This window comes from Pannonibacter carbonis (genome assembly GCF_003012935.1).
GTDB lineage: Bacteria > Pseudomonadota > Alphaproteobacteria > Rhizobiales > Stappiaceae > Pannonibacter > Pannonibacter carbonis.
This window is the reverse complement of record NZ_PUDR01000006.1, coordinates 1-56,607: the sequence shown is the minus strand read 5'-3', so window position 1 is coordinate 56,607 and position 56,607 is coordinate 1. Positions and strand designations below refer to the sequence as shown.

General features: G+C 63.6%; 50 protein-coding genes (1 of these 50 only partly in view). 34 read left to right on the top strand and 16 right to left on the bottom strand.

All coding sequences use genetic code 11. The annotated features are described in order from the left end of the window. Positions 1-1,586: the 5' portion of a DNA topoisomerase IV subunit B gene (parE, locus tag C8348_RS10030; protein ID WP_106753195.1), read on the bottom strand. It extends 520 nt beyond the left edge of the window; 1,586 of the gene's 2,106 nt are visible here — the first part of the coding sequence; the start codon lies at positions 1,584-1,586; its stop codon lies beyond the left edge, outside the window. 873 nt (positions 1,587-2,459) lie between these two features. Here parE and C8348_RS10025 point away from each other — a divergent pair. Continuing rightward, positions 2,460-3,296, top strand: coding sequence for a tetratricopeptide repeat protein (locus C8348_RS10025; RefSeq protein ID WP_106753357.1), 837 nt, complete (start codon positions 2,460-2,462; stop codon positions 3,294-3,296). 55 nt (positions 3,297-3,351) lie between these two features. On the opposite strand, the gene C8348_RS10020 is transcribed toward C8348_RS10025, so the two are convergent. The 3 genes from C8348_RS10020 to erpA form a co-directional block, all read right to left on the bottom strand. Next, positions 3,352-3,777 carry a hypothetical protein gene (locus tag C8348_RS10020; protein WP_106753194.1) on the bottom strand — a complete coding sequence of 142 codons (426 nt, stop codon included), beginning with the start codon at positions 3,775-3,777 and terminating at the stop codon, positions 3,352-3,354. A gap of 129 nt (positions 3,778-3,906) precedes the next feature. Continuing rightward, on the bottom strand, positions 3,907-4,689 hold the full coding sequence (gene xth, locus C8348_RS10015) for an exodeoxyribonuclease III (protein ID WP_106753193.1): 783 nt from the start codon (positions 4,687-4,689) through the stop codon (positions 3,907-3,909). Positions 4,690-4,741: 52 nt separating this feature from the next. Beyond that, on the bottom strand, positions 4,742-5,098 hold the full coding sequence (gene erpA / locus C8348_RS10010; protein WP_106753356.1) for an iron-sulfur cluster insertion protein ErpA: 357 nt from the start codon (positions 5,096-5,098) through the stop codon (positions 4,742-4,744). A gap of 214 nt (positions 5,099-5,312) precedes the next feature. Between erpA and C8348_RS10005 the strand changes: the two genes are divergently transcribed. The 3 genes from C8348_RS10005 to C8348_RS09995 all read left to right on the top strand — a co-directional run bounded on the left by C8348_RS10005 (position 5,313) and on the right by C8348_RS09995 (position 10,915). Then, positions 5,313-6,533 (top strand): deoxyguanosinetriphosphate triphosphohydrolase, encoded by a 1,221-nt coding sequence (locus tag C8348_RS10005; protein WP_106753192.1) that lies wholly within the window; start codon positions 5,313-5,315, stop codon positions 6,531-6,533. A 68-nt stretch (positions 6,534-6,601) separates the two neighbouring features. Then, positions 6,602-8,368, top strand: a complete 1,767-nt coding sequence (gene argS, locus C8348_RS10000) for an arginine--tRNA ligase (RefSeq protein ID WP_106753191.1) — start codon at positions 6,602-6,604, stop codon at positions 8,366-8,368. 69 nt (positions 8,369-8,437) lie between these two features. Continuing rightward, a complete protein-coding gene (locus C8348_RS09995; RefSeq protein WP_106753190.1) occupies positions 8,438-10,915 on the top strand; it encodes an SPOR domain-containing protein in 2,478 nt (825 codons plus the stop codon). 69 nt (positions 10,916-10,984) lie between these two features. Here C8348_RS09995 and C8348_RS09990 read toward each other — a convergent pair whose 3' ends face one another. Continuing rightward, entirely contained in the window at positions 10,985-11,995 is a 1,011-nt protein-coding gene (locus tag C8348_RS09990) for an alpha/beta hydrolase (protein WP_106753189.1), read from the bottom strand. 126 nt (positions 11,996-12,121) lie between these two features. Here C8348_RS09990 and nagZ point away from each other — a divergent pair, with 126 nt between their 5' ends. From nagZ to C8348_RS09935, 11 genes are all read left to right on the top strand, one after another. Continuing rightward, a complete protein-coding gene (gene nagZ, locus C8348_RS09985; RefSeq protein ID WP_106753188.1) occupies positions 12,122-13,147 on the top strand; it encodes a beta-N-acetylhexosaminidase in 1,026 nt (341 codons plus the stop codon). A 2-nt stretch (positions 13,148-13,149) separates the two neighbouring features. Further along, on the top strand, positions 13,150-13,953 hold the full coding sequence (locus C8348_RS09980; RefSeq protein ID WP_106753187.1) for a segregation and condensation protein A: 804 nt from the start codon (positions 13,150-13,152) through the stop codon (positions 13,951-13,953). Next, complete coding sequence (gene scpB / locus C8348_RS09975; RefSeq protein ID WP_106753186.1) at positions 13,943-14,611, top strand: SMC-Scp complex subunit ScpB; 669 nt, start codon at positions 13,943-13,945, stop codon at positions 14,609-14,611. The genes C8348_RS09980 and scpB overlap by 11 nt, the downstream gene beginning before the upstream one ends. Beyond that, positions 14,608-15,756: an ABC transporter ATP-binding protein gene (locus C8348_RS09970; protein WP_106753185.1), complete on the top strand. Its 1,149-nt coding sequence runs from the start codon at positions 14,608-14,610 to the stop codon at positions 15,754-15,756. Before scpB ends, C8348_RS09970 begins: the two co-directional genes overlap by 4 nt. Before the next feature lie 101 nt (positions 15,757-15,857). Further along, positions 15,858-16,106 carry a twin-arginine translocase TatA/TatE family subunit gene (locus C8348_RS09965; protein ID WP_106753184.1) on the top strand — a complete coding sequence of 83 codons (249 nt, stop codon included), beginning with the start codon at positions 15,858-15,860 and terminating at the stop codon, positions 16,104-16,106. 40 nt (positions 16,107-16,146) lie between these two features. Next, positions 16,147-16,641, top strand: a complete 495-nt coding sequence (gene tatB, locus C8348_RS09960; RefSeq protein WP_106753183.1) for a Sec-independent protein translocase protein TatB — start codon at positions 16,147-16,149, stop codon at positions 16,639-16,641. Next, positions 16,638-17,423, top strand: coding sequence for a twin-arginine translocase subunit TatC (gene tatC, locus C8348_RS09955; protein WP_106753182.1), 786 nt, complete (start codon positions 16,638-16,640; stop codon positions 17,421-17,423). Before tatB ends, tatC begins: the two co-directional genes overlap by 4 nt. Before the next feature lie 72 nt (positions 17,424-17,495). Further along, positions 17,496-18,776, top strand: coding sequence for a serine--tRNA ligase (gene serS / locus C8348_RS09950; RefSeq protein ID WP_106753181.1), 1,281 nt, complete (start codon positions 17,496-17,498; stop codon positions 18,774-18,776). 1 nt (position 18,777) lies between these two features. Continuing rightward, a complete protein-coding gene (surE, locus tag C8348_RS09945) occupies positions 18,778-19,536 on the top strand; it encodes a 5'/3'-nucleotidase SurE (RefSeq protein WP_106753180.1) in 759 nt (252 codons plus the stop codon). Between the two features lie 47 nt (positions 19,537-19,583). Next, complete coding sequence (locus tag C8348_RS09940; protein WP_106753179.1) at positions 19,584-20,264, top strand: protein-L-isoaspartate(D-aspartate) O-methyltransferase; 681 nt, start codon at positions 19,584-19,586, stop codon at positions 20,262-20,264. A 109-nt stretch (positions 20,265-20,373) separates the two neighbouring features. Further along, on the top strand, positions 20,374-21,774 hold the full coding sequence (locus tag C8348_RS09935) for a M23 family metallopeptidase (protein WP_106753178.1): 1,401 nt from the start codon (positions 20,374-20,376) through the stop codon (positions 21,772-21,774). Between the two features lie 59 nt (positions 21,775-21,833). On the opposite strand, the gene C8348_RS09930 is transcribed toward C8348_RS09935, so the two are convergent. After that, positions 21,834-22,727 carry an ATP-binding protein gene (locus tag C8348_RS09930; protein WP_106753177.1) on the bottom strand — a complete coding sequence of 298 codons (894 nt, stop codon included), beginning with the start codon at positions 22,725-22,727 and terminating at the stop codon, positions 21,834-21,836. A 234-nt stretch (positions 22,728-22,961) separates the two neighbouring features. On the opposite strand from C8348_RS09930, the gene yajC reads away from it, so the two are divergent. The 5 genes from yajC (at position 22,962) to C8348_RS09910 (ending at position 27,227) form a co-directional block, all read left to right on the top strand. Then, positions 22,962-23,294 carry a preprotein translocase subunit YajC gene (gene yajC / locus C8348_RS09925; RefSeq protein ID WP_106753355.1) on the top strand — a complete coding sequence of 111 codons (333 nt, stop codon included), beginning with the start codon at positions 22,962-22,964 and terminating at the stop codon, positions 23,292-23,294. A 102-nt stretch (positions 23,295-23,396) separates the two neighbouring features. After that, positions 23,397-25,007: a protein translocase subunit SecD gene (gene secD, locus C8348_RS22385; protein WP_198646997.1), complete on the top strand. Its 1,611-nt coding sequence runs from the start codon at positions 23,397-23,399 to the stop codon at positions 25,005-25,007. Between the two features lie 18 nt (positions 25,008-25,025). Then, entirely contained in the window at positions 25,026-25,973 is a 948-nt protein-coding gene (gene secF / locus C8348_RS22380) for a protein translocase subunit SecF (RefSeq protein WP_198646996.1), read from the top strand. Between the two features lie 26 nt (positions 25,974-25,999). Continuing rightward, positions 26,000-26,377 carry an Mth938-like domain-containing protein gene (locus C8348_RS09915; protein ID WP_106753176.1) on the top strand — a complete coding sequence of 126 codons (378 nt, stop codon included), beginning with the start codon at positions 26,000-26,002 and terminating at the stop codon, positions 26,375-26,377. 4 nt (positions 26,378-26,381) lie between these two features. Continuing rightward, positions 26,382-27,227: a phytoene/squalene synthase family protein gene (locus C8348_RS09910; protein ID WP_106753175.1), complete on the top strand. Its 846-nt coding sequence runs from the start codon at positions 26,382-26,384 to the stop codon at positions 27,225-27,227. Positions 27,228-27,248: 21 nt separating this feature from the next. Here C8348_RS09910 and trmFO read toward each other — a convergent pair whose 3' ends face one another. Continuing rightward, on the bottom strand, positions 27,249-28,655 hold the full coding sequence (trmFO, locus tag C8348_RS09905; RefSeq protein ID WP_106753354.1) for a methylenetetrahydrofolate--tRNA-(uracil(54)-C(5))-methyltransferase (FADH(2)-oxidizing) TrmFO: 1,407 nt from the start codon (positions 28,653-28,655) through the stop codon (positions 27,249-27,251). A gap of 178 nt (positions 28,656-28,833) precedes the next feature. Here trmFO and C8348_RS09900 point away from each other — a divergent pair, with 178 nt between their 5' ends. After that, positions 28,834-29,502 (top strand): hypothetical protein, encoded by a 669-nt coding sequence (locus tag C8348_RS09900; protein WP_208983692.1) that lies wholly within the window; start codon positions 28,834-28,836, stop codon positions 29,500-29,502. A gap of 373 nt (positions 29,503-29,875) precedes the next feature. Here the strand turns inward: C8348_RS09900 and C8348_RS09895 are convergent, their stop codons facing one another. The 3 genes from C8348_RS09895 to uvrA form a co-directional block, all read right to left on the bottom strand. Further along, positions 29,876-30,025: a DUF1127 domain-containing protein gene (locus tag C8348_RS09895; RefSeq protein ID WP_106753353.1), complete on the bottom strand. Its 150-nt coding sequence runs from the start codon at positions 30,023-30,025 to the stop codon at positions 29,876-29,878. A gap of 451 nt (positions 30,026-30,476) precedes the next feature. After that, positions 30,477-30,626, bottom strand: a complete 150-nt coding sequence (locus C8348_RS09890; protein ID WP_106753173.1) for a DUF1127 domain-containing protein — start codon at positions 30,624-30,626, stop codon at positions 30,477-30,479. Positions 30,627-30,879: 253 nt separating this feature from the next. Beyond that, a complete protein-coding gene (gene uvrA / locus C8348_RS09885) occupies positions 30,880-33,861 on the bottom strand; it encodes an excinuclease ABC subunit UvrA (protein WP_208983691.1) in 2,982 nt (993 codons plus the stop codon). A 469-nt stretch (positions 33,862-34,330) separates the two neighbouring features. On the opposite strand from uvrA, the gene C8348_RS09880 reads away from it, so the two are divergent. The 4 genes from C8348_RS09880 to C8348_RS09865 all read left to right on the top strand — a co-directional run bounded on the left by C8348_RS09880 (position 34,331) and on the right by C8348_RS09865 (position 41,770). Next, the gene (locus C8348_RS09880; protein ID WP_106753172.1) at positions 34,331-34,903 is read left to right on the top strand and encodes a single-stranded DNA-binding protein; all 573 of its coding nucleotides are present in this window, start codon (positions 34,331-34,333) and stop codon (positions 34,901-34,903) included. 488 nt (positions 34,904-35,391) lie between these two features. After that, positions 35,392-37,332 carry a L,D-transpeptidase family protein gene (locus C8348_RS09875; protein WP_106753171.1) on the top strand — a complete coding sequence of 647 codons (1,941 nt, stop codon included), beginning with the start codon at positions 35,392-35,394 and terminating at the stop codon, positions 37,330-37,332. A 191-nt stretch (positions 37,333-37,523) separates the two neighbouring features. Next, a complete protein-coding gene (locus tag C8348_RS09870) occupies positions 37,524-38,540 on the top strand; it encodes an efflux RND transporter periplasmic adaptor subunit (RefSeq protein ID WP_208983690.1) in 1,017 nt (338 codons plus the stop codon). Further along, positions 38,537-41,770 carry an efflux RND transporter permease subunit gene (locus C8348_RS09865; RefSeq protein ID WP_106753169.1) on the top strand — a complete coding sequence of 1,078 codons (3,234 nt, stop codon included), beginning with the start codon at positions 38,537-38,539 and terminating at the stop codon, positions 41,768-41,770. Before C8348_RS09870 ends, C8348_RS09865 begins: the two co-directional genes overlap by 4 nt. 31 nt (positions 41,771-41,801) lie before the next feature. Here the strand turns inward: C8348_RS09865 and C8348_RS09860 are convergent, their stop codons facing one another. Beyond that, positions 41,802-42,440 carry a MarC family protein gene (locus C8348_RS09860; protein WP_106753168.1) on the bottom strand — a complete coding sequence of 213 codons (639 nt, stop codon included), beginning with the start codon at positions 42,438-42,440 and terminating at the stop codon, positions 41,802-41,804. Between the two features lie 295 nt (positions 42,441-42,735). Here C8348_RS09860 and gyrA point away from each other — a divergent pair, with 295 nt between their 5' ends. Further along, positions 42,736-45,426, top strand: a complete 2,691-nt coding sequence (gene gyrA / locus C8348_RS09855; RefSeq protein WP_244293984.1) for a DNA gyrase subunit A — start codon at positions 42,736-42,738, stop codon at positions 45,424-45,426. Between the two features lie 118 nt (positions 45,427-45,544). Here the strand turns inward: gyrA and C8348_RS09850 are convergent, their stop codons facing one another. Both C8348_RS09850 and C8348_RS09845 read right to left on the bottom strand, forming a co-directional pair. Beyond that, the gene (locus C8348_RS09850) at positions 45,545-45,883 is read right to left on the bottom strand and encodes a hypothetical protein (protein WP_106753166.1); all 339 of its coding nucleotides are present in this window, start codon (positions 45,881-45,883) and stop codon (positions 45,545-45,547) included. 182 nt (positions 45,884-46,065) lie between these two features. Then, positions 46,066-46,320, bottom strand: a complete 255-nt coding sequence (locus C8348_RS09845) for a hypothetical protein (protein ID WP_157950415.1) — start codon at positions 46,318-46,320, stop codon at positions 46,066-46,068. 212 nt (positions 46,321-46,532) lie between these two features. Here C8348_RS09845 and coaD point away from each other — a divergent pair, with 212 nt between their 5' ends. The 6 genes from coaD (at position 46,533) to tgt (ending at position 50,894) form a co-directional block, all read left to right on the top strand. Beyond that, positions 46,533-47,030 (top strand): pantetheine-phosphate adenylyltransferase, encoded by a 498-nt coding sequence (coaD, locus tag C8348_RS09840; protein WP_208983699.1) that lies wholly within the window; start codon positions 46,533-46,535, stop codon positions 47,028-47,030. A 93-nt stretch (positions 47,031-47,123) separates the two neighbouring features. After that, a complete protein-coding gene (locus C8348_RS09835) occupies positions 47,124-47,615 on the top strand; it encodes a peptidylprolyl isomerase (protein WP_198647008.1) in 492 nt (163 codons plus the stop codon). A gap of 117 nt (positions 47,616-47,732) precedes the next feature. Further along, positions 47,733-48,167: a peptidylprolyl isomerase gene (locus C8348_RS09830; RefSeq protein ID WP_106753350.1), complete on the top strand. Its 435-nt coding sequence runs from the start codon at positions 47,733-47,735 to the stop codon at positions 48,165-48,167. A gap of 1 nt (position 48,168) precedes the next feature. Next, positions 48,169-48,579 carry a VOC family protein gene (locus tag C8348_RS22105; RefSeq protein WP_198646994.1) on the top strand — a complete coding sequence of 137 codons (411 nt, stop codon included), beginning with the start codon at positions 48,169-48,171 and terminating at the stop codon, positions 48,577-48,579. A 48-nt stretch (positions 48,580-48,627) separates the two neighbouring features. After that, entirely contained in the window at positions 48,628-49,746 is a 1,119-nt protein-coding gene (gene queA / locus C8348_RS09820; protein WP_106753163.1) for a tRNA preQ1(34) S-adenosylmethionine ribosyltransferase-isomerase QueA, read from the top strand. Next, positions 49,743-50,894 (top strand): tRNA guanosine(34) transglycosylase Tgt, encoded by a 1,152-nt coding sequence (gene tgt, locus C8348_RS09815; RefSeq protein WP_106753162.1) that lies wholly within the window; start codon positions 49,743-49,745, stop codon positions 50,892-50,894. Before queA ends, tgt begins: the two co-directional genes overlap by 4 nt. Before the next feature lie 18 nt (positions 50,895-50,912). On the opposite strand, the gene C8348_RS09810 is transcribed toward tgt, so the two are convergent. From C8348_RS09810 to galU, 3 genes are all read right to left on the bottom strand, one after another. Further along, entirely contained in the window at positions 50,913-51,350 is a 438-nt protein-coding gene (locus tag C8348_RS09810) for a DUF4864 domain-containing protein (protein ID WP_208983688.1), read from the bottom strand. 92 nt (positions 51,351-51,442) lie between these two features. Continuing rightward, positions 51,443-52,738: a nucleotide sugar dehydrogenase gene (locus tag C8348_RS09805; protein ID WP_106753161.1), complete on the bottom strand. Its 1,296-nt coding sequence runs from the start codon at positions 52,736-52,738 to the stop codon at positions 51,443-51,445. A 113-nt stretch (positions 52,739-52,851) separates the two neighbouring features. After that, positions 52,852-53,742 (bottom strand): UTP--glucose-1-phosphate uridylyltransferase GalU, encoded by an 891-nt coding sequence (galU, locus tag C8348_RS09800; protein ID WP_106753160.1) that lies wholly within the window; start codon positions 53,740-53,742, stop codon positions 52,852-52,854. Positions 53,743-53,947: 205 nt separating this feature from the next. Between galU and kdsA the strand changes: the two genes are divergently transcribed. Continuing rightward, the gene (gene kdsA, locus C8348_RS09795; RefSeq protein WP_106753159.1) at positions 53,948-54,787 is read left to right on the top strand and encodes a 3-deoxy-8-phosphooctulonate synthase; all 840 of its coding nucleotides are present in this window, start codon (positions 53,948-53,950) and stop codon (positions 54,785-54,787) included. 84 nt (positions 54,788-54,871) lie between these two features. Continuing rightward, positions 54,872-56,146 (top strand): phosphopyruvate hydratase, encoded by a 1,275-nt coding sequence (eno, locus tag C8348_RS09790; protein WP_106753158.1) that lies wholly within the window; start codon positions 54,872-54,874, stop codon positions 56,144-56,146. Positions 56,147-56,607 lie beyond the last annotated feature (461 nt).

Here is a 56,607-nt window from a genome sequence, read left to right as displayed (position 1 = left end):
TGGTTGGCGGCCAGCTTGTCGCGGCCGGCGTTGGCGACATTGAGGATCTTGCCGCGCAAGGGAAGCACCGCCTGGTTCATGCGGTTGCGCGCCTGCTTGGCCGAGCCACCGGCCGAGTCGCCCTCGACGATGAACAGCTCCGTGCCATCCGCCTGGTTGGCCGAGCAGTCGGCAAGCTTGCCGGGCAGCCGCAGCTTGCGCACCGCCGTCTTGCGGGCAACGTCTTTTTCCTGGCGCCGGCGCAGCCGTTCCTCGGCCCGGTCGATCACCCATTCCAGGATTTTGTTGGCCTGGGTCGGCGAGGCGGCGAGCCAATGATCGAAAGCGTCGCGCAGGGCATTCTCGGTGATGCGCGTTGCCTCGTTGGTCGCCAGCCTATCCTTGGTCTGGCCGACGAACTCCGGTTCGCGAATGAACACCGACAACATGCCCGCCGCCGACGTCATGACATCGTCAGACGTCAGGATCGCGGCCTTCTTGTTGCCAACGAGATCAGCATAGCCCTTGAGGCCGCGCAGCAGTGCATAGCGCAGGCCGGCCTCATGGGTGCCGCCCTCGGGCGTGGTGACCGTGTTGCAATAGGACGACAGGAAGCCATCCCCGGCAAACCAGGTCACGGCCCATTCGACGGAGCCATGCTTGCCCGGCTGGCCGACCTTGCCGGCAAAGATGTCGTCGATCACCTTGCGCTCTGTGCCGAGGCGCTCCGACAGGAAGTCCTTGAGCCCGCCTGGAAAGTGGAACACGGCCTCGGCCGGCGTCTTGTCCTTGTCACCGATCAGCGCCGGATCACAATGCCAGCGGATCTCGACGCCGCCGAACAGATAGGCCTTGGACCGGGCGACGCGCAAAAGCCGCGCCGGTTCAAACCGGGCCTCCTTGCCGAAGATCTGCCAGTCCGGCTTGAAACGCACCAGCGTGCCTCGGCGGTTCTGCACGTCGCCGACAAGTTCCAGCGGCCCGACCGGTCGGCCGCGCTGGAAGGTCTGGCGGTAGAGCTTGCGTGCCCGCGCAACCTCGACAACCATTTCCTCCGACAACGCGTTGACCACTGACGAACCGACGCCATGCAGGCCGCCCGAGGCCTCATAGACCTTGCTGTCGAACTTTCCGCCCGCATGCAGCGTCGTCATGATGATTTCGAGGGCCGACTTGTCCTTGAACTTCGGATGCGGATCGACAGGAATGCCACGACCGTTGTCGATGACGGTGATGAAGCCTTCAGCGTCGAGCGAGACATCGATCCAGGTCGCATGGCCGGCAACTGCCTCGTCCATCGAATTGTCGATGATCTCGGCGAAGAGATGATGCAGCGCCTTTTCGTCGGTGCCGCCGATATACATGCCCGGACGCCGCCGGACCGGCTCTAGCCCCTCCAGCACCTCGATGTCGGCTGCAGTGTAGTCTTCGCCGGCGGCGGCCTTTGGTTCGGCGCGTCCGGCGGCAGGCTTGTCCTGCGGCACCGGCTTCAGCACGGAAGCCGCGGGCTTGGCCGGCGGGGAGACGGCAGACTGTCCCGTTGCAGCTGCCGGAGCCTGGGCGGCGGCGATCTGCTGTCGGGCGAAAAGATCCTTGTCTGCGTTCATCGATCCAGCTGACCTGTCATGCAATCTCGTGAAAGGGCATCGCTTTTTGAGGCCCGGTGCAGCGCCTTATGCGCCCAAGCCGATTCGCGGTCAATTGTCTCAGCCCGCAACCGGGTCGCCTAGCCTTTGGTCCCTGTGGATCGGCAAAATCTGTGAAGCACTGCTTTTGATCTGCGCTCGCAACTGAATTTCAACCGGTCTGTGGTTTTCTTGGCGCATCGGCCTTTGTGCCGGTCCAGGGGATGGAAACTCAAATATTCGGGGAGGCACTCGTGGCCCGTTCTTTCAGCCTGCGCGCGGTGCGTGCGCGGATCGATCTCGTCTGTGCCGGAGTTTTGATGGTTTGCGCGGCATTCACTTTGGTTGCCGGCTAGCGGAAACGCAAAGTTGTGGCGCGGCTGCAACAGCCAATGGACAACAGTTGCGCTAGAACCGAACCAGGCAAAACTTGCCGCTGTTCGGCCACGATTGGGTAGCACCGCTGGCAGGGAGCAGTTGGCAGGGTAGGTGGGATGACGCGATCACGGTCAAGTCGTCCTGCTAGGCGATATCATGGCAGGGCAGTTGCGTTACCGGACGGGGCGGGAGCGCGATACGCCATGAGAGCAAGACAGGGGTAAAGGCGTGCGCGTATCGACTGGTGCGAGCGTTCAGGATGGAGGCAGCCTCATCGTGAGGATGTCCCCGATTCGCCACAATCCGGGCGACCTTGGCCCAAGTGCCGCCGAAATGATTGCCTACACTTTAAGAAATTCGGCCGAGCAGTCCTCTTTCCGGTCTGGAAAAGTCTCGAGTGCACCGGCCGGTCGGCTGGCTGTGCTTGCAAGGCGGGGTCGGCCGCAGTCGCGCCGCTCCGAAGCAGGTTCCGTCATCATGCGCAGCATGCAGTGTCTTGTGGTTTTAGGTCTCTATCTGGCACTACCGGCGCCGGCGTTCGCCTTTGACGGCACGCCCGCGCGCAATGAGCAGATCACGCCGGAAAAGATGACAGCCAGCGAGGCGCTGCGCCTGGGCGCCAAGAAATATTATGCCGGTGACAAGCGCGCCGCGCTCGATTCCCTGCGCTATGCCGCCGAAAACGGCCAGCCAATGGCCGCCTGGAAGCTTGGCCGCATGTATGCCGAAGGTGACGGCGTTACGGAAGATGACTTCAAGGCTTTTGAATATTATAGTCAGGTTGTCAGCTTGCACGGCGAAGACAGCCCGTCATCGCCGCAAGCTCCCTTTGTTGCCAGTGCCTTTGTCGCGCTCGGGAATTACTATCTGACCGGCATCAAGAACTCTTCGGTCAAGGCCAACCAGGCCCGGGCCCGGCAGATCTTTACCCATGCTGCGTCCTATTATGGCGATGCTGAAGCGCAATATGCCTTGGGGCGCCTCTATCGTCAGAACAACGAATTGCTCGCCGTCCGCTGGTTCAATCTCGCGGCCATCAAGGGGCATGTCGGCGCTCAGGCGCTTCTGGGCGAGACCCTGTTCAACCTTGGCTCGGCCGAAGGCAACCGCGAACGCGGCCTGATGTGGCTTACCATTGCCCGCTCGCATGCCGGTCTTGATCCAGAGACGCGCTGGGTCGTCGATTTGCAGGAGCAGTATTTCGCGCTGGCGGATGAGGATGTCCGCCGAGTGGCCGCCAAGAAGGCTGAGGCCTGGATCGCCCGCAATGGCACGGCGACCGCGACCACTGCGTCGTCCCTGCAACTCCAGTAGACAAACCCGCCGCGTCGTCAGGCTTGCGACCGCATCGACCTGGCTTTGCCCGCGATCACCGGGCCCAAAGGGCTAGGGAGAGCGCCAGCGTGCCCGTTTCGTTGAGGGGGCCCGTGTCGTCGAGGGTGATGGGCTGCACCGCCGTGCTGGCAAGCGCGCAGGGCGCGTCGCTGAATTTCCAGGATGTGTTGTTGAGCACCATCACGCATTGCGCCATGCGGGGACCCTTGGGACCGCGCAGGCAAATGGTGGTGCCGAGTTCATGATCGATCCCCTGTGCCCGGCAGATGCAGGATCCCGTGCTGCTGGCGACGCCCGTTGACACAGGCAGCAGACCCGTCGACCCGGGCAACAGGGCGCTGGAGGCATTCGTCTCTGCCACCATGCAGAAAGCCAGCAGCTGCAAGGTCGCCGCAACCGGCCAGAGCCGCCCGAAAGCCGCCGTCCGCGATTGGAAATGCCCTGTCTGCTGTGTGATCATGGTCAGAACCCCCGCCACAACCCGGACATGTTAACACGTCGTCAGCTTTTGTGAAGGCGGCGGCCCTCCAGCGGCGCCATCGGGAAGGCCGGTCGTCGGGCAGTCGTGCCCAAACTGCCGCCAGGCACCTCAGGCAGCGAGATCGACCCAGACCGGAACGTGATCCGAGGGCTTCTCCCAGCCGCGCACATGGGCATCGATGCCTGTTCCCCGCATCAGGTCGGTGGCCTGCGGCGACAGCAGGATGTGATCGATGCGGATGCCGTTGTTCTTCTGCCAAGCGCCGGCCTGATAATCCCAGAACGTATAGGTGCCGGCCGCATCTGTCGTTGCCCGGATCGCCTCGGTGAAACCGAGATTGAGCAGGGCACGGAACCGGCTGCGGCTTTCCGGCTGGAACAGGGCGTCTCCCAGCCAGTCCTGCGGCGAGCGGGCGTCCTCGGGCTGCGGGATGACATTGTAGTCGCCAAGCAGAACAAAGGGCATCTCCTCGGTCAGGCGGCCGTGTGCATGGGCAATCAGCCGGTCCATCCAGGCGAGCTTGTAGGGGAACTTTTCGGTGCCGAGCGGATTGCCGTTCGGCAGATACAGGCATCCGACCCGGACAGCGCCCTTGGCCGTCGACACGGTTGCCTCGATGAAACGGGCCTGCTCGTCGCTGTCATCGCCCGGCAGCCCCCGCTGGACATCCTCCAGCGGCAGCCGCGACAGGATGGCGACGCCGTTGAAGCCTTTCTGGCCATGGGTGGCAACGTGATAGCCGAGGTCCTCGAAAGCGCCGGCCGGAAACCCTTCATCGACCGACTTGATCTCCTGCAGGCAGGCAATGTCCGGCTTGGCTTCCGCAAACCAGGCCAGGGCCGTTTCGAGGCGTGCCTTGACGCCGTTGATGTTCCACGTTGCGATTTTCATCGGGCGTCCGGCTTTCGGGTTTCACTTGGGCTCAGTGGTATCAGCCGGACGGTCAGATGGTAAAGCTGGTGCCGCAGCCGCAGCCGGATACCGCGTTGGGATTGCGGATCTGGAACGACTGTCCCATCAGGTCATCGACGAAATCGATCTCGGCACCGTCCATGTACTGAAGAGACACCGAATCCACCAGCACCGTGGCCCCTTCGCCCTCCAGCACCAGATCGTCGGCCTCGCGTTCGCTCACGATGTCATATTTGTATTGGAGGCCCGAGCAGCCGCCGCCCTCGACGCTGACGCGCAGCATTGCCCCGGGGGCCTCGCCGGACAGGATCTTGGCCACCCGCCGCGCTGCCTTCACGCTGAGCGTGACGGGCCGGACGTGGGTCGAATCGTCGGTGGATACGGTCATGTCGATCGTCCTTCGATAGGTCAGGAACGGCGCAGGTTCCAGGTCAGGGGGCGGCTCCGGCTTTCGCTTTGGCCGCAGGATGGCGGATTCTTGCGCGGTTGCACCGGATCCCGCCGCCTTTCCCCGTTGCGCCATGGTTGTCTTCATAGGTATGTACGCGAGGGCCGCACGTCAATTGTCCAGGCATCCGGCCGAGCCAGGGAGCGAAGGGAAGATGACCACGGCAACATTGGGCTATGGCGCACAGGAGCGGGCCATCTATGCTCAGGATCCGGGGCAGAGCCGGGGGCGCCTGCATCCCGAGCCGGAAAGCCCGACCCGTACGCCCTTCCAGCGCGACCGTGACCGGATCATCCACTCGACCGCCTTCCGCCGCCTGAAGCACAAGACCCAGGTCTTTGTCTATCACGAAGGCGACCACTACAGGACCCGGCTGACCCACACCATCGAGGTGTCCCAGATCGCCCGCTCGCTTGCCCGCGCCCTGCGGCTCGATGAAGATCTCGCCGAATGCCTCGCCCTTGCGCATGACCTTGGCCACACCCCCTTCGGCCACGAGGGCGAGGATGTCATGCATGAATGCATGGCGCCCTTCGGCGGCTTTGACCACAACGCCCAGTCCCTGCGAGTCGTAACGGCGCTCGAACACCGTTATGCCGAATTCGACGGGCTGAATCTTGCCTGGGAAACGCTGGAAGGCCTCGTCAAGCACAATGGCCCGCTGGTCGATGCCGCCGGCGCGCCGCTCGGCAAATTCAGGAACAGCGAACTGCCTTTCGCCATCCGTACCTATGCCGAGAAGCAGGACCTGATGCTGGGCACCTGGCCGAGCGCCGAGGCGCAGGCCGCCGCCATTGCCGATGACATTGCCTATGACGCCCATGACCTTGACGACGGCTTGCGCGCCCGGCTGTTCAAGGTCGAGGACATTGCCGAAGTGCCGTTCCTCGCCGGCATCCTCGAGGAAGTCGACAGCCGCTATCCCGGTCTGGAGGAGCAGCGGCGCATCCACGAGATCGTCCGCCGGCAGATTACCCGCATGGTTGAGGATGTGATCGGGGAGGGCATTCGCCGGATCGAGGCGCTGAAGCCGCAAAGCGTCGAGGACATCCGCGCCGCCGGCCATTGCGTTGTCGGTTTCTCCGCCGCAATGGCGGACGCCGAGCGGCAGGTGAAGAAATTCCTGTTTGCCCGCATGTACCGGCATCCGGATGTGCTGGCAGTGCGCAAGTTGGTGGCACGCATTGTCCGCGAATTGTTCAGCCACTACATGCAGCAGCCCGATGACATGCCGCGTGAATGGGCGCAAGGCATGGCGAGCCTTGCCGGGGCAGACCGGGCCCGCCGCGTCTGCGACTTCATCGCCGGCATGACCGACCGCTACGCCATCGAGGAACACCGACGGCTGTTTGACGATACGCCGGAATTGGGCTAGGCCCGCCAGACTCGCGGTCCAGGCTTTGCCTGCCGCCACCGGAACACTCCAGCCAGACTGGGCAGACAATGAATATTTTCACTGAATACACCGCTCGCGTGCAGGCCGCTGTCGCAGGTCTTGCCCTTGCAACCGCGCCTGGCGCTGCTGATCTGGCCCGTATCATGGTGGAGAGCCCGCGCGATCCGGCCCATGGTGATCTGGCGACCAACGCGGCCATGGTGCTGGCCAAGCCGCTCGGGATGAAGCCGCGCGATCTGGCGGAACAGATTGCTGCTGCGCTGCGGCTCGATGCCGAGTTCACGGAAGTCACTGTCGCCGGTCCCGGCTTCATCAATATCCGCCTGGACAAGGCCGTCTGGCACCGGGTGCTGGCAAATGTCGTGGCCAGGGGCGATGGCTTTGGCCGGTCGACCCAGGGCAGCGGCGTGAAGGTCAACGTGGAATATGTCTCGGCCAACCCGACCGGCCCCATGCATGTCGGGCACACGCGCGGCGCTGTGTTCGGTGATGCGCTGGCAAACCTGCTTGCTTATGTCGGGCATGAGGTGACCCGCGAGTATTACATCAACGATGCCGGCTCGCAGATCGACACGCTCGCCCGCAGCGCTTTCCTGCGTTACCGCGAGGCGCTTGGCGAGGATATCGGCGAGATTCCGTCGGGCCTTTACCCCGGCGACTACCTGAAGCCGGTCGGTGCAGCGCTTGGCGCGGCCCATGGCAACGCGCTGCTGGCCATGGACGAGGCCGACTGGATGGCCATCGTCAAGGCCGCCACGATCGATGCCATGATGGCATTGATTCGTGAGGATCTGGCTCAGCTGAACGTCCGCCACGAGGTGTTCTTCTCCGAACGCACGCTACATGACCGCAGTGCCGACGGGGTGTCCGAAATCGACCGGATGCTCGACAAGCTGCGCGCCCGCGGCCTTGTCTATGAGGGCAAACTCCCGCCGCCGAAGGGCGAACTGCCGGACGACTGGGAGGACCGCGAGCAGACCCTGTTCCGGGCCACCGACTATGGTGATGACATTGATCGCCCGCTGAAGAAGTCGGACGGCAGCTACACCTATTTCGCTGCGGACGTCGCCTATTTCCTGTCGAAATACGAACGCGGCTTCAAGGAAATGGTCTATGTGCTGGGCGCTGACCACGGCGGCTATGTCAAGCGTCTGGAGGCGGTCGGCAAGGCTGTGTCAGGCGGCGAATCGCGCGTCATCGTCCGGCTGTGCCAACTGGTGAAGCTGTACCGGGCCGGCGAACCGGTGCGGATGTCGAAGCGCTCGGGCGATTTCGTGACCCTACGGGATGTGGTCGAGGAAGTCGGCCGCGATCCGGTTCGCTTCATGATGCTGTTCCGCAAGAACGAGGCCGCGCTGGATTTCGATTTCCAGAAGGTCACCGAACAGTCGAAGGACAATCCGGTCTTCTACGTGCAGTATGGCCATGCCCGCTGTTGCTCGGTGTTGCGCCAGGCCGGTGAGGAACTGAAGGGCGCAGACCTGTCTGACGCCGTGCTGTCGACGGCCGATCTTTCGGGCCTCACTGATTCTGGAGAACTCGAACTCATCGCCAAGATGGCGGAATGGCCGAAGGTGGTTGCCGCCGCAGCCGAGGCACATGAACCGCATCGGGTGGCGTTTTTCCTGCACGAACTGGCCAGTTCCTTGCATGCGCACTGGAACCGTGGCAAGGAAATGCCGCAATTACGCTTTATTAACCCTGAAAATACACAGTTGACGCTAGCGCGACTTGCCCTTGTACGGGCAGTCTCTTTGGTTCTTGCTTCCGGTTTGACTCTCCTCGGCGTGGATGCGCCTCGGGAAATGCGCTGAAGCGGGAGAGAATATCCGTCCGGGGCCTCAAGGCGTCCGGTCGGGCCCTGGGTGGAACACTGGACGGATATGCCTCATCGCACCGATTATCCCCGATCCGATACCTTGCATCCGGACGCCGCAGGCGACCGGGGGCGGGGAGATACGCAGGGAGCCGAGGATCCGCTCGTCGAGTTGGCCCGCATCGTCAACCGCAACCGGCTGTCCGCAGCACAGGGCAGGGTCGAGGCGACGGATTACTTCGCTGGCCTTGAAGACGAAGACCTCCTGAAGGGTCCGCAGGGCGAGCCGCTTGCGCCTCCGGTCGCTGCGCAGGCCAGCGCTGGCTTTGCTCCAGACCGGACGGCTGATCGTGCTGCAGGGCAGGGCGATGCAACCAGCCAGCCACCGGTCTATACTCCTGTTCAGGGCGGGTCCCCGAACGAACCGGCCTTTGACTTCGATTTCGACTTGCCGAAGCTCCCGTCGCAGGCAAGCCAGGAGGTTTACCAGGACGAAGCAAGCGCGCCGGAACCCTTCACGGCGTCCGATCTCGATCTTGACTTTGATCGCTTCGCCGCCGACCTGCGGGGATCGCGCGTCGCGGATAATGCGTGGGACGAGGTGGATCTGCAGGACGGCACGACGCTCGATGCCGACACCCTGGACGATTTCGACGTCGAGACCGCCGACGAGCCCTATGTCGCCGAGCCGCACCAAGGCGCGCCATCGGCAAGTGCCTATCAGCCGCTGCATCGATCCGCAGGCCGCGACACGTCATTCTCGGTCGCCCCGCAATCCTCGCATTCCTATTCGGAGCCCGCGCCGGAGGTGCTGGATGCACCGCTGCGCCCGTCCCTCGATCTGTCTGCCGACCTCGAGAAGGACCTGGTCGCAGGACTGGAGGACGAACTTCTGGGCGCCTTCCAGGCGGAGCGGCTAGCCGAGCAGCGACCGGCTCCCTCCGAAACCGCGCGTCCCGTTTCATCTCCGGCAGCGCAGGAGCCCGAGGACTATTCCTATGGTGCGCACAAGCCCGCTGACGCTAGCAGGCTGAACGCGGCGCCACCGCCTTTCGTTCCCGATGCTGCGGCCTGGTCGGCCCTGACGCCGGATGCCAGACTGCGCAATGCCCGCGAAGCTTCCGCCGGCTTTGCCGAGTTGGACGATCTTGTCGGATCGCTGTTCGAGGACGAGCGGCTTGTCCGCAAGGCCGACACGGCGCCGGTCAGGCCTGCCCCCCAGCCCGATGATATCGACGACATGGCCTGGCCCGATGCGCTGAACGTGCTGCCGCGGGAAGAAGGTCCGCTGGAGCCAGACAGTCTCGATGACGAGTTCGAGGCCGCATTCGCGCCGCGGCGGTCCTCGTCCGAACTGCCGTTCAACGACGTCCTCTATGACGATGACGAGGCTCCCCCGCCACCGGGTGGATATGATCTTGATGCCGTTGCACGCGCCATGCAGGAGAGCGACCCGACACTGGCCGGGGCCGGCGTCCTGCCGCCGCATTCGGCAGCCGAGGCGACCATGGCTCCGCGCGAGCAGGGGTCACGCAAGGGGCTTTACATAGCGGCAACAGTGCTTGGCGTAGCCGGCCTTGGCGGCATCCTGTTCGCAGTTTTGGATCGAGGTCCCTCGATCCGGACGGATGGGATCCCGCCGGTGATTGCAGGGCTTGAGGAACCGTTGAAGACGTTCCCGGCAGAGGAAGCCGCCGCCGCAGATGGCGGTCAGCCGGCCAAGCTCATCTATGACCGGGTCGGCAACGAGGAGCGGATGCTGGTGCCGCAGACACCGGCCCCTGCCCAATTGCCCCCTGCGCCCGCCGATGTGGCGGGAGCCGAACCTGTTCCGGCTGGCGGGCCGAAAAAGGTTCGCACGCTCGTCGTCCGTCCGGACGGCACCATTATTTCCGGTGGAGCCGACAATGGGGCCGCCACGTCCAACGGCGTGCGGGTGGTCAACACCACCCGGCCGGAGGCTCCGGCCCAGCCGGAAACACCTGTCGCGCCGAGTACAGATGTGCCTTCGCCCTTGACCGGCGACATCGCGCCCGCAACCTCCGGTGTTCCGGCCATCGTTGCAGCTCTCGACCCACAGGCGGCCACGTCCGATGCCGCAGAAGCTGGGCCTGTGCCTGCAGGAGCTCCGCGTCCCAAGCCCGCGTTTTCCGGTCAGCAGATCGCTGCTGTCCAGCCTCAGGCTGCCGCTCCCGTGCAACCACAGGCTCCGGCTGCCGTGTCATCCGGGCCTTTGAACCTGACCGCACCTCAGTCTCAGGCCCAACCGCAGCCGGCTGCCCCAGCAACAGCTGCGCCGGGCGCGTTCTCTGTCCAGGTCACCTCCCAGCGCACCCAGGACCAGGCGCAAGCCGCTTATGCCGCCCTGCAGCGCAAGTTCCCCTCCGTCCTTGGCGGTCAGTCTCCGCTGATCGAGGCGGCAACCCTCGACAACCGTGGCACGTTCTACCGCGTCAGTATTCCTGCCGGGACGCGTGATGCTGCCATTTCCTTCTGCGAAAGCCTCAAGGCTGCCGGCGGGGACTGTTTCGTGCGGCGAAACTAGGCGACAGAGCGCGATCAAAAGCAAAACGGCGGGCCTTTGCCCGCCGTTCGTGTTTTCAGGTACTTGGGCTTAGGCGTTCAACGCGTTCACGAGCACCGGCAGGCTGCCGTCGAGGCGGTAGTCGATCGAGGAGTGGTTGTCGTCGAACTCCTCATAGACATGCGCCACGCCGCCGTCAGTGAGGATGCGGGAGAGCCGTCTTGCGCCGTAGACCAGATTATACTGGTCGATGCGCCCGCAATCGATCCAAAGCGCCTTCATCTGGCGCAAGGCATCCAGATGGCCAGGGGCCAGCGACAGCGGATCCTGCGCCGCCCAGGCCGCCCAGCGTTCGGGGATCAGTTCGCAGGTCTCAGGATCGACCGGCAGGCGAATGCCGAGGAAGGCACCGGGATCCGGATCGTAGGTCGCCGCCATGGCCAGCGTCATCAGCACATGGATGTCGCCGCCGGAAAACTTCGGCCCGGCTTCGAAGTCCGCGATGAACTTCTCGATCGACATGTCCTTGCGCGCCAGCGTTCGCAGGACATTCGGCATGTCCGGCAGGTAGCAGAGCTCGAACCCCATGTCGCCGGAATGGCAGGCCGCAGCCGACCAGACATCGGGATAGCGCATGGCATGGATGATCGCGCCATAGCCGCCGGACGACTTGCCGAACACCCCGCGCCGCCCCTTGCCGCCACAGCCGAACCGGCTCTCGATGGCGGCAAGAACGGGACCGGTGAGATACTGGCCCCACTGTCCGATGGCGAGGGAATCCACATACTGGTTGCCGCCGAGGCGGGTGAAGCCGTCGGGCATGGCCACCACCACGGGGGGCAACTGGCCCTGGTGAATCAGCCGGTCGAGTCGCTCCGGCAGGTTCTCGCCGAAGTTCTTCCAGGCCACATGGCCGAGCCCGGAGCCGGTGAACCCGGCCAGATCCATCAGCAGTGGCAGCCCGGCCCCGTCGTGGCCATGGGGAACGTAAACCACCGTCTCCCTAGCGGCAGGATCGCCAAGAAGGTTGGCGGCGATGAGATCGCTTTCCACCGTGAGGCTGTGTAACGTTCCGGCTGGGATATCGTGGAGCTTGCGCATCGTCCTGTCCTGTGGTTGGCACATTGGACTGACATTAGAATGCGCCCCTCCGCCAAGGCAATTGCGCTGAAAGCCGGGTCTTGACCGGTGGTTGACCGGGGGGCGAACAGGACGTAAGGGCAGGGTATGACCAAGGCTTTCATCAGCGGCTGCGCCGGGCTGGAACTGACGGACGACGAGCGCGCCTTCTTCCGCGCAGAAGATCCGTTCGGACTGATCCTGTTCGGCCGCAACTGCCAGTCCCCCGAGCAGATTGCCGCGCTGAGCGCCGATTTCCGTTCCGTCGTCGGTCGTCCGGATGCACCCGTGCTGATCGACCAGGAAGGTGGGCGGGTGATGCGGCTGAAGCCACCGCTGTGGCCGAACTATCCGAGCGGGCGCAGCTATGGTCTGCTCTATGAGCTGGACGCTGCTGCCGGCCTGCGCGCTGCTTTCCTCGGCGCGCGCCTCATTGCCGCTGATCTCCTGGCCATCGGCATCACCATGGACTGCCTGCCGGTGCTGGATGTGCTCTATCCGGAAACTGTCGCCGCGATCGGCAACCGCTCCTATGGTCCGGACCCGGAGATGGTCGCCGCCCTCGGGATGGCCGCCGCCGAAGGTCTTCTGGCGGGCGGCGTCCTGCCGGTCATGAAGCACATCCCGGGGCATGGCCGGGCCCAGGTCGACAGCCACCTCGATCTGCCCCGGATTACCGCGCCGCTTGAGGACATCCTGGCTCGCGACGTCGCGCCCTTCCGCGCCTACAGCAAGGCTCCCTTCGGCATGACGGCCCATCTGCTCTATGAGGCCATCGACCCTTCGGCCCCGGCCACCCAGTCCCGCCTCATCGTCGAGCACATCATTCGCGGCGAGATCGGCTTCGACGGCGCGCTGATGTCCGATGACCTGTCGATGCAGGCCCTCGGCGGGAGCCTCGGCGCACGGGCGGAAAAAACCCACGCCGCCGGCGTCGATCTCGTCCTTCACTGCAACGGCGACATGGACGAAATGCGCCAGGTGGCCGCCGCCACGCCTGAACTTTCCGGTCGGGCGCTGGAGCGCTGTCTATTAGGTCTCGCCCAGCGCAAGGATCCGGCACCCGGCTTCGACCGTGCAGCGGCGCGTGCGGAATTTGATGCCCTCATGGCCCGTGTCGAGGTGACCGCCTGATCATGGCTCCCGTCCAGACCGACTTTCTCGAGGATCAGCCGCCGTCCGAACGGGCGAGCGATGATCCGCAGCTTGTCGTCGATGTGGACGGGTTTGAAGGCCCGCTCGACCTTCTGCTGACGCTCGCGCGCAGCCAGAAGGTCGACCTGACCCGCATCTCGATCCTCGCCCTGGTCGAGCAGTATCTCGCCTTTGTCTCCGACGCCCGCCTGATGCGCCTCGAACTGGCGGCGGACTATCTCGTCATGGCTGCCTGGCTCGCCTACCTCAAGAGCCGGCTCTTGATCCCGGAACAAAAGGGTGAGGACGAACCAAGCGGCGAGGAACTGGCCGCCGCGCTTGCCTTCCGCCTGCAGCGGCTGGAGGCGATGCGCAAGGCCGCCGAGGCCTTGATGCAGCGCAACCGGCTCGGCCGGGACGTGTTCGCCCGCGGCGCGCCGCAAGCGCTCTCCGTCCAGCGCAAGAGCGTCTGGAGCGCCACGATCTATGATCTCCTGACCGCCTATGCCGCCCAGCGGCAACGCCAGTCGGTGACCAGCGTCCGGGTGCGCCTGCGCACGGTATGGTCGTTGCAGGAGGCACGGGACCTGTTGTCGCGCCTTGTCGGCCGCATGGCCGACTGGGCGCCGATCAACAGTTATCTTGTCGACTATCTCGTGGACGAGAGCGAACGGGCCACCGTGCTGGCCTCCACCTTCTCGGCCAGCCTTGAAATGGTGCGCGAAGGCCAGCTCGAACTGCGCCAGAGCGATCCTTTCGCACCGATCTATCTGCGCCGACGGCAGGAGGCCCGCGATGGCGGCTGAACTCGATCTCGACGGGCTGCGCATGGTCGAGGCAATGCTGTTTGCCTCTGCCGATCCCCTGTCAGTGGAGGACATCGCCGCCCGGCTTCCCGTCGGCACCGATGTGGCCGGTCTCATCGACGAACTGGAGCGGCAATATGCGACGCGCGGTGTCACTCTCGTGCCGGTTGCGGGCAAATGGGCCTTCCGCACCGCGCCGGACCTTGCCTATCTGTTGCAGCGCGAGGCCGTCGAGCAGCGCAAGCTGTCGCGCGCCGCGCTGGAAACCCTGGCGATCATCGCCTATCACCAGCCGGTCACCCGCGCCGAGATCGAGGAAATCCGCGGCGTTTCCACCAACAAGGGCACGCTCGACGTGCTCCTGGAGACCGGCTGGATCCGCATGCGCGGCCGCCGCCGCACGCCGGGCCGCCCCGTGACCTATGGCACCACGGAAAGCTTCCTTGATCATTTCGGCCTCGAACTCATCGCCGACCTGCCGGGACTTGAGGAACTGAAAGGCGCCGGTCTCCTCGACAGCGCCATCCCGGCCAGCTTCCATGTGCCGCTGCCGAATGATTCGGACATTCTGGCGCCGGATGAGGATCCGCTGGAGGACGGCGAATTGTTTGACCACGAGGAACTTGCTCTGGATCTGGAAGAGGACGAGGCGCAGTGAAGTCGCAATCACGACCGGATGAGCCGCGCGGCGGTGTCGCCGCCCCGACCGGTTGGGGCACACGGGGAACCGCGGGCACGACCTTTGCGTCGGGTCTGGCGTTCGAGAATATCCATCATTCCTATGGCGCGGCGGAAACGCTGCATGACGTTTCCATTCAGGTCGATCCGGGCAAGATCCTCTGTCTTCTGGGCCATTCCGGCTGCGGCAAGACGACCTTGATGCGCATCGCTGCCGGAGTGGAGACCCAGACCTCTGGCCGGGTGCTGATCAACGGCGAGGAAGTGGCCGGGCCCCGGCGCTTCCTGCCGCCGGAACAGCGCGGTGTCGGGCTGATGTTCCAGGACTATGCGCTGTTCCCGCATCTGACCAACCGCGAGAATGTCATGTTCGGTCTGACCCGGTTGACCCGGACAGCCGCGCGCGATGTCGCCAACCAGATGCTGGCACGGGTTGGCCTTGCTGCCTATGCCGACGACTATCCGCATGCCCTGTCCGGCGGCGAGCAGCAGCGCGTGGCGCTTGCCCGTGCGATTGCCCCGCGTCCGGGCATCCTCTTGATGGACGAGCCATTCTCCGGCCTTGACCGGCGTTTGCGCGATGATGTGCGCGAGGAGACCCTGGCGATCCTGCGCGAGACGCGGGCCACCTGCGTGATGGTGACCCATGATCCGGAAGAAGCCATGCGCATGGGCGACCGGATCGCCCTGATGCGCCATGGACGCCTGGTGCAGCATGGCACAGCCGAAGAGTTATACCTGCGCCCGATCAATCGGTTTGCTGCGCGGTTCTTTTCGGAGGTCAACGAGTTCGAAGGCACTCTTCGCGGCGGTCGGGTCGAGTGTCCACTCGGGCTGTTGCCCTTCACGCCCGGTCCGGATGTCGCCGAGGGGGATGCTGTCGAGGTCTGTTTGCGGCCGGACGGGATCCGTCTAGTTCCGACGGGGCAGGGGCTGCCGGCGCGGGTGCTGTCGCGGCGCTTTATCGGCACGGTTGATCTGGTGCAACTGGCTTACCCCGGCTCTGACCGGCCGCTGCAGGCGCGCCTGCGGCCAGGCGACCATGTCGTTCCGGGCATGGATGTCGGCATCGAAGTTGATGAAAGAGACGTACTAGTCTTTGCCAAGTCGCATTCGGCCCCTTAGATAGGAGTTAGACAGGCAGGAGGCCGGCTAGTTGCGGGCTCAGGGTCTTTTTGTAATAGTGGCGCGCCGGTCCGCTGCCGGCACGAGTGGGAGTTGAAGGAATGAGCATCGGTATCTGGCAGCTTCTCATCGTTGCAGTGATCGTCATCCTGCTGTTTGGCCGGGGCAAGATTTCCGATCTGATGGGCGACGTTGCAAAAGGCATCAAGAGCTTCAAGAAGGGCATGTCCGAAGACGACACGGCTGCAGCACCTGCATCGCAGGCTCCGGAGGCCCCGAAGACCATCGATCACAAGCCGGCCGAGCAGGTCGCTGCTGAAAAGAGCCAGGACCAGTCCCGTACGAACTGAGTGGTTCGTCGCGCGGCATTGCTAGAACTGGCAGGCGTTGATGTTTGATATCGGATGGACGGAACTGCTGGTGATCGCCGTGGTCGCGATCATTGTGGTGGGCCCAAAGGACCTGCCACGCATGTTGCGCGCCTTTGGCCAGACCATTGGCAAGATGCGCCGCATGGCGAATGAATTTCAGTCCACCTTCAACGATGCGCTGAAGGAAGCCGAGCGTGAAGCGGACGTCCTCGACATGAAAAAGACGGTCGAGGAGGCTGCCAAGGGGGTCAAGGACTTCGATCCGCTTGCCGATCTGAAGAAATCCATCGCACCGGTCAGCGTTGCGTCACCGGAGGCCTCGGGCGCAGCCAAGGCTGCAGTGCCGGACGAGGGCGCGGCCAATGCTGCTGGCGCCACAGTGCCTCCTGTCGCTGCGGCAGCAGAGGTGCCGGTCATTGCCCCCGCCGTTGCCGAACCTGAGCCTGCAGCCGTGGCAAGCCCTGCCGCAACCGGACAAGCCGAGCCCGTTGCCGGAACCGAGGCGAGGCCATGAGCGAGAACGATATTGACGCCAGCAAGGCGCCGCTCATCGAGCATCTCATCGAGTTGCGCTCCCGGCTGCTGAAGTCGGTGATCGCGATCATGCTGATGTTCGTGGTCTGCTTCTATTTCGCCATCGACATCTACAACATCCTGACGGTGCCCTATCTGCAGGCTGTCGGCGGGGACAAGCCGGTGGAGATGATCTTCACCGCGCCGCAGGAATGGTTCTTCACCCAGATGAAGCTGGCGCTGTTTGGTGCCTTGTTCCTGGCCTTCCCGGTGGTCGCCTCGCAGATCTACATGTTCGTGGCACCTGGCCTCTACAAGAACGAGCGCCAGGCCTTTCTGCCGTTCCTTGCGGCAACCCCTGTCCTGTTCATCATGGGGGCCTCGCTCGTCTATTTCCTGGTCATGCCGCTGGCGATGGGCTTTTTCCTGTCGATGGAGCAGGCTGGAGGGGAGGGCAAGGTTGCGATCCAGCATCTGGCTCGGGTCAGCGAATATCTCGATCTCATCATGGTGCTGATTTTTGCTTTCGGCATGGTGTTTCAGATGCCGGTGGTGATGACGCTCCTCGGTCGGGCCGGCCTGATCTCGTCCCAGTCGCTGAAAGAGAAGCGCAAATACGCCATCGTGATTGCTTTTGTCCTCGCGGCATTTCTGACCCCGCCCGATCCGATCAGCCAGATCGGCCTTGCGCTGCCAACGCTGCTTCTCTACGAAGTTTCCATCGTTTCGGTACGACTGATCGAGCGCCGGCGCGCGGAGCGGGAAAAGGACGAGGAGGCCTGACCTTTCAGGCCCTTGCCACCCTGACGTCGATCCGGTGCAGGTCATTCGGCCCAATTGCCATCGGAAGCCCACATGTTCGACATCAAATGGATCCGGGAAAACCCGCAAGCCTTCGACGCTGCCCTCGCCCGCCGTGGCGTGGAGGCCGCCTCCGCCCGCCTGATTGCCCTCGATGATGCCCGCCGTGCCCATATCGCCCGGCTTCAGGATGCGCAGGAGCGCCGCAACGCCGCCTCCAAGGAGATCGGCAAGGCCAAGGCGCAGAAAGACGATGCTGCGGCCCAGGCCCTGATCGACGAGGTCGCAAAGATCAAGTCGATGATCCAGGACGGGGAGGAAGAGGAACGTCGCCTCAACGAGGCGCTGGATCAGGCGCTTTGCGTCATCCCCAACCTGCCGCTCGCCGATGTTCCCGATGGCGCCGACGAGGCCGGCAATGTCGTCCGGCATGTTCACGGTGCAAAGCCGGTGATTCCCGCGATCAACAAGCCGAAAGAGCATTTCGAACTGGGCGAGGCGCTCGGCGGCATGGACTTTGGCACCGCCGCCAGGATGTCCGGCTCGCGCTTTGTCCTGCTCAAGGGCCAGCTCGCGCGTCTGGAACGCGCGCTTGGCCAGTTCATGATCGATCTCCACACCACTGAACACGGCTACATGGAAGTGTCGCCGCCGCTGCTGGTCAATGGCTCGGCCCTCTTCGGCACCGGCCAGCTGCCGAAGTTCGAGGAAGACCTGTTCCGGGCCGGGGAGGGGCATTACCTGATCCCGACCGCCGAAGTGCCGCTGACCAACATGGTCGCGGACGAGATCCTCGGCGAGGAGGCCCTGCCGCTGCGCGTGACGGCGCTGACCCACTGCTTCCGCTCGGAAGCAGGCTCTGCCGGCCGCGACACGCGCGGCATGCTGCGCCAGCATCAGTTCCAGAAATGCGAGCTGGTCTCGGTCACCCGTCCGGAAGATTCGGCTGCCGAACTGGAGCGCATGCTCGGCTGTGCCGAGGCCGTGCTGCAGAAGCTTGGCCTCCACTACCGTGTCATGACGCTCTGCACCGGCGACATGGGCTTCGGCTCGCAGAAGACCTATGACATCGAGGTCTGGCTGCCGGGGCAGGACATGTTCCGCGAAATCTCGTCCTGCTCGGTCTGCGGCGACTTCCAGGCCCGGCGGATGAACGCGCGTTATCGTCCCGCTGATGCAAAGGGCCTGCGCCACGTTCACACGCTGAACGGGTCCGGCATTGCAGTGGGCCGCGCGATGATCGCAGTGATGGAGAATTACCAGAACGCCGACGGCTCCATCACCGTTCCGGACGTGTTGCGGCCTTATATGGGCGGATTGGAGCGGATCGGCTGACATGCGTATTCTGATCACCAACGACGACGGCATTCACTCCGAAGGCCTCAGGGTGCTGGAGCGCATCGCGCTCGAGTTGTCCGATGACGTGTGGGTCGTGGCGCCGGAGACGGACCAGAGCGGTGTCGCCCATTCGCTGACCCTGAGCGATCCGCTGCGTTTGCGGCAGATTTCCGAGAAGCACTTCGCGCTGCGCGGGACGCCGACGGATTGCGTCATCATGGGCGTGCGCAAGGTGCTGCCCGGACTGCCGGACCTGATTCTCTCCGGCATCAACCGGGGTCAGAACATGGCCGATGACGTGACCTACTCGGGTACGGTTGCCGGCGCCATGGAGGGGGCGATCCTCGGCATTCCGTCCTTCGCCGTGTCGCAGACCTGGAGTTTTGCCGTCGGCACCGAACCGGATTACTCCCCGGCCGAAGTGCTGGGACCGGACCTGTTCCGCAAGCTGATGCGCTTTCACCTGCCGCGCTTCACCCTCTTGAACATCAACTTTCCCGACTGCGCGCCGGACCAGGTCGCAGGGGTCAAGGTCACCGTACAGGGGCATCATGAGCAGGCCGGCCTCGTCATCGACGAGCGCATGGACCGGCGCGGCAATGCCTATTACTGGCTCGGCTTCCAGGAGCGCTCGCATGATCCGGTCGGCAACAGCGACCTGAACGCGATCGTTTCGAATCACATTTCCGTTACGCCGCTGCGACTGGATTTGACGGCCCATGACCTCGTCGGCTTGCTGGCGGCGGAACTGGACTGACCGGATCAACGCCCTGCGGAGTGTCGCAGGGCAGCAAGGGGGCGGGGATGGCTGACACGGGCGGGGCGGATGCTCCGATTGTCACGCATGACGAGTTCGAAGCGCGTGCGTCCCTCGTCCTGTCCCTGCGCCGGCGCGGCATCAACGACCGGCGCGTGCTCTCGGCCATAGAGCGGGTGCCGCGCCGGCTGTTTCTCTCGGCGCGGCTGCATCGCTATGCCTATGAGGACTGCCTGCTGCCAATTGAATGCGGCCAGGTGGTCAGCGCGCCGTCGCTGGTGGCCAAAATGGCCGAAGCGCTTGAAATCCAGCCTGGTCACCGGGTGCTGGAGATCGGCACTGGCTCCGGCTATCAATCGGCCGTGCTGTCGCATCTGTGCCAGCATGTCTTCACCGTCGAGCGCTACCAGACACTGATCAGCCTTGCCCGCCAGCGGCTGGCCGCCCTCAAGATCGCCAATTGCGAATTGCATCATGCTGACGGCCTGCAAGGCTTGCGTGATCGGGCGCCCTTCGATCGAATCGTCCTGACCGGGTCCGTGCCAACGATTCCTGATGTCCTCAAGAGCCAGCTGACCAGTGAGGGCGTTCTTGTCGCGACGGTCGGGTGGCCGGGCAAGGTGCAGTCCCTGGTGCGGTTCCGGCGCGGCACAGAATCGGACGTTGAGGAACATTTGGGCGAGTTGCGCCTCGTATCCTTGCGGCCTGGCCGGGCAGATTTTCTTTAGCCCTTGATCTCTTGGCGGAATTCCGCCGTTCCGTCTCCATGTTTAGGCTTTGTCAACCTTACTGCTCTTTACTGGTCCCATGGTAACTGAGAGTGGGTCGAGCAGGGCAATGACCAGTCGGATGCGTAACGATCGCAAGTCCCCTTGGACACGGGTCGCCGCCATTGGCCTCCTGGCAGGTCTTGGCGCCGGCTGCAGCGGCAGCATGGAGCGGTTTGCGGATGGTCCCGTCTATACGGGCGGAACCGCCAATCAGCGCGCCATCCTTGGCGGCGCGAAATCCAGCCAGCCGAGCTATCAGGACATTGTGCGCGGGCCTGGAAAGGTCGCTTCGAACCTGCCTGCCTCCGGCGCTACGCCAAAGACGACGGGGTCGATTGCGTCCAGCAAGTTGCCGCCGGTCGCCGGAACCGTTGCTTCCTCCGCTCCGCCGCCGGTAAAGCTGTTGCCGACCGGAGAGCCCGTCATCGCGCGTCCTGCCGTTCCTGCAACTCCTGCCCCGGTTGCTTCTGCCGTTTCGGCAGGAGAAAACTCCTGGAAGGGCTGGACCTCTACTGGCGGAACCCGGATCCAGTTGCGCGAGGGTGATTCCGTTGCCTCGCTGGGTCGCCGCTACGGGGTTCCGACCGAGGCCATCATGGCCGTCAACGGGCTCGACTCCTCGTCGCAGGTTCGTCCTGGCCAGTCCGTGATCATCCCGACCTATGTCTACGCGGCAAACAATTCAACGACCACTGCCGCCACAACGCGGCCGGCAACACTGCAGCCTGCCGCCGCGCGGCCTGTGACGCTGCCGCCCGCCGGCGCAGCGCCCGCGACAACGGGTTCAATCTCTCCGGCCACCAACACGATTGCCAGTGTCCAGGCACCGTCGCGCAAGCCGGTCAATGGCAAGGCTGTTGCAGCTCTGACGCCGGCCAAGCCGACCGCAACAGATGCGCGTCCGTCGGCCCCCCTGGTCGCCGGCAAGCCCGCCCCGGCCGCTTCGACCCCGGTGACGGCTTTGCGCGAAGCACCGGCCTCCACACTTCCGGCAAATGACAAGCCGGCGATTGAGGCGCTTGCTGGCGCCGCGCAGGATTCCAAGCCGCTGCAGACAGCCGCTGCCGATGCCCAGGAGAGCGTCGGCGGTCCGATGTTCCGCTGGCCGGTGCGTGGCCGTGTCATCTCAGAATATGGCTCCAAGCCCGGTGGTACCCGCAACGACGGCATCAACCTGGCGGTCCCGGAAGGCACGCCGGTCAAGTCTGCCGGCGATGGCTCCGTTCTTTATGCCGGCAATGAACTCAAGGGCTTCGGCAACCTTGTCCTGATCCGCCACGATGATGGCTGGGTGTCGGCCTATGCTCACAACAGCGAGATCCTGGTCAAGCGCGGCGAGACCGTCCAGCGCGGTCAGGTGATCTCCAAGGCTGGATCCACTGGCTCCGTGACCCAACCGCAGGTGCATTTCGAACTGCGCAAGGACAACAAGCCGGTCGATCCGCTGCGCTATCTTCCGCGGGGCTAGGGTCCTCTTGCCTGAAATTAACAATGGCGGTCCGCAGGGGCCGCCTTTTTTGCATGCGATTATGACCTTAGCGGCACGCCAAGCCGGCCCGCCAGATCCTGGATGAACTGGAACGCCACACGGCCTGACCGGCCACCGCGGGTCGTGGCCCATTCCAGGGCGTCGGCCCGCAGGGCATCGGCGGGAACGTCCAGGCCAAAATGCCGGACATACCCTCCGACCATCTCCAGATAGTCATCCTGCGAACAATTGTGGAAGCCGAGCCACAGGCCGAAGCGATCCGACAGCGATACCTTCTCCTCGACTGCCTCGGCAGGGTTGATCGCGGTGGAGCGCTCGTTCTCGATCATGTCGCGCGGCAGCAGGTGGCGCCGGTTCGAGGTGGCATAGAACAGCACATTCTCCGGCCGCCCCTCGATCCCGCCTTCCAGTACCGCCTTTAGCGACTTGTAGGACGTGTCGTCGTGGTCGAAGGAGAGGTCGTCGCAGAACACGATGAATCGGTAAGGCGCCGGTTTGATCAGGCCCATGAGGGCGGGCAGTGTCTCGATGTCCTCGCGGTGGATCTCGATCAGTTTCAACGGCGCCGTCTCGCCACTGGCATTGATCGCCCCATGCGCGGCCTTCACCAGGGACGACTTGCCCATGCCACGCGCGCCCCACAGCAGCACGTTGTTGGCCGGCAATCCCCGGGCAAAGCGCCGTGTGTTGTCGACCAGGAGATCCCGGACGCGGGCAATGGCGCACAGGAGTTCGATCTCCACCCGGTTGACCTTGGGCACGGGAACCAGATTACCCGGCACCGGTTGCCAGATGAAGGCGTCCGTGCCGGCAAAATCGGGCGCCATGGGGGCAGGGGGAACAACACGGGCAATCAGGGCGATCAGCTGGTCAAGCTTCGCCGCAACCTCTGAAAGGACGGCCTGGGATGGTTCGGGCGCTGCTTTTGTCATGGGAACACTGTTACCGGATTGTCGAATGCCTATATGGGGGCGAACCAAAAGGTCCTGCTGTCAGGATTAACATGTGGGGGGAGGGGCCGAAATGCCGGTTTTGCCCGGATCGGTACGCTGAAACCCGCCGTGTGACTTGAAATGCAAGGCCCCGTGGTTATAGTCCGCGCGACCTGAACGGGGCGAAAAGTGATGATCCGGCCCGTCCTGATGCCCACTCTCGAGGAGTCCTTGATGTTGATCACCCCTGCATACGCCCAGTCCGGCTCCTTGTCGGATCCGAGCTCGCTGTTGTCCTTTGCGCCGTTCATCCTGATCTTTGTGATCATGTATTTCCTGATCATTCGCCCGCAGCAGAAGCGGGTCAAGGCACACAAGGAAATGGTGTCGAACCTGCGCCGGGGCGATGTCGTGGTCACGTCCGGCGGCCTGATCGCCAAGGTCTCCAAGGTCGTCGATGACACGGAAATCCAGGTTGAACTGGCCGAAGGCGTCAAGGCGCGCCTGGTTCGTGCCATGGTGGCGGAAGTCCGTTCCAAGTCGGAACCGGTGAAGGACGGCGAATAAGCCGCATCCGGCTCCCGGGCGCGCTGGTCGCGCCCGGAGGCAAGCCCATCGGTCAAGAGGCGCCCCCGCATCAGGTGGCACAGCCAACACAGGCAATCACTCATGCTCTATTTTGCACGCTGGAAGATCGCCCTGATCTTTGCAGTGATCCTCGGAGGGATCGTCTCGATCCTGCCGAATTTCATGTCTGCCGAAACACTCCGGAGCTGGCCGAACTGGCTACCCAAGACGCAGATCGTGCTGGGCCTGGACCTGCAGGGTGGTGCCTATCTTCTCTACGAAGTCGACAAGCGCGATTATATCGACAAGAGCCTTGCAACACTGACCGGCGAGATCCGCAGTGAACTGCGCAAGGAGCCGCGCATCGGCTATACAGGGCTCGCAATCCAGGGCGAGACCGTCCAGGTCCGCATCCGTGATGCGGACAAGATCGAGGAAGCCCGGACGCGGCTTGCACCGCTGGTCAACCCGCTTGCCGGGTCCCTGTTCTCGGGTCAGGCCGTCAATGAATTCGAAATGACTGTCTCCAGTGACGGTCTCGTCCGCTATGCCTTCACCGAGCAGGGCCTTGAGCAGCGGATGGCCTCGATCGTGCAGCAATCGATCGAGGTGATCCGTCGCCGTGTCGACGAAATCGGCACGACCGAGCCGAACATCCAGCGCCAGGGCTCCGACCGGATCCTCGTCGAAGCCCCCGGCGAACAGGACCCAGAGCGCCTGAAATCGCTCGTCGGCCAGACCGCCCAGCTGACCTTCCATCTTGTCGATGTGACCATGTCCCCCGACCAGGCGCTGCAGAGCCGCCCGCCGGTGGGAACGATCATCCTGAATTCCGTCGACGAACCGTCGATCCCCTATCTCGTCGAGGAGGTTCCGCTGATGAGCGGTGAGGACCTCGTTGACGCGCAGGTGTCCTTCAATCAGCAGACCAACGAGCCCGTGGTCAGCTTCCGCCTCAACACCTCCGGCGCACGCAAGTTTGCGACAGTGACGACCCAGAATGTCGGCCGTCCCTTCGCCATCGTGCTGGACAACGAGGTGATCTCTGCCCCGCGTATCAATGAACCGATCACCGGTGGCTCCGGCCAGATCTCGGGCAACTTCTCTGTGCAGAGCGCCAATGACCTGGCCGTGCTGCTGAGGGCCGGTGCTCTTCCTGCAAAACTGACCGTCATCGAGGAACGCTCGATCGGCCCGGGCCTTGGTCAGGATTCGATTGATGCCGGCAAGCTGGCGTCACTGATCGGCGCGGCGGCGGTCGCGATCTTCATGATCCTCGCCTATGGCCGCTTCGGCGTCTTCGCCGACATCGCGCTGGCGGTGAACATCACCTTGATCTTTGCCGCCTTGACGATCCTTCAGGCGACACTGACCCTGCCAGGCATCGCCGGCATCGTGCTGACCATCGGCATGGCGGTGGACGCCAACGTCCTGATCTATGAGCGCATTCGTGAGGAAGTCCGCAATGGTCGTTCGGCCATCTCGGCAATTGATGCCGGCTTCAGCCGGGCTATCGGCACCATTCTCGATGCCAACATCACGACGCTGATCGCCGCCGTTGTCCTGTTCCAGCTCGGGTCCGGCCCCGTCAAGGGCTTTGCCGTGACGCTGGCGCTCGGCATCTTCACGACTGTCTTTACCGCCTACACCTTGACCCGGTTCCTTGTCGCGACCTGGGTTCGCTATGCGCGCCCCACGCGCATCAACCTGTGAACCGGGAGGGACATCATCATGCGCCTGCTCAGGCTTATTCCCGATAACACCACCTACAAGTTCATGTGGTTCCGCACGTACAGCTTCCCGCTGTCGATTGTGGTCGCAATTCTGTCCGGTGTTCTCTTCTTCTCGGTCGGCCTTAATTTCGGCATTGATTTCAAGGGCGGCAGCTTGATCGAAATGAAGACCGAAGGTCCGGCGGACATCGCCGCGATCCGTGGCAAGCTCGGCACTCTCAATCTGGGCGATGTCCAGGTGCAGCAGTTCGGCGACCCGGATGAAGTCCTTGTCCGGATGGAGCAGCAGGACGGCGGCGAACAGGCCCAGCAACTGGCCATCAACGCCGTGCGTGCGGCCTTTGCCGGCGAGGTGGAGTTCCGCCGCGTCGAGATCGTCGGTCCCCGCGTCTCGGGCGAACTGGCGATGGCGGGCAGCATCGGCATCACGGTCGCGCTCATCTGCATCCTGTTCTATGTCTGGTTCCGCTTTGAGTGGCAGTTTGCCGTGGGCGCGATCCTGACGACGCTCAACGACGTCATCGTCACGCTCGGATTGTTTGTGGTTCTGCAGCTCGATTTCACCCTTTCGAGCATCGCCGCGATCCTCACGATCATCGGCTACTCGCTCAATGACACGGTCGTCGTCTATGACCGCATTCGAGAGAACCTGCGCCGCTACAAGAAGCTGTCGCTGACGGATCTTCTGGACCTGTCGATCAACGAAACATTGGCGCGCACGACAATGACGTCCGTGACGACCTTGATTGCCCTGTCCGCGCTCTATGTGTTTGGAGGAGAGGTCATCCAGTCGTTCACGCTGGCCATGATCTTCGGCATCATCATCGGCACGTATTCGTCCATCTTCCTGGCAGCGCCAATGCTCATCCTCTTCAACCTCCGCCCCGGCGGCAGCGACAAGGACGAGGAGAAGGCAAGCGGGACGGATGCTGCGAAGACGGCCTGAGCCGGTTCGCCAACACAGGAACAAAGATGGAAATCCGCAAGGCGCATTTCCCTGGCCGTGCGCCCGTCGACGCCTATGGCGGCGGCGGGTTCCGGTTCGCCGGAATGTCGCATCTCGGCTCGATCCTGTGTCTTCCCTCCGGCATTCACGGCTGGGACGTCGCGGACTTCAGCCAGATCACACTCGACAGCTTCTCCAGGGTTCTGGAGCAGGCCGCAGACATCGAAGTTCTCCTCATTGGTACAGGCGCAGATCTGCGGCCGCTCAAGCCTGAGTGGCGCACGGCCTTCCGCGAGGCAGGTATCCTGGCCGATCCCATGTCGACGGGCGCGGCGGTTCGCACCCTCAATGTGATGTTGTCGGAAGATCGCGCAGTGGCCGCGGTCCTGCTTGCGGTCGAGTAGGGGCATGGCAGATCCCTTCGACCACGTTCAGGCCCTGGTACGGGACCACGATATCGACCGCTATCTGACAGCGCTGTTTGCCGCACCCGAACACCGGGGCGGACTGCTGGCACTCTATGCCTTCAACAGTGAAGTCGCCCGTGTCCGCGATCTGGTCAATGATCCGCTGCCGGGGGAGGTCCGCCTGCAATGGTGGCGCGACTTCCTCACCGGCACCGAGCACGGTGAGGCCTCGGCCAATCCTGTCGCCGCAGCGCTAGCCAGCACAATCAGGCGGTATCATCTGCCCGTTGAAGCCCTGATCGCGCTTCTCGATGCGCGGGTGTTCGATCTCTATGACGATCCCATGCCGACATTGACGGATCTTGAAGGCTATGCCGGCGAGACCTCATCCGCCTTGATGCAACTCGGCTCGATCATTCTTGCCGGCGGCGAGGAGCCTGGCACCTGTGATGCAGCAGGCCATGCCGGGGTCGCCTATGGTCTCACGGGCCTGCTTCGGGCGCTGCCCTGGCATGCGGCGCGGCGGCAGCAATTCTTGCCCGCGGATGTCCTGGACCGCCACGGCGTTGATCCCGAGACCATGTTCAGGGGCGAAATGACGCCGGAGCTTGGGGCTGCGCTGGCGGAGATGCGGGCGCATGCACGGCATCATCTGGATCGCACCCGGGCGCAGATTTCCTGTATCCGTCCGGAGGTGGCTCCGGCCTTCCTGCCGGTCTGCCTTGTCGAGCCGTTCCTGAAGGTTATGGAGCGAAAGGGGTTCAACCCCTTCCGCGACCGGGCTGAACTGTCCCAGATCTACCGGCAGTGGATCATCTGGCGGGCCGCGCGGCGGGCGCTTCGGTAAGCATCCGCCGCAATGTCCTGATCAGGTTGCCGCAAGCTGGTTCGCACCGATCCAGTCCTCGAAATGCGCCCTTGCCCGCTGGGTCATTGCCAGTTTGCGGGCCTTTGCCTTGTCAGCGCCGCGCAGACGCTTGCCATCTTCGGCCTTGGCCGGCGCGTCGACGGGCGGAAACAGGCCAAAATTGACATTCATCGGCTGGAACGAGCGCGGACCTTCCTCGTCGTCCCGGGCAATGTGGCCGCCGGTGATATGCGCCAGCAGTGCACCCATGGCCGTGGTGTCCGGTGGGGTGACCACCTCCAGGCCGAGCCTTTCCCGCGCTGCGAACAGGCCCGCCATGCAGCCGACGGAGGCCGATTCCACATAGCCCTCGCATCCGGTGATCTGGCCGGCAAAGCGTAGCCTTGGTTCGGCCTTGAGGCGCAGGCTCGTGTCTAGCAGCTTCGGGGAATTGAGGAACGTGTTCCTGTGCAGGCCGCCGAGCCGGGCAAAGACGGCATTCTCCAGTCCCGGGATCATTTTGAAGATCTCGGCCTGTTCGCCGTACTTCAGCTTCGTCTGGAAACCGACCATGTTGTAGAGCGTGCCAAGCGCATTGTCCTGGCGCAGTTGCACCACCGCATAGGCCTTCACCGTCGGGTTATGCGCATTGGTCAGCCCCATCGGCTTCATCGGGCCATGGCGTAGGGTCTCGCGACCGCGTTCCGCCATCACTTCAATCGGCAGACAGCCGTCGAAATAGGGCGTGTTGGCCTCCCATTCCTTGAAGTCGGTCTTGTCGCCGGCGATCAGCGCGTCGATGAAGGCGTCATACTGCGCCTTGTCCATCGGGCAGTTGATGTAATCCTTGCCGGTGCCACCAGGTCCGACCTTGTCGTAGCGCGACTGGAACCAGGCGACGTCGAGATTGATCGAATCGAAATGCACGATCGGCGCGATGGCGTCGAAGAACGCCAGCGAATCCTCGCCCGTCCGCTTCAGGATTGCCTCTGACAGGGCCGGGGAGGTGAGGGGGCCGGTGGCAATGATGACGCTGTCCCAGTCCTCCGGCGGCAGGTCGGTCAGTTCCTCGCGGGACAGTGTCACCAACGGATGGGCGGCCAGTGTCTGCGTCACCGCGTCGGAAAACCCGTCACGGTCCACCGCAAGCGCGCTGCCCGCCGGCACCTGATGCGTATCAGCTGCCTGCATGATCAGCGATCCGGCGCGGCGCAGCTCCGCATGCAGCAACCCGACGGCGTTGTAGTCGGCGTCATCCGACCGGAACGAATTGGAACAGACCAGTTCGGCCAGCCCGTCGCCCTTGTGCGCATCGGTGCCACGCACCGGCCGCATCTCGTGCAGGACAACCGGAATGCCGGCCTTGGCCAGTTGCCAGGTAGCCTCCGAACCGGCCAGTCCGCCGCCGATCACGTGAACGGGTTTCATCATCAGGGTGTGCCTCGTGTGGAACGGCCGGGACAGGAGACCCGCGCCTGTCGTCTGCGGTGCCATGGGACCGGGTCGGACGATGAAAACAGGAACCTGCCTGATATCGTTTCGATGGCTCTGATGCAATGCGAGCCGTATGCTGCCGCGAGGGAATGTCCGAAGAGGGGGCTTGCGGATGGACGGTGGAATGGGGGCGGCAGCGCCGAACCACGGTGAAAGTCGTCTCCGGCGGGTCCGCCGGCTGGCTCTGACCCTGTTGCCGGTCTTCGGCCTTACCGCATGCGCCGCGCAGTCCAGTTCGTCGTCGAACGGCTGGTATGACAGTCAGAATGGGGTAATACCCCGGCCGGAGCGGATCTACATCTGTCATGCCTTCGGCTGCGCCCGCAAGACACCCTTTGATCTCGGCCGGCAGGACCTGAACCGGTTGCAGGCGCTGCTGCGGGCCGGAGCGAAATCGCCGGCGGCCGAACGCGCAGCCGTTGCCCGTGCCGTTGCCTGGATGGAAAACCGGGTTGCGAAGCAGGTCGGCTCGCAGGATGACCGGGGCGGCCTTGATTTGCAGGGTTCGGGTGTCCCGGGCCAGATGGATTGCATCGACGAGGCGACCAACACGACGAGCCTGCTGCTGCTGGCCGAGGCGCGCGGGTGGCTGCGCCACCACTCGGTGCGCGCACCGGTGGCACGCGGCTTCCTGCTGGATGGCCGCTATCCGCATGCCACCGCTGTGCTGAGAGAAAAAGGCGGCAAAGACTTCGCCATCGACAGCTGGCCGAGGGCCAACGGATTGCAACCGGTTGTCCAGCCGCTGGACGACTGGTTTCGGTCACGCGCTGTGAGTTGAAGGCTCTCCAGAATCGAAAAGCGCTCGCCGGTGGGAGGAGGTACCGGCAAGCGCTCTTTCGATGGCCGATCCGGGAGGAGGAGGATCGGTCGAAGCCGGGCCGCAGGTGGGAGGAGGAGTCCTTTGGCCCGAAGATCGGGGCAGCTTGGCGCCGCCCGTGTTGTTTTCTTGATAATTTGTCCGGAGCCGGCGCGCCATGCACAATTCTGCATGCCTGCCCTGTTCATGTTGCAGAGCAGCACGTGCGGCGCTGCCTGGATCCGAAGTCTGGTCCGGGCGATCCTCGCTGTTGGGATCACCCCTGAACCATGCCCCCTGTCGGGGAGCATTCTTCCGCTCGGCAAGGGCGCGTAAGGTCGCCCCCCGTCCGATGTCAGCGCATGACCTGCCGGGCAATGGAACCGATGTCGGCACGGGAGATGCCGATGTCATTCAGCTCGCGCGAGGACATGCGGGCCAGTTCATCATAGGTTTCGCGGTACTTTTTCCACGAGCGGTACTTGGAGACGAGATCATGAAGCATGATGTTACCTTTCTTCTTGCTTGTTTTGATCAGGAGATTGGATCGGGGCATCTGCCCTCAATTCGTTGGGATACAGATAGGTGATCTTTAGCTGGCTTGCCAGTGCCGGCTCGTCATGACAGCCCTGCGATCCCTGCAGGGCGTCGTTAAGACCCGTTAGCCTGTGCGGTGAGATCCAGGCAGAGCCGCGTCCCCGGCAAGGCAGCAAAAAGGCCGCAGCCCGGGGGCGGGCGCGGCCATTGCAGACTGGGTATCGTGCAGACTGGGTATCGTGCAGACTGGGTATCGTGCAGACTGGGTCTTGGAAAAACGTACGCCCGCCGGTGGGAGGAGGTACCGGCGGGCGTCGTTTAGTCAGGCGGGCTGGGAGGAGAAGAACCCGCCGTCTCACACGATCCGGGGCCTGGGAGGAGGAAAGCCCGGGATCGCGATTCTTGTAGTCTGAAACCGCTTAACGGCTGGCGCGGCGGGCGATGAACTCGATGTCACCGCGGCCGATGCCCAGGTCGCTCAGCTCGCGGTTGGACAGGCGGGACAGCTCTTCGACCGTGCGGCGGTAGTTGACCCACGAGTTGTATTTGCGAACGACGGAATTGATCATTTGTCCGATCCTTGAACCTTCAGGAGCGGCTGTCAGCTTTCCGTTGTGCGGTGCAGCGCCGTTCCGATGACCCTTATCTACGCCTTCTTCGCATTTGCGAGAAGATCCGCGTCTGCATGACTGGCATGCAATTCCCGCAAGGCGAAAAAATAAAGCGGGACAGATGGTTCTGCCCCGCTCTTGACCCATTTAAATCGATCGAATCGTCAGATGCTGCGTTGCAGCATAATCGCGCGCGTCACACCGCCCCTGATCACTCTGCGGCTGTGGTCCGCTGCTGCGGGCGGCGTTGCAGCAATTCCTGCAGGAAGCGTCCGGTGTGGCTGGCCTGGACATCGGCCACATCCTCCGGCCGTCCCGTTGCCACCACCATGCCGCCGCCATCGCCGCCTTCCGGCCCGAAATCGATCAGCCAGTCCGCCGTCTTGATGACCTCGAGATTGTGCTCGATGACCAGGACCGAGTTGCCCTGATCGACCAGTTCATGCAGCACCTCGAGCAGCTTGGCGACATCGTGGAAATGCAGGCCTGTTGTCGGCTCGTCGAGAATATAGAGCGTCCGCCCGGTCGAGCGCCGCGCCAGTTCCTTGGCGAGCTTGACGCGCTGCGCCTCACCGCCCGACAGGGTGGTCGCCTGCTGCCCGACCTTGATATAGCCAAGGCCCACCTGCGCCAGCGTCTCCATCTTGTCGCGCACGGCTGGGACAGCGGCGAAGAACTCCGCCGCTTCCTCCACGGTCATGTCGAGCACATCGGCGATCGACTTGCCCTTGAACAGAACTTCCAGGGTTTCCCGGTTGTAGCGCCGGCCCTTGCAGACATCGCAGGTGACATAGACATCGGGCAGGAAGTGCATCTCGATCTTGATGACGCCATCGCCCTGGCAGGCCTCGCAGCGTCCGCCCTTGACGTTGAAGGAGAACCGACCCGGCTGATAGCCGCGGGTCTTGGCCTCGGGCATTGAGGCAAACCACTCGCGGATCGGGGTGAAGGCACCGGTATAGGTGGCCGGATTGGAGCGTGGCGTCCGCCCGATCGGCGACTGGTCGATGTCGATCACCTTGTCGAGATGTTCAAGGCCCTCGATGCGGTCATGCGGTGCCGGGTTCTCGCGCGCGCCATTCAGCCGGCGCGCCGCCGCGCGGAACAGCGTGTCGATGAGGAAGGTCGACTTGCCGCCGCCGGAGACGCCAGTGATGCAGGTGAAAGTGCCGAGCGGAATTTCGGCGTTGACACTCTTGAGATTGTTGCCGCGCGCGCCGATCACCTTGATTTGCCGCTTCTTGTTGATCTTGCGCCGTTCGGCTGGCACCGGAATGCCGCGTGCGCCCGACAGGTACTGCCCGGTCAGGGACGCCGGGTTGGCCATGATTTCCGCCGGCGTGCCGACCGCCACGATCTCCCCGCCATGCACGCCAGCGCCGGGGCCGACATCGACCACATAGTCTGCCGTCATCACCGCGTCCTCGTCATGCTCGACGACGATCACCGTGTTGCCGAGGTCGCGCAGATGCCGGAGCGTCTCCAGAAGCCGGGCATTGTCGCGCTGGTGCAGGCCGATGGAGGGCTCGTCGAGCACATAGAGCACGCCGGTCAGACCGGAGCCAATCTGCGAGGCGAGACGAATGCGCTGGCTCTCGCCGCCTGACAGGGTGCCCGAATTGCGCGACAGCGACAGGTATTCCAGGCCAACATCATTGAGAAACCGCAGGCGCTCGCGGATTTCCTTGAGGATCCGGCCGGCGATTTCCTGCTGCTTGTCGGTCAAAAAGGGCGGCAGCGCCTCGAACCAGACCGCTGCCTCGCGGATCGAGTGGTTGGAGATCTGGCCGATGTGGCAGCCGCCGATCTTCACCGCCAGCGCCTCGGGCTTCAGGCGATAGCCGCCGCAGGCCGGGCAGGGGTGGTTGGACTGGAAGCGCGACAGTTCCTCCCGGACCCAGGCCGAATCCGTCTCGCGCCAGCGCCGTTCAATGTTGCCGATTACCCCTTCAAAGGTCTTGCGCGCCTTGTAGCTGCGCACACCGTCGTCATAGACGAATTCGATCTCCGTCTTGCCCGAGCCATGCAGGATCAGGCTGCGGACCTCCTCCGGCAACTGGCGCCAGGGCGTTGCCATCGACACCTTGAACTGGCGGCAGATCGCCTCCAGCGTCTGGGCGTAATAGGGCGAGGTTGCGCCGGTCTTGGCCCATGGCAGGACCGCCCCGTCGCGCAGGGACAGCCCCTCGTCCGGGACAACCAGTTCGGCCTCGAAGGCAAGGGTGGTGCCGAGGCCGTCACAGGACGGGCAGGCTCCGAACGGATTGTTGAAGGAGAACAGCCGCGGTTCGATCTCGGTGATCGTGAAGCCCGAGACCGGACAGGCGAATTTCTCCGAAAAGATGATCCGCTCATGCGTCTCGTTGCGGTTCTGCAGCACGGCCTCCTTGTCGGAGGGCAGGTCCGGCAAGGGCTTGTCCGCCAGTTCGGCAATGGCGATGCCATCGGCGAGTTTCAGGGCGGTCTCGAAGGAATCGGCGAGACGCCCGGCGATATCGGGGCGCACGACGATCCGGTCCACCACCACATCGATGTCATGCTTGTATTTCTTGTCCAGCGCCGGGGCCTCTGCGATCTCGTGGAACGTGCCGTTGATCTTGACCCGCTGGAAGCCCTTCTTCATCAGTTCGGCGAGTTCCTTCTTGTACTCGCCCTTGCGCCCGCGCACGATCGGCGCCAGCAGGAACAATCGCGTTCCCTCTTCCAGTGCCATCACCTTGTCCACCATCTGGCTGATGGTCTGGCTTTCGATCGGCAGGCCGGTTGCCGGCGAATGCGGCACGCCGACCCGCGCGAACAGCAGGCGCATGTAGTCGTAGATCTCGGTGACCGTGCCGACGGTCGAACGTGGATTGCGCGAGGTGGTCTTCTGCTCGATGGAGATTGCCGGCGAAAGACCGTCGATCTGGTCGACATCCGGCTTCTGCATCATCTCGAGGAACTGGCGCGCATAGGCCGACAGGCTCTCGACGTAACGGCGCTGTCCCTCGGCGTAGATCGTGTCGAAGGCAAGCGAGGATTTGCCAGATCCGGACAGGCCCGTCATTACGATCAGCCGGTCGCGCGGGAGGTCCAGGTCGACATTCTTGAGATTGTGTTCCCGCGCGCCGCGGATCGACAGATATTTTCCGCGCTCGGGCGGGATCACCCGGGAAATGGCGGTCGGGAGAGAAGGCTTGGCGTCCTCGGACATCAATTCGATCCTGGCTGGCCCGGAACCCGGGCAAAAGTCTCAGCTGTTATACGCAACGCAGCCGCTGCCTCAACCGCGAAACAGCGGCGGCCCGAAACAGGCGCGCGCGGGGAGGCGGGGTCGGACCACCACGACCTGACCCGGACATGCTTTCAGATTTCCCTTACGCGGCAGCGCAGTGCTTGGACCAGACGGGGGAGCGTGAGGCCGTTGCATGACGCATGGAACTTTGCTACAACAAGAACAAAGAAAGAACAAGGCCCTTTGCGGCCGTTTTGCAGTTCCTGGATCCCCGGTCAAGGCGCTTCCCTTTGTGGAAAAGGCAAAGCGCGGATGCGGCGGGATTGATTAGGCGCTAGGGTCCGCCCGATCATGCCGTCCTTGCGGCGGAAGAAAAGCAGTCAGGACTCCGCCGGGTGTACACCGGACCGGAGCCCTTGCGACAGTAAGATATAGAGGAGCCCGGAACATGGCGGGAAGCGTCAACAAGGTCATTCTGGTCGGCAATCTCGGGGCCGATCCGGAAATTCGCCGCACCCAGGATGGCAAGCCGGTTGCCAACCTGCGGATCGCGACGTCCGAGACCTGGCGTGACCGCGGGTCGGGTGAGCGGCGCGAGCGCACCGAATGGCACCGGGTCGTGATTTTCAATGAGGGCCTGTGCAAGATCGCAGAGCAGTACCTGCGCAAGGGCGCCAAGGTCTATATCGAAGGCCAGCTGCAGACGCGCAAGTGGCAGGACCAGGGCGGCCAGGAACGGTTCTCCACCGAAGTGGTGCTACAGGGCTTCAATTCTGCCCTGACCATGCTGGACGGGCGCGGTGAAGGCGGTGGCGGCGGCCAGTCCGACTACGGCTCCTCCGGCGGTGGCTATGACGGCGGGTCGGGCGGCTATGGCGGCTCCTCCGGTGGCGGCTATGGTGGTGGTTCATCAGGTGGTTCTGGCGGTGGCTACGGCGGCGGCTCGTCTGGCGGATCTGGTGGCGGTTCCGGTGGGGGCGGCGGCTTCGGCGGCGGCATGGACGACGAAATTCCGTTCTGACCGCAAACGACATCCACCCGCGACCGGACTGGCGATTGACCGGTAGGGGCTGGCAATGGCAGTCGGCGGACGTTTCGCTCTCCGGCGCAATTACCGTGGCCAGCCGTGCCTGATTTAAGCCCTACCTGTTTGAAGCCGAGCCTTTGTCGAGGTTTGGCGGGCGATCCCTGTCCGGTCCTGGCGCAGTCGCACAGGATCGGTGGGACGCGTGCGCACGCCGGGACAGCCCCTTCGCAGCAGACCCCGGGCAGGGCCGGCGTGTCCGGGCGTGTGGTTGCAGCGCTGGATCAGGGTTTTCATCAGTGCTCTGAACCCGGCTCCGTCACCAGGTCGTGATGAAAAGTATCTTTGCGTTAACTTTTGCGTTGGGGTTGCGCTAGTATCCTGTCCTGCGCCCGATATTCGCCATGATGGGATCGGACACATACGGCAGGGTTTGCTGCCGGTTGTGGTGCCGCGACATGATTTGATCAGAGGTTTTTAGACACATGCGTTCGGTTTGCCGTCCGGATCTCAACCGCGCCACCGGGCGCTCATTTCCCTTGAGCCTGTTGCTTGCGGGCGCGGCTGTGGCCTGCCTGTGCGCGGCGAGCCCGGCTTCCGCCCAGTCTCTCCTCGACCGGTTCTTCAATCCCGATTATCAGCCCGCACAGCGGCTGGAACCGGTCGCTCCAGTGCAGCGAGCGCAGGCGCTTGATCGTGCGATGATCACTGCCAACAAGGTGACGGGCCCGAAATATTACACCTACAAGGCCGATCCCTATCAGAGCCTGTCCCTGGCAAGTCTTGCGGAGGTCCAGGCCGCCTCGGGCACCGCGTCGGCCGCTGGCCAGGCAAATGCCGCTGTCATTGCCGTTACGGCCGATCCGTCGGAGTTCGACCTTGCGCGTCCGGCGCTGAAGACCATGAAGATCATGGCGTTGCCGGAAGTGGGGGCAGCGCTGAAGGCGCATTACCGCGACAATCCGGAGTTCATCTGGGTTGCTGGCGGAGCGCCCAATGCGCGGGCCCAGGCCGTTGCCGCCACACTGGCCGAGGCTGCCCGCTTCGGCCTTGATCCCGCCGACTACGCGGTCGATCTGCCCGTTTTGGCCGGGCTTGACCAGGAGGCGACCCGCGCGGCGCTGATTGATTATGAGATGCGCCTGTCGGTTGCGGCCTTGACCTATGTGCTCGATGCGAAACGGGGCCGGATCGATCCGAACCGGATTTCCGGTTACCACGACCTGCCGCGCCAGAAGGTGGACCTCGGTGAGGTCCTGACATCGCTGAAGCGGGCATCCGCTCCGGGCCCGGCGCTTGAAGCGATGCAACCGGCCTCGCCGCAGTTCGCTGCGCTGGTCGCGGAACTGGAACGGCTGCGTGCGGCCAGGGATCAGGGGCCGAAGATCAGCATTGCCGCCGGCACGCTGATCAAGCCGGGTCAGTCCAACGCCGAATTGACGAATATCGTCTCTGCCATTCGCCATCGCGCTTCCCCGGCGCTGGAGGCGGCGCATATCGAGACACTCGGAAATTACGCCGACACGCCGGAATTCACGCCGGAACTGGTCGCCTTGGTCAAGGCCTATCAGGCCGAGGCGGGCCTCAATCCTGATGGTGTTGTCGGCGCTGGCACGATCCGGGCCTTGACGGGCGATAGCCACGCGGCCCGCACGGCCAAGGTGGAACTGGCGCTGGAACAGATCCGGTGGCTGCCGGAGAATCTGGGCGCACGCCGGGTGTTCATCAACCAGCCGTCCTTCACTGCCGTCTATTACGAGCCGGGCAAGGCGCCCTTGTCGATGCGCACGGTGATTGGCACCAAGAGCACGCAGACCTCCGTGTTCTATGACGAGATCAAGACCGTCGAGTACAATCCGTTCTGGGGGGTGCCGCGCTCCATTCTGGTCAATCAGAAGCTGGAGATCCTGGCCAAGGACCCAGGCTATTTCGACCGCGCCGGGTTCGAGGTGACGACAGCAGCCGGCAAGCCGCTGTCGTCTGCCGATGTCGACTGGGTCGCGGTCGCGCAAGGCCGGATCAATGTCAATGTCCGCCAGCGTCCGGGTGATGACAATGCGCTTGGCGAACTGAAGATCCTGTTCCCGAACAAGCATGCCATCTACATGCATGACACGCCGTCGCGGCATCTGTTCAAGAAGGATGTTCGTGCCTTTTCCAGCGGCTGCGTCCGCCTGTCCGATCCGCGCGCCATGGCCGCCGCCGTGCTTGGCAAGCCGGTCGGTCATATCGCGGAGCGGATTGCCACCGGCAAGAACAATTCCGAAGCTGTGACGGCGCGGATCCCGGTGTATCTCGTCTATTTCACGGCCTGGCCGGAAGATGACGGCAGCATCGGCTACCATGATGACATCTATGACCGCGATTCATTCGTGCAGAAAGCTCTGGAGGCAACACGCAAGGCCCGGGGCGGTGTCCGCGCCTGAGTTTGCCTGCCCGCCTGCTCCATCTGTGACCCTGCCGAAAGGCCCTCTCTGGCGAAAAGCCGGGGAGGGCCTTTGTGTTTCGCGCGCCTTGCGTCCGGCTCAGCTCTCGGCAGCTTTCGGGAAACTACACACTGGCGCCGGATCCCCGATCCCCCTATTCTTTCGGAAAATCGAAACTAAGGATGAAGCCCGTGATCCTGCCCGCCCCTGACGGCCCCTGGCGCGCCCGTCTCTTTCGTGTTGCCCTGGCTCTGGCGATAGCAAGCGTGGCCTGTTCGGGGCCTGCCGGCGCTGCCGACCTGACTCTCGCCCCAGTCGAGGTGACGGACTGGAAGTCGGTCTATGCCACCGTCGAACCTTCGGTGCGTGTGTCCGCCCGCGCCCGCAATGCTGGCACCGTGATTGAACTGTCGGTCGACGAAGGCAGTGCCGTGCGCCAGGGCGACCGCATCGCCCGGGTGCTGGACGAGAAGCTTGCGCTGCGCCGGCAGGCGCTGGACGCGCGGATCGCGGCGACCGCGTCAGAGGCGGCGAATATCGAGAGCGAGGTCAACCGAGCCCGGCAGCTGTTCGCGCGCGGTACCATTTCCCAATCACGAATCGACCAGCTGGAAACCCAGCTTGATGTGGCGCGTGGAAGCCTGCGAGCGGCGGAGGCCGAGCGGAATGTGCTGGACCAGCAGGAGCGCGAGGGCGATGTCATCGCCGCCACGAACGGCCGGGTTCTGTCGGTTCCCGTCACGATCGGGTCTGTGATCCTGCCCGGAGAGACGGTGGCGGAGATCGCGGAGGACGGTTTTCTGCTGCGCCTGCAGCTACCCGAGCGCCATGCCGGCACAACCCGCCAGGGCGATCTGGTCCGCATCCTCGCGTCCACCGAAGGCACCGCCCGGGACGGGCGGATCGTCAAGGTCTATCCGGAGTTGCAGCAGGGCCGCGTGATTGCTGATGCGGCGGCCGAAAGCCTCGGGGACTTCTTTGTCGGTGAGCGGGTGCCGGTTGAAATCGGGACGGGCAAGCGCACCGTTCTTGCGGTCCCTGTAGCGGCGCTGACGACGCGCAATGGCCTTGACTATGTCACGATCCGGCAACCGGGCGCGGTAGGAGAGGTGGTGGTCCAGCGCGGCAGCGTGCTGGCAACGCCGGAGGGGGATCAGGTCGAAATCCTCAGCGGCCTCACTGCCGGCGATGTCGTGGTGCTGCCATGACTGCGCCCAGCTCCGGTCCCGGTCTTGGCCTGTCGGGCCGTCTGACAGCTGCCTTCATTGCCTCGCCGCTAACGCCGCTGCTGCTCCTGGCCTCGCTGGTCGTCGGCATGATTTCGCTTGCCACCTTGCCGCGCGAGGAAGAGCCGCAGATCTCGGTGCCGATGGTCGACATTCTGGTGCCGGCCAACGGCCTGAAGGCGCCCGACGCGGTCAAGCTGGTGACCGAACCACTCGAGACCATCGTCAAGGCCATCGCCGGCGTCGAGCATGTCTACAGCCAGACCCTGGATGACCGGGTCATGGTCACGGCGCGGTTTCTCGTCGGCACCCCGTCCGACAGCGCCATCCTGCGCGTTCACGAAAAGATCCGCGCCAATCTCGACCGGATCCCGGTCGGAATTCCTGAGCCGCTCGTGGTTGGTCGCGGCATCGACGATGTCGCCATCGTGGTGGCAACGCTGGCGCCCGATCCGGCCGGCGCTGCCAGCTGGGATGCTCCGGCCCTCTATAGTCTCGCTCAGGAAGTGCGCTCCGAACTGGCGCGGCTGGACAATATCGGCCTGACCTATCTGGTCGGCACCGGCGCGGCGCAGATCCGCATTGAGCCGGACCCGGAAGGCCTGTCCCGACTAGGCATCACCCTCGACCAGCTTCTGGCCAAGCTCCAGGGTGCCAATCGCTCATTTCTGGCCGGAACCGTGCGGCAGGATGGCAAGTCCGCCCAGATCGTGGCCGGGCAGACGCTCGGCGATATCGGCGAGATCGGGAATCTCCTCTTGACCAGCCGCGACGGCCGGCCGGTCTATGTCAAGGACGTTGCCCGGATCACGGTTGATGGCGGCACCGCAGAGCGGCGCGTCTGGCATTACGCGCCGGATGGCACCGGCAGTTTCACCGCAGTCCCCGCTGTTTCGATTGCGGTTGCCAAACGCGCCGGAGCCAACGCGGTCGTCATTTCCGAAGAGGTGCGCAGCCGGCTGGAAAGCCTGAAAGGCACGATGATCCCGGACGGCGTCAACGTCCATATCACCCGCGACTATGGCGAGACGGCCAATGAGAAGGCCAACGAACTGCTGTTCCATCTGGCGCTCGCCACCGTCTCCATCGTGATCCTGGTGGCACTTGCGATCGGCTGGCAGGCCGGGCTCGTCGTCCTGATCGTCATCCCGACAACCATCCTGCTGACGCTGTTTGCCGCCCAGATGATGGGCTACACCATCAATCGTGTCAGCCTGTTCGCCCTGATCTTTGCCATCGGCATCCTGGTGGATGATGCCATCGTGGTGATCGAGAACATTGCCCGTCACTGGGCCATGAACGACGGTCGCAACCGGGCGGAGGCCGCTATTGCTGCGGTCGCCGAGGTCGGCAATCCAACCATCGTGGCCACCCTGACCGTGGTGGCAGCGCTCCTGCCGATGATGTTCGTCTCCGGCCTGATGGGCCCCTACATGAGCCCGATCCCGGCGGTCGCCTCCGCCGCGATGCTGTTCTCCTTCTTTGTCGCCGTGGTGCTGACCCCCTGGGCCATGCTCCGCATTGCCGGACGTGGCGCCGTGCATGGCCATGACGAGGCGGCCGATGGTGGGCGGTTGGGCGCGTTGTTTCGCGCCGTCGCGCGGCCGGTTCTGGTGAGCCGCAGCCGGTCCTGGGTGTTTTTGATCATCGTCGGCATGGCGACGCTCGCCAGCACGGGGCTGCTCTACACCCGCGATGTCACCGTCAAGCTGCTGCCTTTCGACAACAAGTCCGAGTTGCAGGTGGTGATCGACATGCCGGAGGGGACGGCGCTGGAGATGACCGAACGGGCTCTGTCCCAGGCCGTGCGCCTGGTCCAGGACCTGCCGGAAATCACCTCGATCCAGGCCCATGCGGGAACTGCGGCGCCTTTCAACTTCAACGGTCTTGTTCGGCATTACTTCCTGCGCGATGCGCCGGAGCAGGGCGATCTCCAGGTCAACCTGAAGCCGAAATCCGACCGCACGCGCGAAAGCCATGCCGTGGCGCTCGATATCCGTGACAGGCTGAAGGGCCTTCAGCTTCCGGGCGGCGCGTCGGTGAAAGTCGTCGAGGTCCCGCCGGGCCCGCCAGTGATGTCAACCTTGCAGGCGGAGATCTATGGCCCCGACCCGGACACCCGCCGCGCCATCGCCGACAAGGTGGCAGACCTGTTTGGCTCGGTGCCCTTTATCGTCGACATCGACCTCAGTCAGGGACAGCCGTCCGAGCGCATCCGCATTGCCATCGACAGCGACAATCTCGAGTTCCATGGCGTCAGCGAGCGGGACGTCTTTGCCGCCATCGAGACATTGCTCGGCACGACACCGGTCGGCTATTCGCATCGCGGCGAGGGCAGGGCGCCACTCGGCATCGTCCTTGCCCTGCCCAAATCGGACCGGACACTCGGTCAACGCCTGCTGGCCACACCGGTCCCGGCGAATGCGTTGCCGGGCAGTCGCGGCGTCGTGGAACTCGGTGACGTGGTGCGCCTCATGCGCGAGCCGGCCTCGCATCTCATCTATCGCCACAATGGCCGGCCAGCGGAACTGGTGACCGCAGAACTCGCTGGCGACTTCGAAGCGCCGGTCTATGGCATGCTTGCGGTCGCAGACGCCATCGCCGGTGCGGATTGGGCCGGACTGTCCCGGCCGGAGATCGCCTATCATGGCCAGCCCGTCAGCGACGCAGTTCCGGTGCTGCTCTGGGACGGTGAGTGGGAGGTGACCTACATCACCTTCCGGGACATGGGCGCCGCATTCGCTGTAGCTCTGCTCGGGATCTATTTTCTCGTGGTGGCGCAGTTCCGGTCCTTCGCGTTGCCGCTGGTGATCCTGACGCCGGTGCCGCTGACCCTCATCGGCATCCTGCTCGGGCACTGGGCATTTGCGGCCCCGTTCTCCGCCACCTCGATGATCGGCTTTATCGCGCTGGCCGGGATCATCGTGCGCAACTCGATCCTGCTGGTAGACTTCATCCGTCACGCCCGCAGCCCGGAGCGTCCCTTGCGCGATGTTCTGCTGGAGGCCGGCTCGATCCGCTTCAAGCCGATCCTGCTGACGGCCCTCGCGGCAATGATCGGCGCTGTGGTCATCCTGACCGATCCGATCTTCCAGGGGCTCGCCATCAGCCTGTTGTTCGGGCTCGCCTCGTCAACGCTGCTGACGGTTCTGGTGATTCCGGCCATCTACATCGCCTTGCGCGACGACGGACGGCCGGAGCGTTCGCGCTGACCATCACAGACGGCTCGTACGCCGGGGCAGGTCAGCCCGGCGTACCTGAGGCGAAGGCAATAATGCCATCCGCAATGAACTGCACCGACAGCGCGGCCAGAAGCACGCCGAGCAAACGGGTGACAACCATCTGCACCGTGTCTCCCATCATCCGCTCGATCTTGTCGGCGAGCAGGAAGGCGAGCAGGCAACTGAGCAGGATTGTTGCAATGACCCCGGCAAGGCCGGCATAGGCGACCTGTGTCGGGGCCTGGCTGGCGAGAAGGATGATCGCCGAGATCGCGGCCGGGCCGGCAATCAGCGGAATGGCAATCGGAAACACCGCCATGGCATTCAGGTCGGATGGATGATGCTCGACCACCTTTTCCGCCGTCTCACTCTTGCGCTTGTTGCGATGGTCAAAAACCATTTCAAATGCAATGACAAAGAGCAGGATGCCGCCAGCGACCCGAAAGGCCGAAACCGAGATGCCAAGCACGTCGAGGACTGTCTTGCCGGAGAAGAAAAACACGAACAGCACGATGCCGGAGGTGATGGTGGCGCGGTAAGCGATCCGCTTGCGATCAGCCGCCGAGACCCCGGCGGTCAGCGCCAGAAACATCGGCGCCAGGCCGACCGGATCGATGGTCACGAACAAGGTGGCGAAGGCATTGAGAAGAAATTCGGGCATGGTCCACCTCGTGCAACGTCCGGTCAGCGGTTCCCTTATATCAGAGCCTTTTGACCGAATGCCGTCTTTTGGCCCCATTGTTTTCGTGCTGCTGTGAATATTCTTCGCAAGCTATTGGTTTGAATAGAGAAAATCCTCCCCGAATCTGTCTGGTCAATTTGGTGGATGGGGCGGAATCGGCTATAAGCAGAACAACATAAAAAGCATACGGAACGCATCCTTGGCCGAACAGGATTCCCCCCCGTCGGGTGGCGCTTCGCCCTCCGACATTCGTCCCATCTCCATCACTGACGAGATGAAGCGCAGCTATCTCGATTACGCCATGAGCGTGATCGTGAGCCGCGCCCTTCCGGATGTGCGTGATGGCCTGAAGCCTGTGCATCGGCGCATTCTCTATTCGATGCATGAGAACGGCTACGAGTGGAACAAGCCCTATCGCAAGTCGGCCCGCGTGGTCGGCGATGTGATGGGTAAATACCACCCGCATGGCGACAGCGCGATCTATGACGCCCTGGTCCGCATGGCGCAGAGCTTCTCGCTCCGTCTGCCGCTGATTGACGGTCAGGGCAACTTCGGGTCCGTCGATGGCGATCCGGCGGCGGCCATGCGCTACACCGAGTGCCGGTTGCAGAAGGTCGCGCACAAGCTGCTCGACGACATCGACAAGGACACGGTCAACTTCCAGGAAAACTACGACAGTTCGGAAACCGAACCGGTCGTGTTGCCGGCAAAGTTCCCGAACCTGCTCGTCAATGGCGCCGGCGGCATCGCCGTTGGCATGGCCACCAACATCCCGCCGCACAACCTCGGCGAAGTGATCGATGCAGCGATCGCAATCATGGCCAATCCGGCCATGACGCTGAACGAGCTCCTCGAAATCGTCCCGGGTCCGGACTTCCCGACTGGCGGTATCATTCTTGGCCGGTCCGGCATCCGTTCGGCCTATGAGACGGGCCGTGGCTCCGTCGTCATTCGCGGCAAGGTCGACATCGAGGAAATCCGCGCCGGGCGCGAGGCCCTGATCGTCACGGAGATCCCGTATCAGGTCAACAAGTCGACGATGATCGAGAAGATCGCCGAGCTGGTGCGGGACAAGCGCATCGAGGGCATCTCCGACATCCGCGACGAGAGCGATCGCTCCGGCATGCGCGTCGTCATCGAGCTGAAGAAAGACGCGGTGGCTGACGTCATCCTGAACCAGCTCTACCGCTTCTCGGCCCTGCAGCAGAGCTTCGGCTGCAACATGGTGGCGCTGAATGGCGGCCGCCCCGAACTGATGACCATCACCGACATGCTGAAGGCCTTCATTGCCTTCCGCGAAGAAGTGATCGGCCGCCGCACCCGCTTCCTGCTGGCCAAGGCGCGCGACCGCGCTCATGTGCTGGTAGGTCTTGCCATTGCGGTTGCCAACATCGACGAGGTCATCCACCTGATCCGCACGGCACCGGATCCGGCGACTGCCCGCGCCCAGCTTATGGGCCGTGACTGGCCCGCCCGTGATGTCGAGCCCTTGATCCTGCTGATCGATGACCCGCGCCATACGGTCAATGCCGATGGGTCCTATCGCCTGTCGGAGGAGCAGGCCCGCGCCATTCTCGACCTGCGCCTGCAGCGTCTGACAGCCCTTGGCCGTGACGAAATCGCCGACGAGTTGAACAAGCTCGGTCTGGAAATCTCGGATTACCTGGAAATCCTGCGTTCCCGCGAAAGGATCCAGCAGATCATCCGCGAGGAACTGATCGAGATCCGCACCGAATTCGCGACGCCGCGCAAGACCCAGATCGTCGAAGGCGGCGCGGACCTTGAGGACGAGGACCTGATCCAGCGCGAGGACATGGTCGTCACGGTCAGCCACACCGGCTACATCAAGCGCGTGCCGCTGGCGACCTACCGTGCCCAGCGCCGGGGCGGCAAGGGCCGGTCGGGCATGGCGACCAAGGACGAGGATTTCGTTACCCGCCTGTTCGTGGCCAACACCCACACGCCGGTCCTGTTCTTCTCCTCGCGCGGCATTGTCTACAAGCTGAAGGTCTGGCGTCTGCCGCTTGGCGGCCCGACCTCGCGCGGCAAGGCACTCATCAACATGCTGCCGCTCGAGCCGGGCGAGCAGATCTCGTCGATCATGCCGCTGCCGGAGAACGAGGACAGCTGGGGCGATCTCGACGTGATGTTCGCAACGACCAAGGGAACGGTCCGCCGCAACAAGCTGTCGGACTTCACCCAGGTCAACCGCGCCGGCAAGATCGCGATGAAGCTCGACGAGGGCGACGGCATCGTCTCGGTCGAGACCTGCACCGAGAACGACGATGTCATGCTGACGACAGCCGGTGGCCAGTGCATCCGCTTTGCCGTCACCGAAGTGCGCGTCTTTGCCGGCCGCAACTCCGTCGGTGTGCGCGGCATCAACCTTGCCGATGACGACCGGCTCATCTCGATGTCGATCCTGCGTCACTTCGAGGCGACCTCGGAAGAACGCGCGGCCTATCTCAAGCTCAGCCGCCTGATGCGCGGTGAGACTGACGAAGCCGCGACCGGTTCCGACGATGCCGATGAGGCGGCCGCCGAAGCCGGCGACCTGCCGCAGGAGCGCTATGCCGAGATGGGCGCGGCAGAGCAGGTGATCCTGACCGTTTCGGAAAACGGCTTCGGCAAGCGCACCTCGTCCTTCGAGTACCGGGTCACCGGCCGCGGCGGCAAGGGCATCACGGCCATGGCAGTGACCAAGCGCAACGGTCCGCTCGTCGCCTCCTTCCCTGTCGAGGACAAGGACCAGATCATGCTCGTCACCAATGGTGGCCAGTTGATCCGCTGCCCGGTCGACGGCATCCGTCTCGCCGGTCGCGCCACCCAGGGTGTGATCGTGTTCAACACGGCCGATGACGAGCAGGTCGTTGCCGTGGAACGCGTCAGCGAGGAGGACAACGACAATGAAGCCGAGGGCGACGATGCTGGCGCCGCCGGCAGCCCGTCCGAGGCCGGTGAATAAGCCGGTCCAGATCGGTATCAGACAAGCAAAAGGCGCTCCGGAAAACCGGGGCGCCTTTTGTCGTGAATTGGGAGGGATTGGGCAGTGTTTTGGGGCAAGCTTGGCAGATGTTTGTCGGTCAGCCCGCCGGCGCCTGACGCACCAGGACCGTGGTGTTTGCGACCGGTTGGTCTGCCGCCGTAGTCGCGCCGACCATGCGCAGACCGGCCTTGCCGGACAGGCTCTCCAGACAGCTGGCGTTCCAGTTGCCCCAGGTCTGGCCCTTGCAGGACATGGGAAGCTCGGAGGACAGGCGATTGCCCTTGGTCATGGACCCGGCATTTGCCGGCATCTGGGCGAAGGCGAGGGCGGCCGAAGCGATCACGGTGACGATGGCGACCGCAAGCAGGGCTGCGATCCCGGCAAGGCTGTAGGCATCGGACGCGTGTTTCGGGCTGTTGATTTTCTCGATCTTCATGGCTCTGTCTCCCCCGCCGGACTGGTCAGGTTATGAGGCCAGAACACCATGTTGCTGTGTTTGATTCCGTGATGAGGGTCACAGGTTTGTGCCTTGATGATTTTACCGCGCCGCTGAAAACGAAGAAAGGAACGCGGTAATCCGCGTTCCTTTTGCTGGTCACACTGCTTAAAGTTGTCGTTTCAGGCGTTTTCGAAGCCCAAAATGCTGGCCATCGGGCCGGGCATCGGCATCGGCGCATAGGGCCGGGCGCAGGCCGGATCTTCCCCAAGGAACTCGAGCTCGTAGCAGCCGTAGGGATCATTCGGCACATATTCTATCTTCGCCGGCTCCGGGACGGAGGGCGCGAGCGCGTCGATCTGGGCCGCACTGGCGCCGACAAGGAGAACGAAAGCGCCAATGGCGGCAAACCAGGCGAGGACGGGTGCACTTGGCATCTTGAATCGGAGGAACGTGTTCATCATGCAGCCCATATGGGCCTTTGCCGGCAAAAGGTCCATGGGGTGCTGGTAAATGGTCTGTCACCCCTGTGTGAACGATCTCATCCTTGAACGGCGATGGAGGACGGGGCCATCACGACGAATGTCCAGCAGCGATTTGAATGTCTGCGCTTGTGGCATTTGTGCATCGGCGCTATCAAACTCTCATGATCCGTACAGCACTCTACCCGGGATCCTTCGATCCCGTGACCAACGGCCATATCGACATCCTCGGCCAGGCGCTCTCGCTGGCCGACAAGGTTGTCGTGGCCATCGGCATTCATCCCGGCAAGCAACCGCTGTTCACTTTCGAGGAACGGGTCGGGCTCATCCGCGCCTCATCACTTGCCGCCTTCGGCGCCGATGTGACAGCAAGGATTTCGGTGATTGCCTTTGACACGCTGGTGATTGACGTCGCCCGCAAGGAAGGCGCGCTGGTTCTCGTCCGTGGCCTGCGCGATGGCACCGACCTCGACTATGAAATGCAGATGGCCGGCATGAACGGGACGCTTGCCCCGGATATCAAGACGGTTTTTCTCCCCGCCTCGCCGCCGGTCCGCCATATCACCGCCACGCTTGTCCGCCAGATCGCGCGCATGGGCGGAGACATCACCGCCTTCGTTCCCGCGCCTGTGGCAGGTCCCCTGGTGGCCCGCGCCAGCGCCTGACCCGGCAGCGCTCCCGCGCCGCCTCGCCCCTTAATGGAGTTCCGATTGAAGCGCTTTCTTGCTCTCATCGCCCTGTTGCTGCCGCTGGTGTTTATGCCGGCCGCCGCTGGTGCTGAAACCCTGGACCCGCAGAACACACTGTATCTGGACCTGAAGGACGGCCGGGTGACCATCCGCCTGCGCCCTGACCTTGCCCCCGCGCATGTCGAACGCATCAAGAAGCTGGCCAAGTCCGGGTTCTATGACGGCATTGTCTTTCACCGCGTAATCGACGGCTTCATGGCCCAGACCGGCGATCCGACCGGCACGGGCACCGGCGGGTCCGACGAGCCGAACCTCAAGGCTGAGTTCTCCAAGGCGCCGTTCAAGCGCGGCGTGCTCGGCATGGCGCGTGCCTCCGATCCGGACAGCGCCAACTCGCAGTTCTTCATCATGTTCAACGACGGCGACTGGCTGAATGGCCAGTACACCGTCTGGGGCGAAGTCGTTGATGGCATGGAGTTTGTCGACAAGATCAAGCGCGGCGAGCCTGTGACCAACCCGGACAAGATCATCAAGATGCGCCTGGCGGCCGACGCCAGCTGATTTTCGCGTGGCCCGGATTGCCGGGCCACAGGAGGAGGCGTGAGCGCCTCCGGACCACAGACCACAGAACTGGAGATACAAGTGGCTGAATACAAGGACAGCGAGCACACGCTGCTCATGGAGACGACCCAGGGCCCGATCGTCATCGAGATGCGCCCGGACCTGGCTCCGGCCCATGTCGCCCGCATCAAGGAGCTGGTGCGCGAAGGCTTCTACGACGGCATCGTCTTCCACCGCGTGATCGACGGTTTCATGGCCCAGACCGGCTGCCCGCAAGGCACCGGCACCGGCGGCTCCGGCAAGAAGCTGAAAGCCGAGTTCACCAAGGAAAAGCACAAGCGCGGCACCTGCTCCATGGCCCGCGCGATGGATCCGAACTCGGGCGACAGCCAGTTCTTTATCTGCTTCACCGACGCCCCCTGGCTCGACAACCAGTACACCGTCTGGGGTGAAGTTACCTCCGGCATGGAAAACGTCGACAAGATCAAGCGCGGCGAGCCGGTCAAGAACCCGGACAAGATCGTCTCGCTGAAAGTTGCAGCAGACGCCTGACATGCCAGGCACGCCGGATCCTGTTCATCCGGTGCTGCGTGTGGCGAGGCCAACCAACCGCCTCGCCGCACTGGAACATTTCTACTGCGAGGGCGCCGGACTGTCGGTGCTCTCGCGGTTTTCCGGCAATGCCGGATACAGCGGCCTGATCGTCGGAGGTGTGAAATCTCCCTGGCATCTGGCCCTGTTCGAGCGGGACGGATTTTCCGTGCCCCCGGTACAAGAGACTGAAAGTCTGCTTGTTCTTTATCTCCCCGATCCAGCCATCTGGCGTGTGAGCGTTGACCGGATGCAGGCAAGCGGCTATCAGCCTGTTCCGCCGCAAAACCCGTACTGGGCTGAGTTCGGCATGACATTTGAAGATCCTGACGGCCACCGGCTGGTGTTTCAGAACCGGAGCTGGGATCTCTGATCGCTCCGCCAGACATCGGCGGGCCAACCAGTTTCAGTGACCGGACAGATGCGCGTAGACGACTTCGACTTCGATCTTCCGCCGGAGCGGATTGCCTTGCGGCCGGCGCGTCCTCGTGATGCGGCGCGGATGCTTGTCGTGCGCCCGTCAGAACACGCGCAACTGGAAGACCTCGGCGTGCTCGACTTGCCCTCGCTTCTGGCCCCGGGTGATGCGCTGGTCTTCAACAACACCAAGGTCATCCCGGCACAGCTTGAGGGCACGCGCACACGCGCAGACGCGGTTGCCCGCATTGGTGCGACCCTGCATCTGCGCGCCGGTCCGGATCGCTGGTGGGCCTTCGTGAGGCCGGCCAAGAAGCTTGTGGTCGGGGATCGCGTCCGCTTCGGGCAGCCTGCTGAAGGCACAGCCTGCCTGTCCGGCGTGCTCGATGCCACAGTGGCGGAGAAAAAGGACACGGGCGAGATCTTGTTCGTGTTTGACCTTGCCGGGCCCGATCTTGATGCCGCCATTCATGGCGTCGGTCACATCCCGCTACCGCCCTATATTGCGGCCAAGCGCGGTGAGGATGCGCAGGACCGGACCGACTATCAGACGATCTACGCCGAGCGGGAAGGGGCCGTTGCCGCCCCGACCGCCGGTCTTCACTTCACCGACCGGCTGTTTGCCGCGCTCGATGCTCGGGGCATCGAACGTCACACCGTGACCTTGCATGTCGGCGCCGGAACCTTCCTGCCAGTCAAGGCAGACGACACCAACGAGCATGAAATGCATGCCGAATGGGGCGAAGTCTCCTCAGAAACGGCGTCTGCTCTTCGGGCGGTGCGGGCACGGGGCAACAAGGTGGTTGCGGTCGGCACGACGTCCTTGCGCATTCTGGAAAGTGCGGCCCAGGGGCAGCGCGGGCTGGCCGCCTTTGCCGGCGAAACCCGCATCTTTATCACGCCGGGCTATCGCTTTCGCGCGGTCGACGCGCTGATGACGAATTTCCACCTGCCGCGCTCGACGCTGTTCATGCTTGTGTCCGCGCTGAGCGGGCTTGACACCATGCGCGCGGCCTATGCCCATGCAATCGAGACAGGCTACCGCTTCTACAGCTATGGCGACAGTTCGCTGCTGTTTCCCGCCAGCGGCAGCATCGCATCCGAGGAAGAGCTGAATTCATGACCGATGCGCCGAAGCGCTTTTCGTTCCGCCTGATTACGACCGATGGCATGGCCCGGCGCGGTGAAATCACCACGCCGCACGGCCAGGTGCGCACACCGGCCTTCATGCCGGTCGGCACACAGGCGACGGTGAAGGCGATGTATACCGATCAGGTGCGCGCACTCGGCGCGGATGTCGTCCTCGGCAACACCTATCACCTGATGCTGCGTCCTGGCGCCGAACGGGTGGCAAGGCTCGGCGGGCTTCATCACTTCATGCAGTGGCCCCATACGATCCTGACCGATTCCGGCGGTTTCCAGGTCATGTCGCTGGCACAGCTGCGCAAGCTCGACGAGACCGGTGTCCGCTTCCAGAGCCATATTGACGGCCAGAAATATCACCTGACGCCGGAACGGTCCGTCGAGATCCAGGGCCTGCTGGGCTCTGATATCCAGATGCAGCTCGACGAATGCATCGCATTGCCGGCCCCGGAAAAGGAAGTCGAACGCGCGATGCAGCTGTCGCTTCGCTGGGCCGAGCGGTCGCGGGCAAAGTTCGAGGCCATGGGCGGTGTCGACAAGGGGCAGGGGCTCTATGGCATCGTGCAGGGCGGCGACGTTCCGCATCTGCGGGTGCGCTCCGCCGAAAGCCTGGCTGCCATGCCTTTCGAGGGCTATTCAGTCGGTGGTCTGGCTGTCGGCGAACCGCAGGAGGTGATGCTGCGGATGCTGGAGGTCACAACCCCGGCCATGCCTGTCGACAAGCCGCGCTACCTGATGGGCGTTGGAACGCCGGAGGACATTCTGGAGAGCGTCGCCCGTGGCATCGACCAGTTCGACTGCGTCATGCCGACCCGCGCCGGCCGCCACGGTCTCGCCTTTACCCGTCGCGGCAAGATCAACCTGAAGAATGCCCGCCACGCTGACGATCCCCGTCCTCTGGACGAGGAAAGTGATTGCCCGGCGGCACGGCAGTATTCCCGTGCTTATCTGCACCATCTGGTGAAGGCTGGCGAAGGGCTGGCGGCCATGCTGCTGACCTGGAACAACCTTGCCTACTATCAGCAGCTGATGCAGGGCATGCGGGATACCATCGAGGCCGGCCGGTTCCAGGACTACCGCGCGTCGGTCAAGGACGGTTGGGCGCGGGGCGACATCGCCCCGCTCTGATCTGAGGGCTGCTGGGCTTCAGGCGGCTGAGCCCTTGTCCTTGCGCAGCACGCAGCCAGAAATGCCCCAGGTTCCGTCGTCCTGCCGGGCAAAGCTGTAGAGCGCGACCCAGTTGTCACCCGCAGGGCCGGTGACAAACACCTCCTGCACGGGCCCCTGGGTCGTTTCCTTCAGGCGTCCGAAGCTGACGTCCTTCGGCTGGAACACCGGCAGATAGCCTTGCTTCACCATGGCGATGAAGATGTCCGGGCTCTGGAACTGTTTCTGCAGACCGCTGGTTGCAAAAGCAAAGGCGCCGGCCGCATCATTGCGGCGGAAGGCCGCCATCTGTCCCTGGATCAGTTTGCGGAACTCGGTGCCATCAAGGGCTCCTTCCGCGCGAACATTCGTGAGGCTTGCCGACAATCCAAGAAATCCGCACACCACCAAAGCAAGAAGTGAGGTACCCATGCGCATGACTGGTCTCCTTCGAGGTGACACAAAATCAGCATACGCCTGAATTCCTCTACGGGATCTTGCCAGAGATCACGTTTGCTTGACTGTCCCCATCAAAGGCGCCACAGCATGATCCCGGCCGGGCATGCGGTCCGGTCCAGTGTTGCCGGCAGGTCTGCCACGAGGCCCTTGCCGCCTTGCAGGAGGCCGCTGACAAAGTCCCAGCCGCCAGCGACAAAATCCCGGTGCGGGACAGCGAGAACCACCGCATCCGAACCGGCAAGATCCTCCAGCGCGGACAGGCTGAGGCCATATTCATGGGCGGTTTCGTCCGCGTCGGCCAGCGGATCATGCACCCGCACATCGGCGCCAAAGGATTGCAGTTCGGTGATGAGGTCGACGACCTTGGAGTTGCGTGTATCGGGCACATTGGCCTTGTAGGTAAGGCCGAGCACGGCAACCTTCGGCGGCATGGTTCTGCCAAGGCGGACGCAGGCCTGGATGATCTTGCCGGCGACAAAGGCCGGCATGTGCTCGTTGGTGCCGCGCCCGGCCAGGATCACCTGCGGCGTCAGCCCGATCTCATGTGCCTTGTGGGTGAGATAGTAGGGGTCGACACCGATGCAGTGGCCACCGACAAGACCGGGCTGGAATGGCAGGAAGTTCCATTTGGTGGCCGCCCCCGCCAGCACATCGCGCGTGTCGATGCCCATGGCGTGGAACAGGACGGACAACTCGTTCATCAGGGCGATGTTCAGATCGCGCTGGGTGTTCTCGATCACCTTGGCCGCTTCGGCCACGCGGATCGAGGGGGCGCGGTGGATGCCGGCCGTCACCACGCTGCCATAGAGCGCGACGAGCCGGTCGGTGACGGAGTCGGAGCTGCCGGAGACGATCTTGGTGATGTCGGCAAAGCCACGTTCAATATCGCCGGGGTTGATCCGCTCGGGGGAGTAGCCGACATGGAAATCAGCGTGAAGCCGCCCGCCGGATGCTGCCTCGATCTCGGGCACGGCCAGTTCTTCCGTCGCCCCCGGATAGACGGTCGATTCGAAGACGATGATCGCACCAGGCTTCAGGTTGCGGCCTGCGACCCGGGCAGCCGACAGGAAGGGGCCGAAGTCGGGACGTTTTGCCCGGTCAACCGGCGTCGGTACGGCAACAATCACCACATCGGCCGCCTTCAGCGCCGTTTCTTCGCTGGTGAAACGTAATACTTCGCTGGCTAACTGATTGCTGGCAACCGATCCGGTGCGATCATGACCGTCCCGTAGTTCGCCGATCCGCTGCGCGTTGATGTCGAAACCGATGACCGGATAGCCCGCCGCTGCAAAGGCGACCGCCACCGGCAGGCCGACATAGCCGAGGCCAATGATTGCAAGGGTGGGGCGCGCATCGGGGGAGGACATGGGCAAGACCGTCTCTGCTGGGGTGCTCTCAAAAGACGAAGAGCCGGGCCGTTTTGCCGGCCCGGCCCGAACTGTCTAGACTGCTGGCTTCTGCGAAGGCAAGGCTCGCGCCCTCACGCGCCGGTCTTGGCTCGGATCACGTCCTGCAGCATCGGCAGCAAGTCGGCGGCCAGATCCGGCTGGTCGAGACCGAAGGCGAGGTTCGCGGCGAGGAAACCGATCTTCGAGCCGCAGTCATAGGACCGGCCGTCGAAGGCGAGCGAGGTGAAGGATTGCGACTGCATCAGCTTGATCATGCTGTCGGTCAGCTGGATCTCGCCGCCGGCACCCTTTTCATGGCTGGACAAGAGGTCGAAGATTTCCGGCTGCAGGATGTAGCGGCCGGTGATCATCAGGTTCGACGGAGACGTTCCCGGAGCCGGCTTTTCGACCATGCCGGTGATCGGCATGGCGGCCTTGCGCGGGCCATCGGCCAGCTTGACGATGCCATACTGGTGCGTCTGGTCTTCCGGCACTTCCTCGACCGCGATGACGTTGCCGCCGGTCTCGTTATAGACCTCGACCATCTGGGCAAGGCAGCTCTTCTCAGATTTGATGATCATGTCCGGCAGGAGGATCGCGAAAGGCTCGTTGCCGATGATGTCGCGGGCACACCAGATGGCATGGCCAAGTCCAAGCGGTTCCTGCTGGCGGGTGAAGCTGGTGCCTCCGGCATTCGGGCGCATGGAGTTCAGCAGTTCGAGGGCCGCGGCCTTGTTGCGGCGGCGCAGGGTGTCTTCCAGCTCATAGGCCATGTCGAAGTGATCTTCGATGACCTGCTTGTTGCGGCCCGTCACGAAGACAATGTGCTCGATGCCGGCTTCCCGCGCCTCATCCACCACATGCTGGATGATCGGGCGATCGACGATGGTCAGCATTTCTTTCGGCACCGCCTTGGTGGCGGGCAAGAACCGGGTTCCCAGACCTGCGACCGGCAGAATTGCCTTGCGGATTGGCCTGACCATTTTCTTCATTCTCCTGCGTCTGACGACTGATGTGCGGACCACCACACGTTCTGACAGCCACCGATTCTTCCGTAGTCATATGCGATGACTGAGACTGCTAAAAGTGCCTTCTTTGTGGCGCAGTTCTTGAGTTGCGGGCGACCGAAAAGGCAGGTATGCAACCCCCGTCGGGTCTCCGACAAAAGGATAGCTTGAAGGATCCCCCATGCTGAGCGCCAACACGGACGTCACCGTTGGAAATGTCACTTTCTCCAACCAGGCGCCGTTCAGCCTCATTGCCGGGCCCTGCCAGATGGAAAGCCGCGATCACGCGCTGGAGATGGCAGCAGCGGTAAAGGAGATCGCAGGCAAGCTCGGCATTCCTGTTGTCTACAAGAGCTCCTTTGACAAGGCCAACCGCACGTCGCTCAAGGGCAAGCGCGGCATTGGCCTCAAGGAGGCGCTGCCGATCTTTGCCGAGATTCGCGAGACCTTCGGCATGCCCGTGATCACGGACATCCACACCGAGGACCAGTGTGCGCCGGTCGCCGAAGCCGTCGACATCCTGCAGATTCCGGCGTTTCTCTGCCGCCAGACCGATCTTCTGATCGCCGCAGCCCGCACGGGCCGTGTCGTCAACGTGAAGAAGGGGCAGTTCCTCGCCCCCTGGGACATGAAGAACGTCCTCGACAAGATCGTTGAAAGCGGCAATCCCAACGTGCTCCTGACCGAACGCGGCGCGTCCTTCGGCTACAACACGCTGGTCACTGACATGCGCGCACTGCCGATCATGGCGCGCACCGGCACGCCGGTGGTGTTTGACGCGACCCATTCCGTGCAGCAGCCGGGCGGGCAGGGCGCCTCGACTGGCGGCGACCGCACCATGGTGCCGGTGCTGGCCCGCGCAGCTGCAGCTGCCGGTATTGCCGGTCTCTTCATCGAGACCCATGATGATCCAGACAACGCCCCGTCCGATGGTCCGAACATGGTGCCGATCAAGGATCTCGAAGCGCTGCTCCGTCAGGTGCGTGACATCGACCGTGTGGTAAAAACTGCTCAGGTCTGATCCTTCGCCGTCAGTTTGCGGGAGCGCCCGCGCAGAAAACTTCCCGCAGCCTCCAACCTGCGGGCTCATCACAGGGAGATGCATATGACCGCCATTGTCGACATCACGGCCCGGGAGATCCTGGACAGCCGCGGCAACCCGACTGTTGAAGTGGATGTTCTTCTGGAAGACGGCGCCTTTGGCCGCGCCGGCGTTCCCTCCGGTGCCTCGACGGGCGCCCATGAGGCTGTCGAGCTGCGCGATGTTGGCTCGCGCTATCTCGGCAAGGGCGTGCTGCAGGCGGTTGACGCCGTGAACGGCGAGATCTTCGACACGATCGGCGGCCTCGATGCGGAAGACCAGATCCACATCGACCAGACCATGATCGAGCTGGACGGTACCGCAAACAAGGCCCGCCTGGGTGCCAACGCCATTCTCGGCGTGTCGCTTGCCGTCGCCAAGGCCGCTGCCCAGTCGTCCGGCCTGCCGCTCTACCGCTATGTCGGTGGCGCCTCCGCCCGTCTGCTGCCGGTGCCGATGATGAACATCATCAACGGCGGTGCCCACGCCGACAACCCGATCGACTTCCAGGAATTCATGATCATGCCGGTTGGCGCGGAGAGCTTCTCCGAAGCCCTGCGCATGGGTGCGGAAGTGTTCCACACGCTGAAGAAGGCACTGAAGGACGCAGGCCACAACACCAACGTCGGTGACGAAGGCGGCTTTGCGCCGAACCTGGAATCGACCGACGCTGCCATCGGCTTCGTCATGAAGGCGATTGAAAAGGCCGGTTACAAGCCGGGCGAAGACATCTACCTCGCCCTTGATGCGGCTTCGACCGAGTTCTACAAGAACGGCAAGTACGTTCTGGAAGGCGAAGGCAAGACGCTGGACTCCGACCAGATGGCTGCCTACCTCGCCGATCTCAGTGCCCGCTACCCGATCATCTCGATCGAGGACGGTATGGCTGAAGACGACTGGGCTGGCTGGAAGGCCGTCACCGAGCTCTGCGGCAACCGCGTCCAGCTCGTCGGCGACGATCTCTTCGTCACTAACACCGCACGCCTGCGCCAGGGCATTGCCAGCGCAACGGCCAACTCGATCCTCGTCAAGGTCAACCAGATCGGCACCCTGACCGAGACGCTCGATGCCGTCGAGACCGCGCACAAGGCTGGCTACACCGCCGTGATGTCGCACCGTTCGGGTGAAACCGAGGATGCGACCATCGCTGACCTCGCGGTCGCCACCAACTGCGGCCAGATCAAGACCGGCTCGCTCGCCCGCTCAGACCGGCTTGCCAAGTACAACCAGCTCCTGCGCATCGAACAGGAACTGGGCAGCCAGGCCCGCTATGCCGGCCGCTCGATCCTCAAGGCCTGATCAGCACGGGTCTCCTGAACTGCAGAACCCCGGTGGCGACACCGGGGTTTTTGTTTGATCACTGGCCTTCAAGGGGGCTGTGATCGTGCCTGCGCCGCCAAAGGCATATCGTTACGTTTCATGGTGTTATTTTCTGCGAATCGACAAGGATTTCAGCGAACGAACATCACACTGGCGTCATCCCCGCCTTGTGCGGGGATCCAGCGCTGCGGCCCGGGAGGGTAGTGATTTCGCGAGACATGTTCCGGCAACATGGATCCCCGCACAAGGCACTGCTGTCCGGTTTAAGTTTGTAGGCCTGGGAGTTGCATCTGCCTTGTGTCATTTGGCGGGGTTGGCGGGGCTTTGCTGAGGTGGTCGATTGGCCGTTTGTGCATGATGTTGAGGCGCAGGAGGCGGGCAAAGGCGCGGGGCTGAGGGATTGCGCGCTGGGTGGCATGGACGATGCGCAGCAGGATGTA

What these genes read in the sequence shown, in the direction of transcription:
- C8348_RS09990 (WP_106753189.1), bottom strand. Translation starts at nt 11,995, where the DNA reads ATGCGCAAGCTCCACGATATCCCAGCCGGAACGTTACACAGCCTCACG.
- eno (WP_106753158.1), top strand. Translation starts at nt 54,872, where the DNA reads ATGACCGCCATTGTCGACATCACGGCCCGGGAGATCCTGGACAGCCGC.
- erpA (WP_106753356.1), bottom strand. Translation starts at nt 5,098, where the DNA reads ATGACCGTATCCACCGACGATTCGACCCACGTCCGGCCCGTCACGCTC.
- C8348_RS10020 (WP_106753194.1), bottom strand. Translation starts at nt 3,777, where the DNA reads ATGATCACACAGCAGACAGGGCATTTCCAATCGCGGACGGCGGCTTTC.
- C8348_RS09865 (WP_106753169.1), top strand. Translation starts at nt 38,537, where the DNA reads ATGACTGCGCCCAGCTCCGGTCCCGGTCTTGGCCTGTCGGGCCGTCTG.
- tatC (WP_106753182.1), top strand. Translation starts at nt 16,638, where the DNA reads ATGAGCGAGAACGATATTGACGCCAGCAAGGCGCCGCTCATCGAGCAT.
- galU (WP_106753160.1), bottom strand. Translation starts at nt 53,742, where the DNA reads ATGGTCAGGCCAATCCGCAAGGCAATTCTGCCGGTCGCAGGTCTGGGA.
- gyrA (WP_244293984.1), top strand. Translation starts at nt 42,736, where the DNA reads ATGAAGCGCAGCTATCTCGATTACGCCATGAGCGTGATCGTGAGCCGC.
- C8348_RS09805 (WP_106753161.1), bottom strand. Translation starts at nt 52,738, where the DNA reads ATGTCCTCCCCCGATGCGCGCCCCACCCTTGCAATCATTGGCCTCGGC.
- C8348_RS09890 (WP_106753173.1), bottom strand. Translation starts at nt 30,626, where the DNA reads ATGATCAATTCCGTCGTTCGCAAATACAACTCGTGGGTCAACTACCGC.
- C8348_RS09930 (WP_106753177.1), bottom strand. Translation starts at nt 22,727, where the DNA reads ATGACAAAAGCAGCGCCCGAACCATCCCAGGCCGTCCTTTCAGAGGTT.
- C8348_RS09965 (WP_106753184.1), top strand. Translation starts at nt 15,858, where the DNA reads ATGAGCATCGGTATCTGGCAGCTTCTCATCGTTGCAGTGATCGTCATC.
- surE (WP_106753180.1), top strand. Translation starts at nt 18,778, where the DNA reads ATGCGTATTCTGATCACCAACGACGACGGCATTCACTCCGAAGGCCTC.
- C8348_RS09845 (WP_157950415.1), bottom strand. Translation starts at nt 46,320, where the DNA reads ATGCCAAGTGCACCCGTCCTCGCCTGGTTTGCCGCCATTGGCGCTTTC.
- argS (WP_106753191.1), top strand. Translation starts at nt 6,602, where the DNA reads ATGAATATTTTCACTGAATACACCGCTCGCGTGCAGGCCGCTGTCGCA.
- uvrA (WP_208983691.1), bottom strand. Translation starts at nt 33,861, where the DNA reads ATGTCCGAGGACGCCAAGCCTTCTCTCCCGACCGCCATTTCCCGGGTG.
- C8348_RS10005 (WP_106753192.1), top strand. Translation starts at nt 5,313, where the DNA reads ATGACCACGGCAACATTGGGCTATGGCGCACAGGAGCGGGCCATCTAT.
- C8348_RS09850 (WP_106753166.1), bottom strand. Translation starts at nt 45,883, where the DNA reads ATGAAGATCGAGAAAATCAACAGCCCGAAACACGCGTCCGATGCCTAC.
- C8348_RS09875 (WP_106753171.1), top strand. Translation starts at nt 35,392, where the DNA reads ATGCGTTCGGTTTGCCGTCCGGATCTCAACCGCGCCACCGGGCGCTCA.
- C8348_RS09835 (WP_198647008.1), top strand. Translation starts at nt 47,124, where the DNA reads ATGCCGGCCGCCGCTGGTGCTGAAACCCTGGACCCGCAGAACACACTG.
- C8348_RS09830 (WP_106753350.1), top strand. Translation starts at nt 47,733, where the DNA reads ATGGAGACGACCCAGGGCCCGATCGTCATCGAGATGCGCCCGGACCTG.
- tatB (WP_106753183.1), top strand. Translation starts at nt 16,147, where the DNA reads ATGTTTGATATCGGATGGACGGAACTGCTGGTGATCGCCGTGGTCGCG.
- C8348_RS09915 (WP_106753176.1), top strand. Translation starts at nt 26,000, where the DNA reads ATGGAAATCCGCAAGGCGCATTTCCCTGGCCGTGCGCCCGTCGACGCC.
- serS (WP_106753181.1), top strand. Translation starts at nt 17,496, where the DNA reads ATGTTCGACATCAAATGGATCCGGGAAAACCCGCAAGCCTTCGACGCT.
- C8348_RS09860 (WP_106753168.1), bottom strand. Translation starts at nt 42,440, where the DNA reads ATGCCCGAATTTCTTCTCAATGCCTTCGCCACCTTGTTCGTGACCATC.
- kdsA (WP_106753159.1), top strand. Translation starts at nt 53,948, where the DNA reads ATGCTGAGCGCCAACACGGACGTCACCGTTGGAAATGTCACTTTCTCC.
- secF (WP_198646996.1), top strand. Translation starts at nt 25,026, where the DNA reads ATGCGCCTGCTCAGGCTTATTCCCGATAACACCACCTACAAGTTCATG.
- C8348_RS09995 (WP_106753190.1), top strand. Translation starts at nt 8,438, where the DNA reads ATGCCTCATCGCACCGATTATCCCCGATCCGATACCTTGCATCCGGAC.
- C8348_RS09880 (WP_106753172.1), top strand. Translation starts at nt 34,331, where the DNA reads ATGGCGGGAAGCGTCAACAAGGTCATTCTGGTCGGCAATCTCGGGGCC.
- C8348_RS09895 (WP_106753353.1), bottom strand. Translation starts at nt 30,025, where the DNA reads ATGCTTCATGATCTCGTCTCCAAGTACCGCTCGTGGAAAAAGTACCGC.
- queA (WP_106753163.1), top strand. Translation starts at nt 48,628, where the DNA reads ATGCGCGTAGACGACTTCGACTTCGATCTTCCGCCGGAGCGGATTGCC.
- nagZ (WP_106753188.1), top strand. Translation starts at nt 12,122, where the DNA reads ATGACCAAGGCTTTCATCAGCGGCTGCGCCGGGCTGGAACTGACGGAC.
- secD (WP_198646997.1), top strand. Translation starts at nt 23,397, where the DNA reads ATGCTCTATTTTGCACGCTGGAAGATCGCCCTGATCTTTGCAGTGATC.
- C8348_RS09935 (WP_106753178.1), top strand. Translation starts at nt 20,374, where the DNA reads ATGACCAGTCGGATGCGTAACGATCGCAAGTCCCCTTGGACACGGGTC.
- scpB (WP_106753186.1), top strand. Translation starts at nt 13,943, where the DNA reads ATGGCGGCTGAACTCGATCTCGACGGGCTGCGCATGGTCGAGGCAATG.
- C8348_RS09980 (WP_106753187.1), top strand. Translation starts at nt 13,150, where the DNA reads ATGGCTCCCGTCCAGACCGACTTTCTCGAGGATCAGCCGCCGTCCGAA.
- C8348_RS09910 (WP_106753175.1), top strand. Translation starts at nt 26,382, where the DNA reads ATGGCAGATCCCTTCGACCACGTTCAGGCCCTGGTACGGGACCACGAT.
- yajC (WP_106753355.1), top strand. Translation starts at nt 22,962, where the DNA reads ATGTTGATCACCCCTGCATACGCCCAGTCCGGCTCCTTGTCGGATCCG.
- C8348_RS09810 (WP_208983688.1), bottom strand. Translation starts at nt 51,350, where the DNA reads ATGCGCATGGGTACCTCACTTCTTGCTTTGGTGGTGTGCGGATTTCTT.
- xth (WP_106753193.1), bottom strand. Translation starts at nt 4,689, where the DNA reads ATGAAAATCGCAACGTGGAACATCAACGGCGTCAAGGCACGCCTCGAA.
- C8348_RS10025 (WP_106753357.1), top strand. Translation starts at nt 2,460, where the DNA reads ATGCGCAGCATGCAGTGTCTTGTGGTTTTAGGTCTCTATCTGGCACTA.
- C8348_RS09940 (WP_106753179.1), top strand. Translation starts at nt 19,584, where the DNA reads ATGGCTGACACGGGCGGGGCGGATGCTCCGATTGTCACGCATGACGAG.
- trmFO (WP_106753354.1), bottom strand. Translation starts at nt 28,655, where the DNA reads ATGAAACCCGTTCACGTGATCGGCGGCGGACTGGCCGGTTCGGAGGCT.
- tgt (WP_106753162.1), top strand. Translation starts at nt 49,743, where the DNA reads ATGACCGATGCGCCGAAGCGCTTTTCGTTCCGCCTGATTACGACCGAT.
- C8348_RS22105 (WP_198646994.1), top strand. Translation starts at nt 48,169, where the DNA reads ATGCCAGGCACGCCGGATCCTGTTCATCCGGTGCTGCGTGTGGCGAGG.
- C8348_RS09900 (WP_208983692.1), top strand. Translation starts at nt 28,834, where the DNA reads ATGGACGGTGGAATGGGGGCGGCAGCGCCGAACCACGGTGAAAGTCGT.